The organism is Amycolatopsis regifaucium (assembly GCF_001613935.1).
In the GTDB taxonomy this organism is placed as follows: Bacteria; Actinomycetota; Actinomycetes; order Mycobacteriales; family Pseudonocardiaceae; genus Amycolatopsis; species Amycolatopsis regifaucium.
Genome location: NZ_LQCI01000004.1, coordinates 171242 through 228912, shown reverse-complemented (window position 1 = coordinate 228912; position 57671 = coordinate 171242). Strand labels below are relative to the sequence as shown.

Here is a 57671-nt window from a genome sequence, read left to right as displayed (position 1 = left end):
GAGAACTCTTCGGCGCCGATCGAGTACTCGTCGAGCCGGTCCAGCAGGGACCGCAGGGATTTCGTCCCGCCGTCGCTGGGGACCCGCAGGGCCAGCGCCTCGTCGTCCCGCGTGGCGCCGGGGAAGATCCGCGCCGCCGCGTCGAGTTCGGCGGCGGTGGCGAACCGGAGCCGGACATGCGTGCCCGGCATCTGGCGCTTGAGCTCGTCGGGAGTGCCGTTGGCGACCAGACGGCCCTGGTCGAGGACCGCGATCCCGTCGGCGAGCTGATCGGCTTCCTCGAGGTACTGGGTGGTGAGGAAGATGGTCACGCCGTCGGCCACCAGTTCGCGGATGATCGACCACATCGTGCGACGGCTGCGCGGGTCCAGTCCCGTGGTCGGCTCGTCGAGGAAGATGATCCGCGGATCACCGACGAGCGTCATCGCCAGATCCAGTTTCCGGCGCATGCCCCCGGAATAGGTCGAGACCGGCTTCCGGGCCGACTCCACCAGGTCGAAGCGTTCCAGCAGCTCGTCGACGACCCGCTTGCCACCGGTGGAACGCCGGCTCAGGTCGACCATCAGCCGCAGGTTCTCCTGCCCGGTGAGCAGTTCGTCCACCGCCGCGAACTGGCCGGTGACCCCGATCGCCGCCCGCACCGCCTTGGCCTCCGTCGCGATGTCGTGCCCGGCGACCCACGCCGTCCCGCCGTCGGCCTTCATCAAGGTGGTCAGCAGGTTCACCGTCGTCGTCTTGCCCGCGCCGTTCGGGCCGAGCAGGGAGAAAATGGTGCCGGCCCGGACATCGAGGTCGATACCGTCGAGCACGACCTTGTCCCCGAAGGTCTTGCGCAGTCCGGAGACCGCGATCGCTGTTTCTGTCATGGGAGCCACTGTGGGCGGCCGTGCTGACACGCCTCCGCCACGCCACTGACACCGGCCGTGTCAGCGCTGTGTCAGGCCGGTGTCAGCCCGATCGGTGATCGTTGCCCTCACGACCACCACGAAAGGCGTCCCGATGACTCAGCCGGTTCCCGTTCCGCAAGGCCTCCCGATGCAGCGCGACGCGGGTCCCTTCGACCCGCCCCGCGAGATCACGCGGCTGCGCGACGCCCGACCGGTGAGTCCCATGGTCTTCCCCGACGGTCACGAGGGCTGGCTCGTCACCGGTTACGAAGAGGTCCGGCAGCTGATGGCCGACACCCGGTTCAGCTCCCGCCAGGACCTCGGCATCCTCCACATGCCGTACGAGACGCCGGGAATGCCCGCGCCGACCGAACCATCCCCGCCGATGCCGGGCATGTTCGTCGCCATGGACCCGCCGGACCACGGGCGGCTGCGGAAGCGGCTCACCGGCGCCTTCACCGTGAAACGGATGAAGCAGCTCGAAGAGCGCATCGTCGAGATCACCGAACGGCGGCTGGACGCGATGGCCGCGCTGGTACCGCCGGTCGACCTGGTCAAGGAGTTCGCGCTGCCGGTGCCGTCGCTGGTGATCTGCGAACTGCTCGGCGTCCCTTACGAGGACCGGGAGAAGTTCCAGGCCGACTCCGCCCAGCTCATGGTCCGTGACCAGACCCTGGACGAGAAAATGACCGCGTTCATCGGGATGAACACCTTCCTCACCGAACTGGTCACGCGCAAACGCGAGACGCCGGAGGACGACATCCTGTCCGACCTCGGCCGCCACGACGACCTCACCATCGAGGAGCTGGCGGGCGCCGCCTTCCTCCTGCTGCTCGCGGGCCACGAGACCACCGCGAACATGCTGGCGCTGGGCACCTTCGCGCTCCTCGAACACCCTGAGCAGCTGGCCGAACTGCGCGCCGACGCGGAGCTGTTGCCGGGCGCCGTCGAAGAACTCCTTCGCTACCTGTCCGTCGCCGACATCTTCTTCCGCTACGTCACGGAAGACATCGAACTCGGCGGCGAAACGATCCGCGAGGGATCGACCGTCATCATCTCGCTGCTGGCCGCCAACCACGACCCGCGGCGCTTCGAGAACCCGGGCACCTTGGACATCCGCCGCAACGCCCGCGGTCTGCTGTCCTTCGGGCACGGCATCCACCAGTGCCTCGGCCAGCAGCTGTCACGGATCGAGATGCGCGCGGGTTTCGAGGGACTGCTACGCCGTTTCCCGGGCCTCAAGCTCGCGATTCCCGCCGACGAGGTGAAACTGAAGACCGACATGAACATCTACGGTGTCCACGAATTGCCGGTCACCTGGGCGTAGCGGCCGTGCCGTGAAGGCCTCCTTCCCTACTTTCAGGGTAGGGAAGGAGGCCTTCACGGACTGGGTCCGCTTTAACCGTCACCATCACTCACGAGGTTTTCCAGCGCGGCGGCGAGCGCGTCGCCGGGATCGACGCCGAGTTCACGGGCGTGTGCACCCAGCCGTTCTCTTCCTGATCGGAGCACCAGGACGCGACTTTCGGATGGTGGCACCGCCGGAAGGGTGAGCCCGCGGTGGGGGCCACCCCCCTCGAGCGGCCCCCACCCGGTTCATCCGGCCGGAACCGGCCGGATGGCATCCGTGTCACTTATTTCCCGTCCTCCGGGCGCCGGGGCAAGGCCGCCAGCGAGAGCACCATGACGACCGGCCAGAGCACGGCCGTCAGTGAAGCTCCCCCGAAGGTGATCGCCGTGACCGAGACCGCCGTCGCGATCAACCCGCCGATCGGTGACACGTAGCAGAGCCCCAAGGGGCCCAAGAAAAGCGCCCACAGCAAGGCCGCCTTCACGGACTTGGCCGGTGGGCGTGGAACCGGATACCGCCCCGGGCCGACGACCTCGTGATCGTCGCCCTGGTACCACCCGCCGGACATCAGCGGCGGATGCGGCGCGAAGAAAGCCGGTCTCCGTCCGAGCGCCCTGGGCGTCCGCGGATTCTGACCGGCGGGCGCGTGGCGATGGTCCTTCGGCCGTCCTAACACACTTTCGGCACTACGCATGACATCCTCCCCCGTCGCCGGGCCGAGGCCTGGTGAACTCACCCCTTGCCTGGCACAATTACCGATTCCGGTGCGAAACTTCGGGTCGTTCCGCCCACTGACCATGCTGACGAGTCGGGGGAGTTGCTGATGCGTCAAATGGAACACAGCGCCTATCCGGTTCCCGTGGAACCGGAGGACAAGGATGACCGGTCCCCCCGCCGGTGAGCACGGGGAACTCGGAACCTGGCGTCGGCTGACGCCCGCCGAGCAGACCGCTCTCCGGAACGCGGGCCATCTGAAGGTGTGGCGGCCCGGACAGATCCTCGCGCTCCAGGGCAGCCCGCCCACGAGTATGTTCGTCGTCCTGCGCGGCTGGGTGAAGATCAGCGCCACCAATTATCGCGGCGAAGACGCGCCGCTCGCCGCGCGCGGTCCCGCGGAAATCGTCGGCGAACTCGCCCCCATCAGCGGACTCCCCCGGTCCGCGACGATGTCGGCGATCGACGAGGTGCACACCCTCATCGTGCCGAGGGAGCAATTCCTCGGGGTGTTGCGCGCCCAGCCGCGTATCGCCGAGGAGATCTTCCGTACCGCGGCGATCCGGCTGCAGCAATCCGATCGTCTGCGTCTCGAATCCGGCGGACCGGATTTCCCGCAGCGGCTCGCCGCGGTACTGCTGGAACTGGCGCTTCAGCACGCCCTCGATCCGGTGGACGGGAAACAGGTCGATCTCCATTTCAACCAAGGGGAATTGGCGGGTTTCGCGCGCGTCTCCCGCAGCACTCTGATCCGGGGCCTCGACGAACTCCGGCGGCTGGGCGTGGTGCGCACCGCCCGCCAGCGCGTCACCATCACCCGGCCCCGCGCGCTGCGTGAATTGGCGGCCGGACGGCCACCCCCGCCGGAAGAAGACTGATCGGCGGGGAAATCTCGGCTATCCTGGTCAAGGTTCAACTCTCGCAACCGTTTCACGGGGTGGAGGGAATCGGCACGATGAGTTCTTTCTCGGCGAACACGGAACCGGACATCGAATCCGCGTTGCTCGATCTCGACGCGGTCTCGTTCACCGCGTTACGAGAGCTCGACAGTGAAGCCTTCCGCCATTCGGCGCACCAAGTCGTCGAACGCACCAGACACGTTCACGCGCGCTACCGAAGCAACACCAACACCGGGGGCGGCGAGCGGATCGACTGATGCGGCAGGCAGCCGAGCCCCAGCACGCGTTCCACCGTTTGTCGTGGCGAGACTTCGACGCGCTCGCGCGGCTCGACGGCGAAGAGGACATGGCGCGCCGTCTGCGCCGGGCGGAGCGCAGCCGTCGCAAACTGTTGATTCACGCGCTGTTGACCGAAGCCACGAAGATCCCGGACCACTCCGGCCCCCTGCCGCCGCTGGATTCCGCTTGGGAACTCCTCGCCCGTGCCGAAGCGAGGGCACCCCGGGCGGTGAGCCGGATGCTCACCAATCCCTACACCGGGAGCTGGGCGGGTTACACGACTCGGTTGCTGCGCAACGGAACCGATGGCGTCGGTCCACTGTGGATGCACCTGGGGCACGCGCACGCGATCGCGGCGGCCGCGGCGATCCGGGCGGAGCTGGACTTCGAGACCACCATCCCGGCTTGGCAGGGCAACGCCATGCTCCCGTCACTCGGTATGGCCAGATTTCCCGGCACCGCGACGTTTTCCTCGGCCACCGTCCGAGGTGCGCGCGGCCGCTACTCCGTGATGAACGGCGAAACGACGGTCCAGGCGCCGAACACGCCCGCGTCCGACGCGCCGGGCTGGTGGGGCATCCGGCGGGTACGAAGCCAGGTGGGCGCACACCGGTTCTCGCTGTGGCTGGACGACCTCGATCCCTATCGCGGGCTCTACGAGCCGATCCCGCCGGAACGGCTGCCGGAAGAGGAGCTGGCGGATTGGCAGCGGCTGATCGACGAGGCCTGCCGTCTGATCGCCGCCCATCTTCCCGGGTTGGCCCGCATCATGCCGGTGGGCCTTGCCTCCCTGGTACCGAAACCCCGGGTGTTGTTCCGGAATCCGAGCGCGTCGACCGGCGAGGCGTTCGGCAGCGCGGTGGTCGCCCTTCCCACCGACGGCGCGTCCCTCGCCGAGACCCTCATCCACGAGTTCCAGCACATCGTGCTCGGCGGTCTGCTGCATTTGGTCGAGTTGTCCGAACCCGATCCACGGGAACGGATCTACGTGGCCTGGCGAGATGACCCGCGGCCGTTGAGCGGTGCCCTGCAAGGGGTCTATGCCTTCTTCGGGGTCACGGCGTTCTGGCGCGCGCTGAGCCGGGCCGACCGGATTCCCCGGCGCTCGGGCTTCGAGTTCGCGTACTGGCGCGAGCAGACCTGGCGCACCCTGCAGACCCTGCGCGCGGACGCGACCCTGACCTCCGCCGGACGCCGGTTCCTCGACAACATCGCCGAACGCCTCGGCGCCTGGCGGGACGAACCCGTCCCGCCGGAGGCGAGCGAACTGGCCGAGGCCGCCTGCCGGGATCACCTCGCGGGCTGGCGCGCCCGCCACCTCCGCCCTGACCCGTCCGTGGTCGCCGCACTGGCGGCGGCCTGGCTCGACGGACGGCCGAGGCCGCCGGCCACCCTCGACGCGACCGACCTTCCGCCGACACCGGTCCCGGACGGAACCTGGTCCCACGCCAGAACCGACCTGATCCGGCTGGCCGTCGGCGGCACCCCGCCCGCACCGGACGGACGCGCGCCCGCGGTACCCGGTGCCACCACCGCTGATTTCGCCTACGCCGCAGGCGATTTCCTCGACGCCATCGAGGGCTACCGGCAGGAACTCGCCGCGGACCCGGACCGGCCGAACTCGCTGGCGGGGCTGGGCCTCGCGTTGTCCGCGCGAGGCCCCCATCCCGCCGCCCGTGCCCTGCTGCGGTGCCCCGAGCTCGTCCGAGCGGTGCACCGGCGCCTGCGCTGCGGTCCGCGGCCACCGACCGTGGAACAGCTCGCCTCCTGGATCGGGCAACTCGTACCCGGCTGACTCACATCAGCATCGGGTCGATGTCACAGTCGCCACGGGTACCGCGGCCCGCCGCCTGCGTTCCCGGATGGGCCTCGCCGAGCACCCGGCGGTACTTGGCCAGGATCGGGTCGCGAAACGGCGCGGCCTCCTCGTCCCGCCCGAGAGCGGCCAGATCCAGCCCGAGGTTGAAGGCCGCCACCAGGACGGTGGGGTGGTCCTCCCCCAGCACCTGGGTGCCGCGTTCGACCGCGTCACGGCCCAGTTCGATCGCCCTGTCGTACTCGCCCAGCACCGACAGGTCACTCGCCAGGTTGATCGTGACGACCACGGCGTAGGGGTGATCCGGGCCGATGGTGGCGCGGAAATGTTCGAGTGCGCGCTCGTTCAGCGCACGGGCGGCCGCGGTGTCGCCCTGGTGCCGCAACGTCACCGCCAGGTCGGCGTTCGCCCCGAGGGTGTGCGGATGGTGCTCGCCGAGCCCGCTCCGGTAACGCTCGAAGGTCTCTTCACCGAGTTTCTTCGCCGCCGCCAGATCACCGGAGTGCCGGAGATCGATCGAGTGGGCGAGCGCGCAGGCCATCGTGATGGAGTGGTCGTCACCATAGGCGAACCGGAACCTCTTGAGCGCCGCCATGGAAAGGCTGAGCGCGCCAGGGTGGTCGCCGTCCTTGCGCCTCGCCACCGAAAGCAGGAACGAGTTACCCGTGGAGTCCAGCTGATCCTCACCGAACCGGGCCTGGAAGTTCTCCGTGAGCCTTTCCTGCTGCACCCGGGCCCGGCCGTACTCCCCGGCTTCGCGCAGATCCACGATCAGCGCGCTGTTGACGCTGAAGGTGCGGACGTGATCGCGGCCGAGCACCTCGCTGCGCCGTTTGAGGGTGTCCTGGTCCAGTTCCGCGGCCGCCCGGTAGGCACCGGCGAGCCGGAGGCTGATGGCGTGCTGGTAAGCGGCGTTCAGCGTCTCCGGATCGTCTTCGCCGAACATGCGCTTGGCTTTGTGGTAGACCTCTTCGCTCAGTTTGGTCGCCGCCGCGAAGTCGCCCTGTGCCCGGAGATCGATCGTGATGTTCCGCTGGAGGGCGAAGGTCTCCTCGTTCTCTTCACCGGAAACCTGAAGCCGCAACGCGAGGGTGCGCTGATTGAGTTCCGCGGCTTCCTGATACCGGCCGATCGACCACAGGTAAAGGCCCAGCCTCGACGAAACCTCGAGGGTCTGCGGATGGGTGGGACCGAGTCTTTCGGTGAGCAGCTCCCGCGCCTGAAGGCCGAGCCGGGCCGCTTCTTCGTGATCGCCGTACTCGAACAGGTAACGCATGATGTTGATGTGGAGCTGACGCGGCCAGCTGTCGTCGCATTCCAGCACGTTCGCCGCGTACACGTGCGGCAGCAGTTCGCGGTAGCGCGACCAATGCCTGCTCGACTCGGGGTCGTTCGGGTCCAGCGCGGCGAGCAGCTGGTGGGCCCCGTGCTGCATCCGTGCGTGCACCTGCCGGGCCATGACCCGGTTGCGCAGGACCAGCTGGACCAGCCGGTGCAGCTGGAGGGTGTTGTTGCCGTGATCGATCTTCGCGAGGCCGTACCGGTTGATGTCGCGAATGGCGCGGGCCAGCTTGATCGGGTCGCGCAGCGCGGCGTCGAGCTCCGGGGAAATCGAGACCCGGTTGACGCCGGTGAGCAGATCACGGGAAATCGGTTCCGGGGAGAAGAAAGCGCAGATGTGCAGGATCTGGTGGGCGGCCGGGTTGCGGGTCTTCAGTTCCTCGAACGAGACGTTCCACGCCGCGGCGACCGAAACCTCGTAGTCGGGCGCCGAGGCGGTGTCGAGGATTTCCTCGACCGACTCGTCGAACAGGCGCAGGTACTCGTGTACCGGCATCCCGGTCACCGCGCGCCAGGCCGCCGCCTGCTCGACGGCCAAGGGCAGATCGCCGAGCTTTTCGGCGAGTTCGTCGGCGTCCGCCGGGTCGATCTCCGGACCGCGGCGGCCGAGCAGCTCGACGCTTTCCTCCCGTTTGAACACCGCCAGCTCCAGCGGTCGCGCGATACCCGCCCAGTCGGAGTTCCGCGAGGTGATGAGGATTTCGCCCGGACCGTTGCGCGGGAAGAACGGCAGCACCGTCTCCGGGCTCTCCGCGGCGTCGAAGACCAGAAGCCAGCGGCGGAACGGCCGTCCGGTCCGGAGCGCTTCGATCACCGCGGGTACCGCGACGTTCGCCTCGGACGCGCCCTGCAGGCCGAGGAGCGCGGCGAGTTCGGTGAGGCCCGCCCGGATCTGGGTGGTGTGCGCGGCGTCGATCCACCAGACGAGGTCGTAATCGTGGAGATGCCGGTAGATGTATTCGGTCGCCATCTGCGTTTTGCCGATACCGCCGAGGCCGTGCAACGCCGACGGGAGCACCGCGGTGGTACCGCTGCTCAACCGCTTGGTGAGTTGTTCCAGCAGCTCGTCGCGGCCGGTGAAATTGGGGTTGCGCGGCGGCACGTTCCCGAACACCAAAGGCGGATCGTCGGGCTGGCGCGCGGGGAAGTTCCGGGTCGGGTTGGAAGCCGCAGGATGGACGATCCTGCTCGTCGTCTCGGTGGATTCGGGCTCACTGAGATAAGACGAGCGTCCCTGCGCCGCGGGAGTCGAAGCAGGTGGACGTTCGGCCGTCTCAGGCATCTTTGCGCTCACAGTCTTGATTGATGTCTTGATTGATTCAGATTCGGACAGAGGAGATTCGGACAGATCAGCTTTGGACAGGATGGTTTTGGAGACGATGGAACCGCGACCTTGAACGACGTTCCGCAACCGGTCCGCGCGGGACAGGTACGGTCCGGACAGCGCGCGCATGACGACGCTCTCCAGTTCGACGTCGGACGAGGACTCGTGGGTGAGCACCGGATCCGGCGTGTTGTTCGGGTCGGCGATGGCGTCTCGGAGGTGACCGAGCAGCGGAATCCGGCCACCGAAATGGGTGGCGGCCACTCGGACGACATCGGCCGTCTCCGACCGCCGCGCGCCACTGAGCAACAATTCCCGGACTGCCTCGGGAAAAGCGAAGACCCCACCGGTGTCCCAAGTGGACTTCCCTTCCCTGAGTCCGGGAGCGTACATGATCCCCGAAAGCAAAAGTTCGAGGAGGTGCTCCAGTCTCGCCTCCGGCACGAACCGTTGTCCCACCAGCTTCGCGACGTCGAGCCGGACCGGTACCGCCGCGAGCAACTGTGCCAAGCGTAGCGCCGGCGGGGACGCCACACTGCGGAATCTGTGCACTCTTTCGGCGGGTGACAAACTCGTCGGCGGATCGGCGGATTCGGAGCGGGGAATCCGTTCTGTGGTGAGTACGACGGTTCCTTCGACGGCCTCGGCGTTTTCGCCGGTCATCAGGCCGGCCCACCAGCCGAGCGACTTCGGCCGCAGTTCGAGCACCGGAACGGGGACGGTGCCGCCGGGAATCGCCGAACCGGGATCGAGCCAGGCGTCCGCGAGATCGCAGCTCCAGCGACCGTTGGGCACCAACGCGTTCGGGACGCGCAACCGCGCCTTGCGGGGACTCATCCCACAGCGTCCCCACAGCCATTGGGGAAGCAGATGAACGATGCTGACCGGCATCGCCGCGCCCCAGCGCGCCAGCATCGGGTACAGCGCGTCCCTCTTCTGCCAGGCGTCCCCGACACCGTCGGTCAGCACCAGGACCACGCGCCGTCCCGACGAATCCAGGATCTCGTTCGGGTCGCGGGCCGGCGCGCCGGGCGCGCCGCCACGGAGAACGGGACCTTCCTGGCCGTTGTCCTTCGCGGTTTCCAACAGCCGTACCTGAACGGTGCGAAAAGCACCCACTTGCCGGAGCAGTTCGACGAACGCGGACACCCGCGGCCGCCACAGCGCCATCGACGGGCCGTTGTCGATGACGAGCGTCAGGTCGAGCCAGCGCTCTCTTCTCGATCGGGTGACCGGCCACCACCGTCCGGTCTCCGCGGCCCGGACGGCGGTCGCCTCTTCGTCCAGGACCACATCGTTGTGTCGCGACGAGGCCGTCTCCCGTTTCACTTTTCTCAGCGCGCGGAAGCAGGCCAGCGATTCCAGCGGCACGATTCCGCCCGGTCCGGTGCCGTCGACCGCCGGTTCGGGCGGTGCGCCGGGGACGGTGCCGATCTCCACGGCCAGGCCGTCGTCCCCGCCCGGCGACGCGCCACCGGGAGCCGGGACCGGCCGCGATTCGGGAAGCGGCGGGATTTCCCGGCGTTCCGAAGGCGCGTTGCGCATCCGCACGTCGGCGGGCGGCGGCTTCGGCTCCTCGGCCGGTTCGGGCCGGTCGGCTTCGCGCTGGGGAGCGATGGCCGCGGCCAGCCAGACGATGTCCGCGACATCGGTCCAGTTCAGCTCGAATCCGCCGCCCGGCCCGGCCATGTCACCGCACCGTCAGTCGTTGCCAAAGAGCGTTCACCAGCCGCGGCCATTCCTCCTGATCCGGCCGGTAGGCGCCCGACGTCGCCAGATAGACGGCATCGAGAAGCCTGTCCGTGGGGAGGCCGCCTTCCGCCTTGCTCCGTTCGGCGAAGTCACGGATGAGCCGGTCACGGTGTTCGCCGTTCTCGTCGACCAAGTGACTGGCCACGATCGCCGCGAGCTGGTCGTGGTCGGGGTTCTCGATCCGCAATTGCAGGCACCGCCGGAGAAACGCGGGCGGGAACTCACGCTCTCCGTTGCTGGTCATGACGATGACCGGGAAGGCGTGGCAGGCGATCCGGCCGTCACGGACGACTGCGGTGCGCTGTGGATCCGCGGTGTGCACGACGACTTCGGGATGCCGGTTGCGCACGCGGGCCAATTCCTCGATGGAGAATTCGCCGTCCTCGAAGATCGACAGGAGATCATTGGGCAGGTCCGCCTCGGATTTGTCCAGCTCGTCGATCAACAGCACGCGCGGCAGCCTGCTGGGCAGGAACGCGGTGCCGAGCGGGCCGAGCCGGACGAAATCGCCGATCGGCGGCTCTTCGGCCTCACCGCCGCGCTGGGCCTGACTGGTCGCCGCGGCCTGGACCCGGCCGATCGCGTCGTAGCCGTACAGCCCGGAACTCAACGTCGTATGACTGGTGATCGCCCAGCGCAGCACCCGGCCGAGGCCGAGTTCCCTGGCGATCCGGTAGGCGAGGCTGGACTTCCCGGTGCCCGGATTCCCGGTCACCAGCAAGGGACGCCGCAAATAAAGGGCGGCGTTGACCATGTTCAATTCTTCCGCGTCGGTGTCCCGCTCCGAAAAGGTGAACGCGGTGCCGAGACGGCGCTCCGCCTCGCCGTCGTCCGGCGGCGGCACGTCGTGCTCCGGCGGCGGGTCACCGCGGTAGGAACGCCAGGGCGGCGGTGCGGGCAGCAGTTGCGCGAGATCGATGTCGTGGATCGGCCTGCCGGTGCCCCGATAAATCCACCAATCGGGTGCATCGAGCCGCGGCATCCGACCCGCCACGGCCGCGTCCTGGTCGTTCACGCTCATCCGCGGCATCCCCTTACTGTCGAGTCGGGATCAACGGCTGGTCCAGAACGATTACGCGTTTCGGGTCGTCCCACATTACCACCAGGTCGTGAGCCAGAGAATTCTTGAACGGTACGGCCGCACCGGAATTCGCCAGTTTGCGGCGATCCGGAAGTTCGATAAAACCGGCGTCGGTGGCCAATACCCAGTCGAGCAACTCGCGCAGGCTCTCCGGCTCGGCGTCCGGATGCCAGAGCACCACCGGCAATCCACTGCGGAGCGCGCTCGTCAGCTCGTCCGGCCCGGCGCCCGGTTCCGCTTGGGGCGACGGCGGTTTCGCCAGGACGACCCCGACCCAGTGATCGTCGCTCAGTATCGCGTCGATCGGGTGATCTTCGAACTGCGCGCACCCGGAATAGTGCAGGCGATCGGGGGAAGGATCCTTCACCATCGAGTCCCAGCGAACGTGCCATGCGCGATGCCAATGCCTCGCCCGCATCCTCTCCAAAGACCGTATTCCCAACCGGTACCCGTAACGCAGCGGCTGCGGCTGACCGGTCTCATGTTCCTTGGCCCACCGCTGCACGGGCAAATTGATCAACGTCCGCGGCAGCAGGAATTCCACGGACGCGGACACACTCTGGCCCGACCAGACGCCCTCAGTCTCCAGGATGACGTCGTCGACCCGGAACTCGACCTCGTCTATTCCGATTTCGCGAACCCCGCCCAGCGGCGGCGGCCACACTTCCGGGTCGTCTTGACGCCAGAATGCGAGAGTGCACCGCGTCGGATCCGCGGAAACGGGTTCGAGCATGATCATCAAATGCAAATGCGGCCGCTCGGGAATGGGTGGCCGGTTCTGCCGCTGGTACCCGAGCGCGGGGCCGAGGCGCAGCGATCGGGCCTGGTCGGCGATCCAGCCGGCGATCACGGCACCCGGCTCACCTTCGGCGCTCTCGGCGAGCAGGCGCAGAAACGTCACGGCGGGCGGGATTCCGTCCGGGCCCGCGTTGAAATCGGTGAGCAGGTGGAAGGCGCTCCACGCGTCGGTGATGCCGTCCAGCCGGGGCAACGGGACCGCGGGACCGAGCGCGCGGCTCATCATCACCGCCAACCGGGGGACCTCCATCCGGGTCAGATGGTGGTGCAGGCCGACGAGGTCCTTGCGCGGGATCAAGTCCAGAACGGCGCTGTTCACGTCCGCGAGAAACGAGTCGCCGACGGGTTCCGCCACGAAAGCGGGCGATTTCTCCGTCGGCGCGGCGACTTCACCGAGCAGCCGTAAATAAGCCGTTCCGGTGAACGTCTTCACCGAAACCGGTATCGGGTCGTACGACTCGGGCAGCAGACCCGGGTCCCGCTCGATGACGTCGGCGAAGAAGCGCTCCGAAGAGATGAAGGCGAGCATCCGGCCGGATTCCGCGAACGCGTCCTTCACCGGTTGCGCGTCCAGGATGCGGAACGCGGTGTCGACGGCCTCGCCGACCCAGCCGTTCCCGTCGTTGAGCACCTCGCCGGAGTTGAGACTCACCCGGAGGCGGATCTGCGCCCGCCGGGTCCGGGTGTGGTTGTACCGGCGGAGGGCGACCGCGATGCGATCGGGCAACCGGTCGGCGACGACGCTTTTGGTCGTTCCGGGTGGCAGCAGGATCAGCGCGCCGTCACCGCGATCCCCCCGCGCGCAGGAATCGAAGTCGACGTCGCTTTCCGCGAAAGCGGTCTTCAGCAGCTCATACATGCCTTGACGGACGGCCAGCCGATCGGGAAGGTACCGGTCCGGGGCGGTGAACCCCGCGACGTCCACCACGACGATCGTGCGGTCGAGGGCCTGTGTCGGTAGTACCACTGGCCCCCTCCCAAGGTCCGTGACGCCGACGCCGGCATCGGCGCGGACCGCCACATTATCGCGTCAATCGCCCTTGGGTTGAGTGTCAATTGACAAATGACTTCGCCTTTTCCTCTGCTCGTGATTTCCCCACCCACCACGGAGCCCTCCCCGACCGCGCCGGGGAGGGCTCCGCTTTCACCGAAGATCAGACGCCGGCGACCTGCTGGATCCAGCTGCGGTACCGGGTGATGTTGGTGTAGGCGGTGTTGTTCGACCGGTCACTGGTCGAAGCGACACCGACCTGACGGCCACCGGCGAACATCGGGCCGCCCGAGTCACCGCCGGCGGTGATGCCGTCGACGCGGTTCGCGCACACCGCGACGCCACCGTTGTAGTCACTGCAGTTGACCGAGTTGACCCGGACGGTGGCGACCTTCAGGTAGCGGGACTGGCAGTTGATCTCCGAACCGCACTGGCTGGTCGCGCCCCAGCCGTAGACCTGGACGTTCTGACCGACCGCGACGTTGCTCGTGGTGCCGAGCGGCGCGTAGGTGGCGTTGACCGAACTGGTCAGCCGCACGATGGCGAGGTCCGCGCCCGAGTGCCGGGTGATGCTCGCCGCGGTGGCCATGGTGCCGCCGCTCTGCTGGTCGAGGCTGCCGATCCGGAAGGTGTAGCTGCCACTGCTCGCGACACAGTGCTTCGCGGTGAGGATGTACTGCGGGGCGATGATCGTCGCGGTGCAGTTCTGCTGACCGTTGACGAACAGCCGGGCCGCCCAGGGGCCGCTCTGCGCGTACTGGCCACCGATGATCATCGGCTGCGCGCCGGACGGCTCGGCGGCGGTCGCGGCGGGGGCGGTCGTGCCGAGCAACGCCATGAAGGCGGTGCCCGCCAGGAGGACAAGGGAACGCAGTCGCATGTTCCGACTCATTTCTGCGGCCGGGTCCCGGCCGCGTCCGTGGGGACCAACGCGCTGATTCTTTGTCGTGCCAAGGGAACCCGGTAACCGACGAAAGTTCGCGTCGGCTACCTATTTATTTCCATGACGGACGGCGGTGATTTTTGAGTATCGGCCGAAGATCATTAGGTAGTGCGTGGGCTCGGCGGGTCGTGAGTGGCGATTCGGGTCAGAACGAACCAGCTCTTAGGTATCTACTGGTCGCCTGCGGTTTTGCTCGCGTGGAGTACATGATGGCCCCCTTCCTTGCGCTAGGCGTAGTGAAGGAGGCCTTCATGTACTGGGGAAGCTGCAGGGCCTTGAGGACTTACGCCTGACCCCACTGGCGTCGCCGCCCCGTCAAGCCCGCACCGCTCACGACCTGGAGACCGGCAACCCGCACCAGCCCCACACCAGTGGGTAACCAAATATGAGTCCCCAAGGAGTCCTTCACGGCCCGGCCGCTACCGGACTCACCCGCCGTAGGTACCTAGACGACCTTGGCCAGAACCCGAATCGCCACTCACGACCACCCGCGCCCTCAGTCGTCGAGAAGGCGCCAAGCGGTGAGGGCGAGCCGGGCCCGCGTCAGGCCACTGGGCTCGTTCAGTTCGATGCCCAGGTTCTTCCCGATCTGCGTGAGCCGTCGCGCGACGCTGCTGTGGTGCAGGTGCAGTGAATCGGCGGCCTGGCGCACGGACCCCGTGGCGCAGTAGGCGTCCAGGGTCCGCAGGTCCTCCGGATCCGCTGCCAGGGCCGCGATCGCGATGACGTCGGCGTTGGCCCGCGTGTCCGCCTCGGGGATCCGCGCGAGCAGCGCCAGCGCGCCGAGGTCGTCGTAGTGGATCACCGGATGGCGAGTGGTCGTGAAGCGAAGCGCGGTCCTGGCGTCCTGCCAGGACCGATGCGGGCATCCGGCGGCGCCGATCCCCGCGCGCACGCCGTCCGGCAACCGGGCCGCGTCCACGGTGGCCGCCAGGATGATGCCCACGTCCGTGAGCGGCGCCGCCTTGACCGGACGGCCAGGGCAGATCAGGGCGCCGATCTTTTCGAGCGGGACACTCGACCGGACGGCGACCACCCGTATCGGCGCGTCGGCGGGAAAACCCAGCAGGCGCAAGGCCCGGTTCCTGGCGGCGTCGTCGCTGGCCGAACTGATCACGAGTTCCACGAGGGCCGGATCGGCCATGGTGGTGCGGGCCGGGCCGTAGCGTTCGACGACGGTCGCCACGGCGATCGCGAGCCGCTCCAGCACCGCGTCGTCGAGTGCGCCGGGTGCTCCCTCGCGTTCCAGCCACACCGTGCCGATCTCCTCGTCGTCGAGGAGGATCGCCGTCGTGGTGGATCCGGGCGCGGAGGACGCGGCGGCTTCCCGGCCGTCGGGTCCCATGCGGATCGTGCGTCCCGTGCTGTGCAGCCGGATGCCCGCGACGCATTCCGCGAGACCCGCCGTGGCGCGGGCGAGCGCGGGAAGGTCGACCCGCCGCCGCATCAGGGTGTCGTAGAACATCACGACCCGGATCACGCCTTCGACGTCGGAATCCAGATGCGACAGTCGCGCCGCCAGTGCCTCCATGAAGGCGAGCGTACGCGGCGATCGTCGCGTGAGGTGGCGGTTACCCGCGACGGTTGGCGGCCGACGTCCGGGCCGGGAACCGGAAGGATGATCGTCATGGATCCCGAATTGGAAGCCTTCATCGCCCTGTTCCCTCCCGCCAAGCTCGACGACCCGATCACCGAACGCGTGAACTTCGCCAAGCTCGCCACGTCGGTGCCGAAACCGGACACCTCGGCGATGACCGTCGAGGACCGGACGGTGCCCGGTGACCCGGACGTCGCGATCCGCGTCTACCGGCCGCACGAGGCACAAGGCGCCATCATCTGGATGCACGGCGGCGGCTGGGTCATGGGCGATCTGGAGACCGAACACCCGTGGGCGGCCCGCCTCGCCGAAGGCTCCGGCGCGGTGGTGATCTCGGTGGATTACCGGCTCGCCCCCGAGAATCCGTTCCCCGCCGCGCTCGACGACGTCTACACCGTGCTGAACTGGGCGGCCGAGAACGCCGCGGAACTAGGTGTCACCCCGGACCGGATCGCGATCGGCGGGCACAGTGCCGGCGGTGGCCTCGCGGCGGCGACGGCGTTGCGGGCGCGCGACGAACAGGGCCCGTCCATCCGCTTCCAGCTGCTCAATCAGCCCGGCCTCGACGACCGGCAGGAGACCTGGTCGGCGCGGTCCTTCACCGACACGCCTTGGATGAACCGCGACAAGGTGTCCGCGATGTGGCGGCACTACCTGGCCGGACAGCCCGCCTCTTCGCCTTATGCCGCCCCGGCGCGGGCCACCGATCTGTCCGGACTGCCGCCCGCCTATGTGGCCACCGCCGAGTTCTGCCCCAACCGTGACGAGGACATCGACTACGCGGTCCGGCTGCTGCGGTCGGGGGTGCCGGTCGAACTGCACCAGTGGTCCGGCACCTTCCACGGGTCGCAGGCGATCCTGACCGCCGACGTGTCCCGCCGTCAGCTCACCGAACTGGGCGTAGCCCTGCGCCGCGCGCTGGCCGAGTGATGACGACCGCCGTACGGGCGCCCACCCTGGCCCGGCTGCTGCGCCCCTATACCGGAAGTTTCGTCGTTCTCGTGGTCCTTCAGGTCATCGGCGCCCTCGCGGGGTTGGCACCGCTGCTGGCGGTCGTCGAACTGGGCCGGACGCTGCTCGCGCCCGGCCCGGTCGACGAAGGCCGTGTCTGGACCGCGGTGTTCGTGGGCGCGGCCGGGTTGTTCGTCCGGCTGCTGTTCACCGCGGCGTCGTCCGGGATCGGGCATCTGCTCGACGGCCGGGTCCAGCTCACCTTCCGCCGTCTGCTGGCCGAGCGGCTGGGCCGCGTGCCGATCGGCTGGTTCTCCGGTCGCCGGACCGGTGAACTGGCCAAGGTCGTCGGTGAGGACGTCGGCGCGGTGCACCCGTTCATCGCCCACACCCCCGGCGAACTCGTCTCCGCCTTCGTCGTTCCGTCGGTGTCGCTGGTCTATCTGCTCACCGTCGATTGGCGGCTGACCCTGATCACGCTGGTCCCGGTGCTGCTGGCGGTGGCGCTGGTCCCGCTGATGATGACGCCCGCCCGGCTGCGCGAGCAGGAGGAGTTCGACCAGGGGATGGCGGGGATCTCGAGTTCGGTCGTCGAATTCGTCCAGGGCATCGCGGTGGTCAAGGCGTTCGGCGGCGCCGGGCGCGCCCACCGCAGATTCCGCACCGCCGCGGACGACTTCGTCGCCACCTTCACCCGCTGGGTGCGGGGTATGGCCGGGCCGGCGGCCGGGATGCAGCTGGCGTTGTCACCCCCGTTCGTCCTGCTGATCGTGCTGATCGGGGGCACGGTCCTGATCACCGACGGCGCTTTGGCCCCGGCCGATCTCCTGCCGTTCCTGGTACTCGGGCTCGGGCTGACCGCGCCGGTGGCGGCACTCGGCCACGGCTTCGACGAACTGCAGGCCGCGCGGCGCGCGGTCGGCCGGATCCGGGACGTGCTCGGGGTTCCGTCCCTGCCGGAGCCGTCGAACCCGGTCACACCACAGGGTCATCGCGTGGAGCTGCGGGACGTCCGATTCGGCTACGATGCCGATCACGAGGTCCTGCGCGGGATCGACCTGGTGCTCGAACCGGGGACGGTCACCGCCCTCGTCGGGCCGTCGGGCAGCGGGAAGTCCACTTTGGTCGCTTTGCTGCCGCGCTTCTTCGACCCCGCACAGGGTTCGGTCCTGCTGGGCGGGGTCGACCTGCGTGAGCTCGGCAGCCGGGAGCTGTACCGCAAGGTCTCCTTCGTGTTCCAGGACGTCCGTCTGCTGCGCGCGTCGGTCGCGGACAACATCGCGCTGGCCGTCCCGCACGCCGACCTCGACGACGTCGTCCGCGCCGCCCGCCAGGCGAACATCCACGACCGGATCCTCGAACTGCCGCGCGGCTACGAAACGGTGCTCCAGGAGGAGACCGGGCTTTCGGGTGGTGAGGCCCAGCGGATCTCGCTGGCCCGCGCGCTGCTCGCCGACACGCCGGTCCTGGTGCTCGACGAGGCCACCGCGTTCGCCGATCCACGGACCGAACTGGCCGTGCGTGAGGCACTGACGGCGTCGCGGGGCGATCGGACGGTCCTGGTCATCGCCCACCGTCTCGAAACGGTCGTCGACGCCGACACCGTCGTGATGCTGGAGAACGGCACCATCGCCGAACGCGGCAGGCCCGCGGAACTGCTGGCGCGGAACGGGAAGTTCGCCGCCTTCTGGCACGCCCACCGTCCGGCCGAAACCCTGGGGGAAGCCCGATGATCCGGATGCTGTTACGTGTGCTGGGGCCCGAGTACGCCCCGCCGGTGCGGCGCACCGTGGCACTGATGACGACCACGGCGATCGTCGAAGGCCTGTCCTACGCCCTGCTGGTCCCCTTGCTGCGGGCGCTGCTCGGGAGCACACCCGGCGACGCGTCGCCGTGGCTGTTCGCGTTCGGCGCGGCCGTCGCGGTGTTCGCGATCCTGCGCTTCCGCAGCGATCTTTCCGGTTTCCGGGCCGGGACGACGTTGCTGCGCGGGATGTACCACCGGCTCGGCGACCAGCTCGCCCGGCTGCCGATCGGCTGGTACAGCCCGGGCCGGGTCGGTGAGGTGTCCGTGCTGGCCGGACCCGGGGTCCTGCGGGCGATGAGCGTGCTCGCGCACCTGCTGGCACCGTTCATCGCCGCCTGCGCCACCCCGCTGACGATCGTGTTCGTGATCCTCGTCTTCGACTGGCGGCTCGGGCTGGCCGCGCTGATCGCCGTCCCGGTCGTGGCGGTGATCCAGGTCCGGACCGGCCGCTCGACGGCCGCGGCCGACGAGGAAGGCGCCGAACGCGGGCACGAGGCCACCGGACGCGTCATCGAGTATCTGCAGGCGCAGCCGGTGCTGCGGGCGGGTGGGCGGACCGCGGAACGGTTCCGGCTGCTCGACGACTCGCTGCGGGACCTCCAGCGGGCGAACCGCCGATCCACGTTGTCGGCGCTGCCCGGCGTCGTGGGCCTGACGTTCACGGTGCAGGCGATGTTCACGGTTCTCTTGGCACTGGGCGCTCTTCTCGCCCTCGGCGGGCGGATCGGGGCCGCCGAGGTGCTGACGATCCTCGTACTGGCGGCGCGCTGCGCGGATCCGCTGCTCTCGTTGACCGACATCGGCGGCAAGCTGCGCGGCGCGCGTTCGGTGCTGGCGAGGCTCGACAAGGTGCTGCGGACCGAACCGCTGCCGGAACCGCCGTCCCCGATCCGGCCGGAACGGCACGACCTGGAATTCTCCTCGGCCGTCTTCGCCCACGGCGACCGCACGGTGCTCGACGGACTGACGCTGTCCGTCCACGAAGGACAGCGGCTCGCCGTCGTCGGTCCGTCCGGCGCGGGGAAGAGCACGGTCCTGCAACTGCTCGCGCGGTTCTACGACGTGGATGCGGGCGCGGTCCGCGTCGGCGGGGTCGACGTCCGCGCGATCAGCACCGACGATCTGATGTCGCGGATCGCGATCGTGTTCCAGGACGTCTACCTGTTCGACGGCACCATCGAGGACAACGTCCGGCTCGGCCGCCCGGACGCCGACGACGCCGACGTGCGGGCCGCGGCGACGGCGGCGCGGCTGGACGAGGTGATCGAACGGTTGCCCGGCGGCTGGTCGGCGAACGTCGGCGAGGGCGGCGCGCTGCTGTCCGGCGGGGAACGCCAGCGGGTCTCGATCGCGCGGGCGCTGCTGAAGGACGCGCCGATCGTGCTTCTCGACGAGGTGACCTCCGCGCTGGATCCGGTGAACGAGGCCGCCGTCCACGAGGGGATCGAACGGCTGATGGCGGGCCGGACCGTGGTCATGGTGGCGCACCGGCTGCGGACGGTCCAGCGCGCCGATCACGTGGTCTTCCTGGACGGCGGCCGGATCGTGGAGGAAGGCCACCACGGCGAACTGCTGAGCCGGGGTGGCCGGTACGCCGATTTCTGGGCGTTGCAACTCGCTTGAGGTGACCGTGGGCGGCCACGATCTCAGAGCGCGGACGTTCGTTGACACCCCGTAGTGCCACTGCTCTACTCGGACGCATGGAAGGCACACTCTGTCCGGCCTGACGCAGTCTCCGCGCTCGCTTCGAGAATCACCCGGGAATTCCGGGCGCTCCGCCCTGCCCGGAATTCCCGTTCGCCCACGCACAGAACGGAAACCAGGATGACCACGACCGAGCACCGGGTCCGGTCGGCCACGGAATGGCTGACCACCGCGAGGGACGTCGCCGCGAAACTAGCGGTGGACGCGGCCGAGCGCGACCGGAAGAACGAAACACCGTACGCGGAAGTCCAGCTGCTCAAGGATTCCGGCCTCGTGACGCTGCTCGGCCCGGTCGAACACGGCGGGGGCGGGCAGAGCTGGGAAACCGCCTATCGCGTGACCCGCGAGGTCGCCCGCGGCGACGGCTCGATCGGCCAGTTGCTGGGCTATCACTACCTCTGGGCCTGGGCCGCGCGGCTGGTGGCGACCGACGAGCAGATCGTCGCGGTCGAAGAGCTGTACACACGCGGCAACTTCTTCTTCGGCGGCGCGGTCAATCCGCGCGACGCCGACCTGAAGATAACCGAAGACGGCGACGAGCTTGTCTACAATGGACATAAGTCGTTCTCCACCGGCGGCAAGGTCTCCGATCTGACCGTGCTCGAAGGTGTACTCGAGGGCACCGAGGACCACATCTTCGCCATCGTTCCGTCCGAACAGGACGGTATCGTCTTCCACGACGACTGGGACAACATCGGCCAGCGGCTCACCGAGTCGGGCAGTGTGACCATCACCGACGTGCGCGTCCCGTGGGCGAGCGCGGCGGGTTACGTCGACAAGAAGTTCCACCCGCTGACCTACAACACGCTCAACGTCCCGGCGATCCAGCTGGTGTTCGCGAACTTCTACCTCGGCATCGCCCAGGGTGCCCTGGAAACCGCGTTGGCGTACACGCGCGAGCACACCCGCGCGTGGCCGTACGGCGGCGACAACAAGACCTCTTCCGGCGAAGAATGGTACATCCTCGACGGCTACGGCGATCTCCAGTCGAAACTGTGGGCCGCCGAAGCACTGGTGGACAAGGCGGGGTCGGCGATCTCGGCCGTGCTGCACGCGCCACGCGAAGAACTCACGCCCGAAGCGCGCGGCGAGGTCGCGGTCCTCATCGCCGCCGCCAAACAGCGCGTGATCGACACCGGACTCGAAATCGGCACGAAGATCTTCGAGCTGACCGGCGCCCGCGCGAGCGCGACGAAATACGGCCTCGACCGGTTCTGGCGGAACCTGCGCACGCATTCGCTGCACGACCCGGTGGCCTACAAACGCCGCGAGGTCGGCGCCTACGCGCTGCTCCACGAACTCCCGGAACCCACCTGGTACACCTGAGCCCCGAGCCGGGGCAGTACATGATGGCCCCCTTCCTTGCGCTAGGCGCAAGGAAGGGGGCCATCATGTACTTGGGAAGGAAACGCCATTACCGCTCAGGAAGCGGTCACTCCTCCTCGCCGCCGTCGAAGACGTCCTCCATGACCTCGCCGAGGATCATGCCGCCGACCACCCCGGCCGCGGCACCGGCGACCATGCCGCCCATCCCCGGACCACGACGACCGTGGTGGCCCTGGTGGTCGTAGTCGTGCCCGTAGTGGCCGTGATGGTCTTGGTGCCCGCCGAACATGGCATGCCCGCCACCGGATTCGGCGACCTTGGCCAGCCAGCCGTCGATGGCCGCGGCCCAGTCGGTGCGCAGAGCCTCCTCGTGCGAGACGTGGAACCGGCCGAAGGAGTCGCCGCCGGAGCGGAACATGCCGCCGCGCCGGTCGGCCTCCAGGATCACCACGAGGTCGTCCGGGCTCGCGACGAAGGTCAGCTCCACCTGGCTGACCCGGCCCGCGTAGCGCGACGGCGGGAAGAACTCGATCTCCTGGAAGAACCCGAGTTCCTGCCGGACGCCGTGCAGCCGCCCGGCTTCGACGTCGGCGCTGCGGAAGGAGAACCCCAGTTCGCCGAAGGCCTCCAGCACCCGGTCCTGCGATTCCAGCGGGCCGACCAGCACCGGGTCGAGGTCGCCCTTGTCCGGCGCGCCGGCGATGACGAGTTCGGTCCGTACGCCGACGACCACGCCCGGCAGCTCACGGCCGCCGACCGCGCTGATCGGCGTCTCCCACGGCAAAGCGAGCTGGAAGGGGATCGTGGTCGGCTGTCCCGCCGTGACCTTCACCTTGCGGCCCGCGCTGACCCGCAGGAACTCGGCGGTCCCGGCGCGCTCGTGGTCGCCGTGCTCGACCTCGACCCGGGTGACCAGCGAAAGCAGGATCTCCTCGATCTGCGCGTCGCTCGAACCGCCCTGGATGCGGACCTGGCCGGTGATCACCTCGCCAGGGGTGGCGTGCGGCGAGTCGAGCACGGTGTCGACGGACGGGCCGCCGACGCCGAAGGCGCTGAGCATCCGTTTGAACATCAGGGATTTCCTCCGCTGGGGGTACTGGAACAAGAGCGACATCCGACTACTACCGAGATCCGGACCGGCACGCCAGGAAAATGGGGTGAAAACCCCCGAACCGGGCGCGAAGTCACTACCTTCTCACGTCGGCCTGGCGGACGTCATGCAGGTGGATGACGACGTCGTAGGACCGCCCGAGCGCGATCGCCGCGGGATCGACGGGGAACTGCGTGCCGATGGTGCGGGTAGGGCGGGCGGTGTCCAGCCAGCCCCTCGCGGACGGCGGAGCGGTGCGGACGTCGAGGTAGAAGTCCTCGAACCGGACCTGGTCGAGGGCGTACTCGTTCGATCCGGCCGGCGCGGCGGGGACGGAAAAGCGCTTCCAGTCGCCTTCGAGCGCCTTGTCCTTGGACAGGAAGGAACCCCGGTCGAAGCTGAACCCGATCGGCAGGTAGTCCCGGCCCAGCGTTTCGCGCAGGAAGGCACCCTGCGTCTTCGGGTACAACCCGGGGTTGTCGGTGACGTAGGAGACGTGGCCGTTGTGCGCCGAGAGCAGGATCTTGTGCCCGGTCCGGCGCTGCCACCAGGCGACGTTCTGCGCCATCGCCTGGTCCCGCAGGATCTGCGCGGTGGGCAGGCCTTTCGGGTCCGCGAGGTCGACGGCGAGGAACCGGGCGGTCTGCGCGACGAACCGGGCGTGCTGCTCCGCCCAGTCTCGGTCTTCCGCGCCGCGAAGGCCCTTGATCAGCTCGTAGGCCTGCTCCGCCTGCGTGGCGAGCCGCAGCCGCTCGTCGAGCGGTTTGCGCAGGTAGGCGAACGCGTCGTCGATCGGACGCAGACCGGTGTAGAGCCGGTTCAGGCGAGGCAGTTCCGCCGGATGGTGCTGACGCACGTAGTCGGTGATCCTGGCGAAGAACGCGTCGTTCACCGAAGGCGCGCCGAGATCGTCACCGACGAAGTGCACGGTGCGGCCGGGATGGGCGCGGTTGTGGTCGCGCATCCACCGGATCAGGCTCACGAACTCCTCGCGGTCCCAGGGAGAACCGGCCAGCGTCCGCTTCGCCAGCTCCCGGACGTCGCCCTTGCCGGTCTGGACGAACTCGTCGATCTCCAGGCCCGCCGACCAGCTCAGCTCCAGCGCGAAGGCCCGGAACCCCTTCTCCTCCACGAGGTAGCGGAACACCCGCTCCTTCATGGTGAAGAACTCGTGGGAGCCATGCGTCGCCTCGCCGAGGCCGACCACCTTCGCACCGCCGATCATCCCGCCCAGTGCCCGCAGGTCGGCGGTGTTCCGGCCGGGTTCGGTCGAACGCAGCGGATGCGCCGCCCGGTCCAGCGACCGCACCGGGTCCCGCCAGGACGTGGCCGCCTCCTCCGCGACGGCGGGGCTCATCGCGGGCGCGAGCACCGCTCCCGTGGCCACCACCGCGGCCGCCACCAATCCCCGTCTCCCCCACCGCTTCCGGCTGTTCGTCATACCGTTCACCCCTTCGCTCCGTTGTCGAAGACGATCATCGTCCGCGGAGCGGGGGCGGCGCGCTGTAGCAGGACTCCGACTTCGTACGGGGGAAAACCCCACCCCGCGCGTGAGGGCGGGTGGACCCCGCCGCCGGGGTGTGGGTCCCGGCGGCGGGAATCCACCCGCGTTTATCTCCCTCCGCAGCGGCTGTTCCTCACTCCGCGCGCCACAACGCGGGTGTGGACGGCGGCTCCCAGCCAGGCTGGGCCGTGTGCGCCTGCAAGCACACGTAACCGCGACCGCTGTAGGTGACCCGGGCGCCCGCGGAATAGCCGGTTCCCGCCGCCCAGGTCGTCCCGCCGGGCGGGTTGGAGGTCGAAGTCGACGTCGTCGGCGTCGTACTGGTCGGCCGGGAGGTCGACGTCGGTGTCTGCGGCACGTTCAGCACGAAGTCGAACGCGGCCTCCTTGGCCGAACCCGAGTCCCGCACGGTCATCAGCAGCCGCGGGTCGAAGATCGAGTCGGTGTTGTTGCGCGGCTCGTTGGGGAAGTAGAGCTGCGTGGTCAGCACCGGCCGGCCGGGGGCCTGCACCTTGACGTGGATGTGCCGCGTCCGGCCGGGGTACAGGCCGGGCACGATCGTGCTCAACGTGAACGCGCCCTGGTCGTTGGTGAACTGGTGACCGCGGAAGGTGTACCCCACGTTGTCGTAGGCGCCGTTGACGTCCGCCTGCCAGAAGTCGAGCAGCGCCCGCGCGATCGGCAGGCAACCGAGACCGAAGACGTAGCCGGACACGGTGAGCCTCGTACCGGGCGTGCCCGACGTGACGAGCGAGGTTCGCTGCGGGGAATTCGGCTTGAAATAAGGACCTTCGGTCTGCGGCGGGGTCGGGTCGTCACCGTCGTCACAGGCCGGGGTCAGCTCGGGTGCCTTGCCGTTCGCGACGGTGGTGCGCGCGAGGGCGGGGCCGCCGATGAGCGCGACCGGAGCCGCCACCCCCGCGGCGAGCGCCGCTCGCAGTACCGTCTTCCGGCTGAGCTTGTTCTCTTCGTCCATACCTGCTCCTCGTGGGGGCCTCGGGAATCACCATCGACGGTATGGAGAAGATCAGCTGCGGACGATGGACTGATCCGGTCAGTCGTGGTGAATCTCCGGGGCGGAATCGCCCGTCCGGCGATAGTCACCGGGGCTCAATCCCGTTTCACGCCGGAAGAACCGGCAGAAATACGCGGGATCCGCGAAACCGACCCGGCTGGCCACCTGCCGCACGGAGAGATCGGTGCCGAGCAGGAACCGTTTGGCCTCCCGGGTCCTCGCCTCGCGCATCAATTGCGCCGCCGTCCGGCCGGTCGCCGTTTTCACCGCGTCCGTCAGATATCCCGGGGTGACGCCGATGCGTTCCGCGAGCGCGCCGACCGACCACAGGCCGAGATCGGGTCTGCCGAGCAGCCGGGCGAATTCCGTGCCCACGGCCTGCGCCCGGGCGGGCGGGCGCGCGTCGGACAGGCCGGGAAGCCGCCCCGCCCGCACGATCAGGACATGCATCAGTGCCCGCAGCACCGAATCGGTTCCCTGGCCGCCACAACGGAATTCCTCGTCCAGTTCGGTGACCAGCCGCACCGTCTCCTCCGCCGCGCGATCGTCGAGCTGCCACGGCTGCTGACTCAGCCGTCTCAGAGTTTCGCGATCCGCCGGATGTTCGAGCAGGAAATCGTCGGTGAACAGGACGACATATCCCTTGAGATCACGGGCATCCCAATGATGCACCTGCCCCGGCGCTATGACCGCGAGTTGTGGTGGCCGCACTTCCCAGCGCGTGAAATCGACGACGTGGTCACCGGATCCGCCGATGATGTGGACTATTTCGTAGAAAGTGTGCCGGTGCGGGAAAGACGCCCGCGACATCGGACCGATCGTGTCGAAGGTGCCGACCGCGAACGGCAGGGCGTCCGGCGCGCGGACCTCCAGCCGGTGCAGTGGCAATTCCCCCGCCTTCGGCTGCAGGCAGGGCGTCCTCGGCAACACCGTCGTTCCGCGCATGGACCGGTCCCTTTCACCACACTGGGATGGAAAAGTCTAGACCAATATGGGACGTCGTCGCAGCCGACGGAAGTCGCCTCTCGACCCCCTCGGTACAGTCCGGGGGCACTCACCGCCGTCGAAGGAGCCACCACACGATGCTTCCCGCCACGTCGCGCGGGCGGGCCTCGTGGTCGCTCGGCGCGTTCGCCGCCTTGGCGATGGCTTGCGTCGTGGTATGGGCGACGGCGGGCGACTCCCACAGCGACCTCGAGATCTACCGCTTCGGCGTCGACACCCTGTGGAACGGCGGCGATCTCTACGGCGCCCTGCCGCTTTCCGACGCCGGTATCCCGCTGCTGTTCATCTATCCGCCGTTCGCCGCGCTGCCGCTCACCCCGCTGGCCCTGCTCCCGTGGACCGGCGCGGTGATCCTGCTGTTCGCGCTCAGCCTGGCCGCGCTGGGGGTCACCTTCTACGCGATCACCCGGAGCCTCTGGCCGTCCGGTGATCGGCGGAAGGCACTGCTCGTCGCGGCGCTGGCGATCACACCGTCACTCTTCCTCGAACCGGTGCGCCAGACCCTCGGCTTCGGCCAGATCAACCTGCTGCTGATGGGCCTCGTAGCGGCCGACTGCCTGCTGGCGCGGGGCCGCTACCGGGGCATCGGCGTCGGTCTCGCCGCGGCCGTGAAACTGACGCCGATGGCGTTCCTGCTCTTCTTCCTGCTGCGCAAGGACTTCCGCGGTGCGCTGACCGCCGCGGGCAGCTTCGTCGCCGCCTCGGCCCTCGCGTTCGCGGTCGCCCCGGAGGCCTCCGCCCGATACTGGTTCGGCGGGCTCGCCGGAGCGTCGGGGATCAGCGGCACCTCGTTCCACACCAATCAGACCCTGCAGGCCGTGCTGGCGCGGTTCGGGGTCGACTCCGCCGCCGCGAAGCCGTGGTGGCTCATCCTGACCGGCGTGCTGCTCGTGCTGGTGACACTGACGATGTCCCGTTCGGCGGTGGTACCCGCGCTGCTGCTGAACGCGACGTTCGCCCTGCTCATCTCGCCGACCTCGTGGTCGCATCACTGGGTCTGGATCGCCCCGGCGCTGTTCACCACCGCGGCCTACACGGTGCTCAGACGCCGGAATCGACGGCAGGCGGCGGCCTGGCTCGCCGTCACCGCGGTCGTCGCCACGATCTTCGTCGCCGCGCCGTTCCGGTATTTCCCCGCCTTCGACCGACCGGGTCAGACGTGGACGACGGCACAGCAGTGGCTGGGGAACTGCTACGTCCTCGCGGGCCTGGGCTTCGTGGTCGTTTCGGGGGTACTCGCGCTGCGCGAACACCGCCGGTCACCGAAAGGACTCTGATGCTGGACTTGAGCGGCACCACCACCCTCGTCACCGGGGCCAGTGGCCGCATCGGCCAGGGCATCGCCCTGCGCTTCGCCGAGGCGGGCAGCGCCGTCGCCGCGCACTACCATCGCGACAAGGCCTCGGCGGACGCGCTCGTCGACCGGATCGAGGCGGCCGGAGGCACCGCCGCCGCGTTCGCCGCCGACCTGTCCGACGACGATGCGTGCCGACGGCTCGTGGCCGCCGCCGCTGCCTGGACCGGACGGCTGGACACGCTGATCAACAACGCCGGCGTGCAGCCGGTGGAGCCGCTGCCGGGGATGTCCGCGGAAAGCTGGCGCGCCGTCCTCGACACGAACCTCACCAGCGCGTTCAACTGCACGCAGGCGGCGGCCGAGGTGATGACCGGCGGCAGCGTCGTCCACATCGCCTCGATCGAGGCCGCCCAGCCCGCGCCGGGACACGCGCACTACAGCAGCGCCAAGGCCGCACTGGTCATGCACGCCCGCGCCGCCGCGCTCGAATACGGGCCGCGGGGGATCCGGGTCAACGCCGTCTCCCCCGGCCTCATCGACCGCCCCGGCCTCGGCGACGACTGGCGGGACGGCGTCCGGCGCTGGGCACAGGCCGCGCCGTTGAGCAGGCTGGGCACCCCCGACGACGTCGCGAACGCCTGCCTGTTCCTCGCCTCACCGCTCGCCGCGTGGATCACCGGGCACAACCTGACCGTGGACGGCGGCGTGTCCGCGCACCCCACCTGGTGACGGCGTCGCGACCGCCTCGATGACCGCGACCGCCGTCGGCAGCCGGTGCACCTTCCGCACGGTGAACCCCGCCTTGCCGAGCAGGTCGCCGAACTCGCGCCCGGACCGTTCCTCGCCACCCAGCACGGTCATCATGTACAGGTCCATGAGCGCGGCGAACCGCGCGTCTTGGCCGGTCCCTCCGTCCTCGACCACCCGCTCGATGATCATCAGCCGCGCCTCGCGGGGCATCGCGCGACGGCAGACCCGCAACAGTTCGACACCGCGTTCGTCGTCCCAGTCGTGCAGGATTTGGCGCAGTACATAGAGATCACCTCCGCCGGGCACCTCGGCGAAGAAGTCGCCGCCGAGGGTGGTGCACCGCTCCGCCAGCCCGGCGGCCCGCATCCGCGCACTCGCCGTCGCGGCGACCTTCGGACTGTCCAGCAGCACCCCTTCGGCACCCGGATACTCGCTCAGCAACCGGGCGAGCAGCGCCCCGTCGCCACCACCGACGTCCACGATCCGGCGGTACCCGGAGAAATCGACTTCGGCGAGCAACCGGTCGATCTCGAGTTCCTGGTCGTGCGTCTGCGATCGGTCGAAAAGCGCGCGCAGCCGCTGATCACGGCCGAGGTGGGTGAAGAAGTCCACGCCCAGCCGTCGATCGAAGGCGGGCGCGCCGGTGCGCACGGTCTCCGCCATCCCCGTCCACGCGGCGCCGATCTCCCCCGCCGCCAGCAACGCGGTCGGCAGGGCGGAGCCGGGTGCGCCGGCGCACAAGGCCGCGCCGAGCGGTGCGAGCTCGTACGCGCCGTCGTCGCGGGCGGTGTAGAGCTGATGCGTGGTGAGCGCGCGCATCAGCTGCGCGAGCCGCCGAGGATCGGCACCCGCCCGCGCCGCCAGTTCGGAGACCGACAGCGGTCCGGCGGCGAGCAGGTCGGAAAGCCCGAGTTCGGCCGCCGTGCACACCGCGCGGGAAAGCAGCTGTCCGAAGACCAGCTGCCGGATCTGCACGCTCTCGGTCATTTTCCTCCTCCGTAACGGTTCCAGGCTCGCCGGTACAGCTCGCCGATGAGCGGGTCGGTCCGCGATCGCCTGGCGTGCAACGCGAACCGGGCCGCGTACTTCCGGAACCAGCCCCGTTCCACGTGCAGGAACAACGCGTCGTGCGGGGCCATGTGCCGGATGGCGTAGAGCGCGATCGGTGACCGCGACACCGGGAACCCCGGATTGCGGACGGCGGGCTCGGCGCAGGCAGGATGGAACTGGCCGATCATCAGCCCCTCGCCGACGGCCAGATCCTTGAGCCCGCCGTAACTTTCGTCGATCCGCCGCCAGCCCTCCTCGACGGCGTCCGGGAGCACCACCAGCACGCTGTCCAGCGAGATCCCCGACTGCTTCGGTGGCTCGGTCAGCCGTTTGAACTCGCTCAGCTCCGCGCTGACCAGTCTCCGCAGCTCGTCGGCGTCGCACGCGTCGACGCCGTAGTGGAAGCTGAGGCGGATCGCGCCGGTCTTCAGCGCGCCGGGCACGAACGGGCAGACCGGCCCGGGCCTGCCGATGTGCGCCGAGGGCGCGCTCACGTAGTCGCGCAACCAATCCAGGACGGTCGACATGTCGATATCGAGCCGGTCGCCGCGGGGACGTTCCGGGGCGACCGCGACCTCCGGCATCACCTCGGCTCCACCCGGTAACTGACCGGCAGTTCGGCCGGACCGCGGAAATGCATGCCAGGACGCCATTTCAGCTCGTCCGGGTGCACGGCCAGGCACAGTTCGGCGTAGCGGTCCAGCAACCTGCCGATGGCGATCTCGCCTTCGAGACGGGCCAGCGCCGACCCGATGCAGGTGTGCACACCGTGGCCGAAGGCGAGGTGTTTGCCCGCGGACCGGCGGATGTCGAAGCTGTCGCCGTCCGGGACATGCGCCGAATCGTGCCCGGCGGACCCCAGCCCGAGGAACACGATGCCGCCCGCGGGGATCGGCACGCCGCCGATCTCGATGTCCTCCACGGCGAACCGCATACTCGCGTTCATCGCCGGCCCGTCGAACCGCAGTACCTCTTCGATCGCCGACGGCAGCCGTTCCGGTTCCGCGCGCAGCAACGCGAGCTGGTCGGGATGGCCCAGCAGGTGGTAGACGGTCGCGCCGATGAGGCTGATGCTCGTCTCCTGGCCGCCGAGCAGCAGCAGGAACACCATCGCGACCAGTTCGTCGTCGGAGAGCGCGTCCCCTTCGTCGCGGGCCACGATGAGGTCGGACAGCAGGTCTTCGCCCGGGGTCACGCGCTTGTCCGCGATCAGGGCCCGGGCGTACTCCTTCAGTGACTTCGTCGAGGTTTCGAACTCCTCGCTGCCGGTCGACTGCTCATCGGAACCGAGGACCGACCACGCCCGGAACGCCTCCCAGTCGCGTTTGGGCACGCCGAGCAGTTCGTAGATCACCGTGATCGGCAGCAGGCCGAGCGTGTCGATCAGATCCGTGGTGCCCTCGTCGCCCATCTCGTCCAGCAACTCGTCGGCCAACCGCGTGATGTGCGGCCGCAGCGACTGGACCCGCCGCGCGGTGAACGCCTTCGCCGCGAGCCGCCGCAACCGGGTGTGCCGGGGCGGATCGCTGGCGAGCATGTTCTTGGTGAGCACGTCGCGCACGTACTCGCCGGGCAGGGCCTCCGGTGGCAGGAACCGCTCCAGATCCTTGGCCAGCCGCGGATCCGCCAGCCACGCGCGGACGTCGTCGTGCCGCGAGACCAGCCACGCGGGCATTCCCTGCGGCAACAGGAACCGGTGCACCGGATCGTGCTCGCGGAGCCAGGCGTAGGTCGGATAGGGATCACGGATGAACTCGGGGCCGAACAGTTCCTTCGGTTGAACGGACACGCTTATCCCCCTTTGTTCGGCACGCGGCCGCTGATGATCGTGTACAGACCAGCCCAGATGACCGAGGTCCGGACGTCTTCGAGATGTTCGTGCGCCAGCCGCTCGATCGCCCTCGCCCGGCCGAGATCCGAGCCGACGAGAGGAGCGCGGAAGCGCGCGTAGGCGTTGATCGCCGGGTGGTACCAGCGGCCCCGCGCCGGAATACCGTCGGCGATCACGACACTGCCACCGGGCCGCAGATACCCGAGCGTGTGCTGGAAGACCTCGGCCGGCTCCGCGGCGCTGAGGCTGAGCACGAAAACCGCGGCGTCGGCCTCGGCGCCCGGGTCGAATTCGGTCATGTCCTCGCACCGCAGTTCGACGTTCTTCCAGCCACCGTGGGAAACCCGCTGCCGTGCCCGGTCCAGCATCGGCTCCGTCAGGTCGATCCCGATGACGCGGCCCGACGGCCCGACGCGCTCGCGCAGCATCGAAAGCATCAACCCGGTCCCGCACCCGACGTCCACCACCGTGCCGCCGTCCGGGACCGCCACCGTACGCGCGACGATTTCGTGGATCTTCGGCCCGGCGCCGAATGAGAAGAACGGGAATGCCTTGTCATAGATCGCAGCGGCATGCCGGTAGCGTGGGTGCATGGTCCCGGACATTAATCGGGCCCGCTCACGCGGTCATCCTCTCGCGTGCGGGGAACGCGCCCGGAACACTCGCACCCGCGAAGATGCAGCGTCGTCGCCACCACCACGAGAATTGCCCCCAAGTCAGGCAAGCCCTGCATCTGGCGGGGGGAGATGAGGTGGTCTTGTGGAGAACGTTCTGAAACTGGTGGCGAAACGTCAGGAAGATCTCGATCGGCACCCATTGTTCGAATGGATGAACTCGGCCGAAACGCCGGTTCCGGATCCGTTGCTGATCATGCCGGCCATGGCGACGTTCTCGATGGGATTCCGGGACGTGAACAAGTGGGTCTTCCGGTATCCGGAGGCGGCGAACGAGCTGGAACGCGGCATCAACATCCACTCCTTCGAGGATCAGACTCACTCGCGGCTGTTCCTCGAAGACTGGAAACTGCTGGGGTTGAACGAAAGACTCGGCTGGAAGGCCAGCGACACCTTGTGGTGGCTGTTCCTGTCCGAAGCGAACGAGGTCGCCCGCGGCCACGGTGTGTACTTCCTGTCGATGGCCATCGCCGACACCAAGGACCCGCTCCTGCGGTTCGCCCAGTCGGAAATGATGGAAGCCCTCGGATCGGTGTTCTTCAAGCACGCGTCGAAGATCGCCATCGGCTTCACCGAGCGCACCGGAATCGAGCTCCCGTACATGGGCCCGTTCCATCTGGCGCTCGAATCAGGCCACATGGATTGCGAAGATCTTTTCGTCGAGCAGAAACTGGACGACGAACGGCTCGCGCAGGCACTGAAACTCGCCGACACGATTTACGAGATCTTCTCCGACCAGCTCGACATGTGGATGATCTACGCGGAAAAGTACATTTCGCCCGGCATCGCCCCGCGACCCGATCTCCGGCCGACGATCAATCGCGCCGCCGCCGGCTTGCCCGGGCTGCGACCGGGCACCGGCGGTGTCGTGCACGCCAGCCAGGAGCCCCTGCAGAGACTGCTGGCCGAGCGCCGGAAGCGCAGTGAGGCGCACCCGTTCTATTCCTGGCTGGAGAACCGGGGTGACCGCATCACCGCCTTGCAGGCGCTGCGCCGGTTCATTCCCATGTGGGCCATGGACGTCATGGGCTACCGCGACCTCAACCGCTACGCGATCCGGTACGCCGAACCGTCGTCCGACCTGCACCGCACGGTGAACGCGTGGGTCGACGACCTCTCCACGCACAACACGCTCTTCCTCGACGACTGGAAGCAGCTGGGGCTGGACGAGATCCTCGGCTGGAACAGCAGCGACACCCTCGAATTCTGTTACCTGGACCCGCAGACCGACGTGCACCGGCGCAACATCGTCCGGTTCACGGAACTGGCGGCGGGCAACGAGGATCCGCTTTCGCGGCTGTGGCTCATGCACGCGCTGGAAACCAGCGGTGAGCCGTTCTTCCGGCACACCAAGGCACTGGCCGGCGAGGTCGAGGCGAACACCGACCTTCGGCTCGACTATCTCGGCGACCGCCACGAGCTCGCCCACCAGCCGTCGGTCTCCCCGCTGGCTCTCGAATTCAAGGACCGGCCGATGGACGCGGCAGGCGTCGAGATCGCCGCCGAGATGATCGAGACCGTGTTCGACGCGGCCGACGAGCAGCTCGAGATCTCACTCGACGTCGCCCTTTCGAACAAGTTCGGCATCCGGTGAGGAGCGCGACGTGAAGGACATCCTGAACTACGTCGAGGAGAAGGTCGCCGCGCTCGACGACCATCCGCTGTTCGACTGGCTGGCCTCGGACGAGACGCCGCTCAAGGAACGGCTGATGATCCTGCCGACGGTGGCCACGGTCGCGATGGGGTTCCGCGACGTGAACAAATGGGTGCTGCGCTACCCGAACGCGGCGAACGACCTCGAACGCGGCATCAACATCCACACCTTCGAGGACCAGACCCACTCGCGGCTGTTCCTGGAAGACTGGCGGCGGCTGGGGCTGGATCGCCGTCTGGGCTGGGACGCCTCCGACACCCTGTGGTGGCTGTTCCAGGCCGAGGTCAACGAGGTCATCCGCGACAAGTGCCTGTACTTCCTCTCCATCGCCGCGGCCGACGGCGGTGATCCGTTGCTGCGGTTCGCGCATGCCGAGGTCGGCGAACTGTGCGCGCGGGAGCTGTTCTTCAAGCACATCTCCGCGGTCGCGGGGCAACTCGCGGAGCGCACCGGCCTGACCATGCTGTACTTCGGCGCCCACCACATCGAAGCCGAAGGCGAGGGCGCCGAGGGCGTCTTCGAGTCCGTCGTGCTCGACGACGCGCACCGCGAGCGGGCCCGCGAACTGGCCGACGTCATGATCGGGGTGTTCAGCGAGATCCTGGACGCGATCCACGGCTACGTGCTGAAGCACGTCGTCACCGGGACCCTCCCGCGCCCACGCGCACTGGAACCCGTCGTCCCGGCCGCTTCTGTCTCGGCTGATCAGATCACCGCGCATCCCACGCAGGAGCCCTTGCGGGAACTCCTGCGGGAACGCCAAGCCCGGCACGCCACGCATCCGTTCTACACCTGGCTCCGCCACCGAGGCGACCGGGTGCCCGCCATCAAGGCACTGCAACGGTTTCTGCCACTGTGGGCGATGGACGTCATGGGCTACGCCGACCTCGGCCGCAACGCTTTCCGTTACCCGGCACCGGCTTCCGACCTGGAGCTCGCCGTGAACGACTGGGTCGCCGGGCTGACCGCCCGCGCCGAGAAGTTCGTCCACGACTGGAAAGCGCTCGACCTGGACGAACTCCTCGGCTGGAACGCCGGCGACACCCTGGAGTTCTACTACCTGAGCCGGACGATGGACGTGCACCGGCACCACCGCGTCGTGCTGACACAACTGGCCACCGGGCATCCCGACCCGATGTCGCGACTGTGGCTGACCAAGGCTCTTTCGTCCGCGACAGACGTTTTCCTCCAGGGAACGGCGGTTCTGGCGGCGGAGGTGGAAGCGGCGGGGTCGCTGCGACTGGAGTATTTGTCCGGACGTTCATCCGTGGCCGCGCCGGAGTTCCTGGGGCACCCGGTGACGCCGGAGCAGCGGGACGTCGTCGCCGGGATGATCGACACGGTCTTCGGCTTCATGGACCGGCAGCTGGATCTCTCGCTGGATGTGGCACTCTCGAACGAATTGCAGATTCCTTAGGGTTCTGTGTTCTCGTGAGGGGTAACGGCGGCTCTAGCCACGGGAGCCTCCGGCCGTGAAGGTCATCACCAGCCTCAGCAGCAACATCAGACGCAACGGCGGCGCATGACGGCCGCCTTCCCTAGGCTCAGCCGAGGAAACTCGACCTTCACACCTTCCCAGTACATGATGGCCTCCTTCCTTGCGCCTAGCGCAAGGAAGGAGGCCATCATGTACTTCACGCCGCCAAAGACGCAGGCCCCGAGTAGATACCTAAAGAGGGTTCGCTCCAACCGTCATTACCATTCACGAGACTCCGTGCAATCACCTCGCGGTCTTCGCTCCCCTGTCGGGTGAAATGGAAAGCTTGCAGTCGTTACGCAAATCGCGGTAGCACAGGTGTTCGATCTTCAGTATCGTTGAGGTCGTGGCCAGCGAAAACAGTCCCCAGGCGGTGCGCTCCGAGTGGTGGCGCGCCGATACGGCGACGCTGCATGCCCGCAAGCAGGAAATCGAAATCTTGAAGCGGCAATTGGACGCCGAGCAGAACGCGATCCTGGCGGAAATCAACAACCGGGGTGTGCGTGGCTGTTCCGGTCATTCGACCCTGGCGGCGCTGATCTTCGAGGACTTTCATGTCACGGACAAGGAAGCCGGTCTTCGTGCCGACCGGGTCCTAGCCTTGCATCCCGCGGTGGTGATGGGAGGCGAGGTCGTACCGCCTCTGGCGCCCTTGACCGCCGAAGCCGCCGCCGAAGGCGCGATCGGGGGCGGGCAGATCGACGCGATCATCCGCACCCTGTCCCGGATCCCGTCCACGGTTCCGGAAGAAGATGTGCGGGGCGGGGAGAAGATCCTGGTCGACCTCGCCCGGCACGCCGGGCCCCGGCAGATCGCCCGCGCCGGACGCCGCCTCCTCGACAAACTCGACCCGGACGGGAAAGAGCCGCGGAGTGAGGACCCGAAGGATGCGCGGCCGGAGTTGCGGTTCGTCCAGCACCGTGACGGCACCCTCGGCCTCAAAGCCACCCTGGACCTCGAAACGTATGCGCGGTTGAAGTCCGACCTCGACCCGATGGCGAAACCACACAAAGCCATCGACGGAGTCCGGGACTCCCGCACCCAAGACGAACGCTACGGGGATGCCTTCACCGACTACGTGCGACTCAAGACCACCAGCCGCAACCTTCCCGGACAGGCCGGGGAAGCCACCCACATCCTCATCACCATGTCCTACGAGGATCTGATCAACGATCTCGGTGAAGCGCACCTGGATCTGGTCGGGCCGATCAGCGCCACCGACGCCCGCGTCCGACCCGGCGTCCTCGGCACCGCGGGCGAACCGCTGGACATCGGCCGCTCCAAACGCACCGTGTCGTTGGCCCAGAAGTACGCGTTAACCATCCGCGACGGCGGATGCGCCTTTCCGGGTTGCGATATGCCCGTACCGCGCTGCACCGCACATCACATCGTCTTCTGGCGACACCACGGCGAAACCAAAATCGACAACCTCGTCCTCCTCTGCACCAAACACCACCGCCTCATCCACCACAGCGAATGGAAAGTCGCCATCGCCCAAGACGGACTACCCGAATTCACTCCACCCTCCTATCTGGACCCGTCAGGAGAACCGAGACGCAACACCATGCACCTCAGGACATAGACCGACCCGGAGGGTATACCGTCAGCAATCTGCCCCGGCTACACGCAATTCCTCTGCGGGCCGCGAGTGGTGATTCGTGTTCTACCGAGGGGTAAATCAAAGGTGCCGGGCCCCGATGCGACGTTGGGGCAGCGTTCTTACCCCGGGCGGCCCAGTTGTGGCCCGGGAGAAGGTCGTGAGCGGCCTTTGGGCTCCATCGAGGGCTAGGGCAAGGTGGCGTGTTACGCCCAGGGGCGCCCCTCGCGTGGCATGCGAAGGTCACCCCGTTTCGCGGCCGCGGGGGATTCCTCGCCGAGAGGTCCCGAACGTGACCGCTGTGGGGAAATAGGGACCCCCTCACTAAGCCGACCGGCGAAACACCATCACGAGCCGCTCCGTATCTCGGCCCCCCGCCGCAGATTCGTCACAAGCGCCGTCGACTTCCCCGTAACAGCCGCCGCCAGCGGACGTTCAAGCCCCGGAAGCCGCGCCACCCGAAGCAGGACCCGGCGCGCCTGAAGCAGGAACCGGTTCGCGGGCAGGAACCAGCGCGCACCTCGGCGAGCGACCTGTTGCTTTTCGGTCACCACCGGACGGACCAGCTTTTCGTACTCCGCGAAAGCGGCGTCGATCGAGGGCGCCCGCGTGAGCCGGTCGGCCAGAACGAACGCGCCGGCGATACCCAGCGAAGCGCCCTGCCCGGCGAGCAGCGAGACGGCGTAGCAACTGTCGCCGACGAGAACGACCCGGCCGCGGCTCCACGACGGCATTTCGATCTGCGCGACCTGGTCGTAGTACACCTCCCCGGAAGGCGGGCAGCGTTCGAGAGCTTTCGGCACCGCCCAACCGAGCGAGCCGTACGTAGCGCGGAGAGTCCCGCGTGCGTCCTCGGGCAGGGCCGGATCCGCCGCGCGGTGCACGGCGAAGGCCGCGAGCTTGCCGTCTCGGAGACCGTAGAAACCCATCTGCATCCCGATGGTGTCGGTGAGGCAGAACCGATCCCCCACCTCCTCGCGGATCTTTTCGTCCTCGAAGACGAACGCGGCCGTGTGAAACCCGAGATAGCGCAGGAACCGGTCTTCGTCACCGAAGACGAGCCGTCGCACGGTCGAATGGATCCCGTCGGCACCGACCAGCAGATCGGCTTCGAGCACCTCCCCGTCCGTCAGCGTGATCCGCACCCGGTCGCCGAGATCCTCCACTCCCGCGACCCCCGCTCCGAATCGGACGTCCACTGTGGACGGCAGCCCGGTCCGCAGCACGTGCTCCAGATCGGGCCGCATGATGCTGCACAGGCGGCCCCGTACCGATTTGGCGAACCGGACGTAGTCGATCGCCGCCCGAGGGCGGCCACGGTCGTCCAGCAGGGTGGCTTCGTCCACCCGGTATGCCGCGTCTTCGACTTGGGGAAGCAGGCCCATCTCCTCGACCGCGTCGAATCCCGGGCCGAAGAAGTCGATCATGTAGCCCTGCGCTCTCGGTCCCGCGGCTCGTTCCAGCACGACGACCTCGACGTCTCGCGCCGCGAGCCGGTGCGCCAGGGCCAGGCCGGTGATCCCGGCACCGCAGATCGCCACCTTCATCGGGGTTCCTCCCTTTCGGTTCAGCGGACGAGACGGCGCAGGACGGCCGCGACGGACCCCGGGTCGGACTCCGGTTCGAGCGCGCGGTGCAGCAGGAGCCCGTCCACCGTCGCGAAGAGCACCGCGGCCGTGCCGTCGGCGTCCACCACGCCGCGTTCAGCCAGCCAGGCGCCGAACTTCGTCCGCAGTCCGGCGAGCACGTCCCGGATTCCCTGCCGCAGGGTCTCGTCCCGGGTGGCGGCCAAGTAGGCCTCGGTGAACAGCAGCGACATCGGATCCGTGCCGGAGTACCCGCCGATCGACGCCAGCACGGCGTCCACCGCGGCTTCGGGGGTTTCGGCGGTTTCCAGCACCGGTTCGAAGGCTCCGGCGACCTCGCGCATCGCCCCCAGTACGGCCTCGATCAGCAAGGCCTGCAACGAAGGGAAGTGGTAGTGCACGACGCTCGGCGTGACACCCGCGCGCTCGGCGAGGATCCGGGTGCTGACCGCGGACCAGCCGCGTTCGGGAACCAGCGCGACCGCCGCCTCCAGCAACCGCCGCCGCACCAGCTGACCGCGCGCCGCGGCCGGGGAGTCCACCACCATCGCCTCCTAGGGCGTTCGTCCTGTACGACTGCCCTGATCATACGTCCGGATTTGGCCGCGTCGCAACCGCGCTGGTCCACGGCGTCACCCGGACGAGTGAACGGAACCGGCGATGACCACCCGTTCGAAGGACAAAAGCCGCGCCTGCTTTCAACATCCTTAGCGGTTGCCAAGCGGCCGTTCCTAGCGTCGATCACGTCCCACTAATTGACCACAAAGGACGGTCGACATGAACACCACCAGGAAGATCGGACTGCTTTCCGCCGTCGCCGCCGTCGCCGCCGTGCTGGCCCCGGCCGCACCGGCGAACGCCGCCGAGACGGCGGTGACCGGGGACTTCGCTTGCGGGATCGCCACTTGCAGCTACGTCTTCAGCAAGAAGGAGACGAACACCATCGCCAGGGACGGCCTCGCCGCGGCCGGACTGTGCGGCGCGATTCCCACGCCGGGCAACGGTGCGTGCGCGGCCGCGTTCGCGGTCGTCGTCGTGACCGCCAAGGTCGCCAAAGGCGAGGGAAAGTGCGTGAAACTGAACGTCGCGAAGGTCGCGCCGTATCCGTCGTGGACCTCGGTCGACGGGAGTTCGCGCTGCCGCTGACCGGACGGGAGGACTCCGGCAAAAATGACCTCGCTCCGCGTCGGGACCGCCGCCAGACTTGCTCCTCCAGAACCACCCTTGGAGGACATATGATCTCGAAGCCTCGCGTCGCGTTGGGGATGTTCGTGCTCGCCTTGCTGGCGGGCGGGCTGATCGCACTGCTGGTCTCGCTCGACGCGGGCGCTTTCTGGGTGAGGACCCTGCCGATCGCCTTGATGGTCGGCGGGGCGACCATCGCCCAGTCCCTCGGACTCTTCACCAAGGCGCCGAGGGACTAGGCAACCTCCCGCCCCCGTCGCGCGTTCCTCGGGAAGCGACCGTCCTTTCCGGACACGGACTAGACGCGCTGCGGCGCGAAGGTGCGACGGTAGTCCTGCGGGGAGACCCCGACGACCTTGTGGAAATGGTGCCGCAGCAAGGCGCCCGAGCCGAACCCGCAGCGGCGGGCGATCTCGTCGATGCCCAGTGTCGTTTCCTCCAGCAGCGACCTCGCGTGCAGCACTCGCTGCGTCGAAAGCCACCGATGCGGCGTGGTGCCCGTCTCGGCGACGAACTTGCGGGCGAAGGTGCGCTCGGACATCTGCGCGCGGCGCGCGAGATCGGCGACGGGATGTTCCCGGTCGAGGGTGTCGAGCATCCAGGCGAGCACCGGCTGAAGACTGTCGCCGGTGCATTCCGGGATGGGCGTCTCGACGAACTGGCGCTGTCCGCCCTCGCGTTGCGGCGGCACCACCATGCGCCGGGCGATCACGGTGGCCGCGGCCGAGCCCAGCTCACGCCGCACCAGGTGCAGGCACGCGTCGATGCCGGCGGCGGTCCCCGCGCTGGTGATGATGTCGCCGTCGTCGACGAAGAGGACGTCCGGGTCGAGGTGGGCCCGCGGGAACCGCTTCCGGAACTCGGCGCTGCGGCGCCAGTGGTTCGTGCATCGTCTGCCGTCGAGCAGGCCCGCGGCGCCCAGCACGAACGCGCCGGTGCAGACCGAAAGCAGGGTGGCTCCCCGCGCCGAAGCCGCGCGGAGCGCTTCGAGCACCGCGGCCGGATACTCGTCGCGGACGTCACAGGCGGGGACCACGACGAGGTCCGCGTCCTCGGTCGCTTCGAGGCCGAATTCCGGGGTCACTTTGAGGCCGTGGCCAAGACTCAACTGCTCTCCCGCCCGCTCCCCGCACACGCGGAAGTCGAGCGGCGGCACTCCGTCATCGGAGCGGTCTTCGCCGAACACCTCGCAGACGACGCCGAACTCGAAGGGGGCGAAGTCGTCCATCAGCACCACGGCGACGCTCTGCATCATGCGGCGAGCATAGCTGGCAGGATTTTGACGCACAACGACAGAACAGCCACTTTTGGCAGGATGTCGAGTGGCGCAAACTTACCGCCATGACCGCATTCATCGCCACCCTCGCCCTCCTCGCCCTGGTCACCTACCTCCTGCAGCGCAACCACGCCCGGCAGGGACGCCCGGATGCCGCCGGCGGCGACCCCATCGGTCGGCCCTTCTGGCGAGGTGGCGCCACGAGCTGAACTCACGGTGTCACGAGCGACACGTTCTCCGCCGTCGCCGACCCCGCATCCGCCGAGGTCGGCGCCACAATCACGGGTCTAAACCTCAGTTGCCGCATTTTCTGCCGGTTACCGGTTTTCTGGTTAGGGTGCGGTGATGCAAACGGGTTGACTCGGGCGGAAGGAGAGCGCGCTGTCATCGGCGCGGTTGAACATGAGTTCGCAGGACGGGAAACAAGCGGAAGAAGAGGTCCTCGCGGAGACCGCGACCGACCTCGCACACGCACCGGATACGACGGGTCCGGGGCACCCGCCCGATGAGCACGTCCCTCTCGATCTCGCCGCCGACCGACCCGCCACGACCGACCGCACCGTTTTCGGTGTGGCGGCGGCCCTCGCGCTCGCGATCATCCTTTGGGGCGTGCTCGCGCCGGAGAACCTCGCGAAAGTCGCGTCGACCCTCCTCAACGACGCCGTGATCCCTTATGGCGGTTGGGCTTTCGTCCTCACCGCGAGCGGTTTCGTGCTCTTCGCGGTCTGTCTGGCCATAAGCCGCTACGGCCGGATCCCCCTCGGCGGGGACAAGGAACTTCCCGAATTCCGGACGTCGTCGTGGATCGCGATGATGTTCAGCGCCGGGATGGGCATCGGCCTGATGTTCTTCGGTGTGTACGAGCCGGTCTCCCACCTCGCGAGCCCGCCACCGGGCACCGCGGCCCCGAATTCCGACGAAGCCGTCCACACCGCGATGGCCACGACGCTGTTCCACTGGACCGTGCACCCGTGGGCGATCTACGCCGTCGTCGGTCTCGCGATCGCCTACAGCACCTTCCGGAAGGGCCGCACCCAGCTGATTAGTTCGGTGTTCGCCCCGCTGATCGGCAAGCGGCGCACCGAAGGCCCGCTGGGCAAGGCGATCGACATCATGGCGATCTTCGCCACGTTGTTCGGTTCGGCCGCCTCCCTCGGTCTCGGCGCGCTCCAGGTCGGCGGCGGCCTCGGTGCCGTCGGCTGGATCGACAACCCCGGCAAGGGCCTGCTGGTCGCGATCATCGCGATCCTCACCATCGCGTTCATCGCTTCGGCGGTTTCCGGCGTGGCCAAGGGGATCCAGTGGCTGTCCAACATCAACATGGTGCTCGCCGCGGTGCTCGCGGTGTTCGTGCTGGTGGTCGGGCCGACCGTGCTGATCCTCAACATCGTGCCCGGCGCGATCGGCGACTACTTCCGTGAGCTGGCGGAGATGTCCGGCCGGACCGGGATGACCGGCGGCAACGAGATGCAGACCTGGCTCGGCGGCTGGACGGTCTTCTACTGGGCGTGGTGGATCTCGTGGACGCCCTTCGTCGGCATGTTCATCGCGCGGATCTCCCGCGGCCGCACGATCCGCCAGTTCATCTTCGGCGTCATCGCGATCCCGAGCGTGGTGAGCCTGATCTGGTTCGCGATCTTCGGCGGCGCGGCGATCAGCAGGCAGCGGGCAGGTACCGACATCGCGGGCGCGGGCAGTGCCCAGTCGGCGACGTTCGAACTGCTCGAGACACTGCCGTGGTTCATCCCGATCGCGGTCCTGGTGATGATCCTGGTGTCCATTTTCTTCGTCTCCGGCGCGGACGCGGCGTCGGTGGTGATGGGCACCTTGTCCCAGCGCGGAAGCGTGCATCCGAAGAAGAACGTCGTCATCTTCTGGGGTGTGCTGATGGGCGCCGTCGCGGCGGTGATGCTGCTGGTCGGCGGGGACAAGGCGCTGACCGGTCTGCAGAATCTCACCATCCTGATCGCGGTGCCGTTCGTGTTCGTGATGGTCGGGTTGTGCGTGTCGGTCTGGAAGGATCTGCGCAACGACCCGCTGATGAAGCAGGAAGACGCGATGATGCTGTCGCTGAAGGAACTCCACGAGGAACGCACCAACAGCGCCGGTGGACGCCGCCGCATCCTCGGGCGGGCGAAACAGCGCTCCTGAGCTCGCAAGTACATGAAGGCCCCCATCCTGTACCCAGGCGCAAGGATGGGGGCCTTCATGTACTTCCGGTGTTTCAGTGCGCGAACTGGCCGGGCGTGTAGTCCCCCGCCGGCTGCCGGGTGATGACGTTCAGCCGGTTGAAGGCGTTGATGAGCGCGATCTGCATCGTCAAGGCCAGGAGCTGTTCGTCGTCGTAGTGCTTGGCGGCGGACTCCCACACCTCGTCGCTGACCCCGGCGCTGTCGGCGATGCGGCAACCCGCCTCGGTGAGTTCCAGTGCGGCGCGCTCGGCCTCGGTGAAGACCGTCGCCTCGCGCCAGCACGCGACCAGGTTCAACCGGACGGTGGTCTCCCCCGCCGCCGCGGCGTCCTTGGTGTGCATGTCCAGGCAGCCCGCGCACCCGTTGATCTGGCTGGCCCGGATGTTCACCAGTTCCCTTGTCGTGGCGGGGATTTCGCTGCTTTCGAGGAGCCTTCCGGCCGCCGCGAGATGCTTCACGAGCTTCGGCGCGAGAGCGGTCTTGAAGACTTCCAGCCTTGCCTGCATGGGATTTTCTCCTTCTCGTCGGTGTTCACTTACTTCGACGAGGAGGGCTCCCAAGAGGTAACACCCATGGCCGCGAGGCGACGTGGATCACTCACGGAGTCGATTCCGGCGATGCGGCCGTCGACGACGGTGCACGACATCACGCCCAGCAGCTTGCCGGTCCTGCTCCACGACACGACCCCCGGCTTCCCGTCGACCAGCGCGGCACGCGTGGTGACAGCGGCGCGCGCCCCGCGCTGGACGCGCGTGGCCACCTCGGCCGCGCCCAGCCGCACGACCTCGCCGTGCCTCGTCTGCGAACGCCAGGTCACGTCGGGGTGGAGCAGCTCGATCAGTCCGTCGAAGTCCCCTTCGCGCGCGGCCGCCAGGAACGCTTCGACCACGGCACGCTGCGACGACTCGTCGGCCGGACGCCGTCCCTGCACCTTCCGGCGCGCGCGGCTGGCGAGCATTTTGGCGGCGTCCGGGGATTTGCCGAGGATCTCGCCGACCTCGGTGAACGGGACGGCGAACAGATCGTGCAGGACGAACGCCAGCCGCTCGGCGGGACCGAGGGTGTCCAGCACCACGAGCAACGCCACCCCGACCGACTCGGCGAGCATCGCGTCTTCTTCCAGCGAGTCCTCGATCACCAGCGGCTCGGGCGGCTCGTCGTACGAATCCTCGGGGCGGGTCTTGCGGGAGCGCAGGACGTCGATGCAGACGCGCCCGACGACCGTGGTCAGCCAGCCGGAGAGATTGCCGATCGTGTCGGCGTCCTGCCGGGCCAGCCGCAGCCAGGCCTCCTGGACGGCGTCCTCGGCGTCGGCGCGCGAGCCGAGCATCCGGTGTGCCACCGCCACCAGGCGCCCGCGCTGCTCCTCGAACGCGCTGGCCAGGGCTTCGCCGGTCATGTCGTTACCTTTCTCGCGCCCGATCCGTCATGGACATGACGAGCGCCGCACGGAAAAGGTAACGCGCCTTGCGCGTGAAGGCCCCCTTCCCTCGGCTGAGCAGAGGGAAGGAGGCCTTCACGCGCTACGAGGAGCCGCTCAGACGTCCCGGATCGGCGTCTTCACGACCTTCTTCATGCCGGGGTTCTTCGTCTCCGGCCTCTTCTGCGGCTCGGGCTCGGCGGTGGAGCCGCCGATCCCGGACTCGATCGCCGCCGTCACGATCAGGTTCCGCTCATCGGACGAGACGACCTCGCGGTCGAGTAGTTCCTGTGTCACCGCGCTGACGTAGGTCACGAACTGGTCGTTCGACGAGTAGTCCGACTCGTCGTCGAGCACGTCGTTGATCGTGCAGCCGTTGCCGGTGTCGCGGTTCTCGACCTGGCTGTCGGCCGAGCCGAGGATCACGGTGTCCCGGAGGTCGGAGTCCGGGCACGCGTCCGGACCCGGCGGCGCGGCGACGATGGTGAACGCGCCGCCCTGCTCCGCCGAGACGTTGCCCGCCTTGTCCGACGCGCGGTAGGTCAGCGTGTGCGTGCCGAGCACGGTCACCTTCACCGGCGCGGTGTAGACCGTCCAGGGCCCACCGTCCAGTTTGTACTCGACCTTGTCCACACCGGACCCGGTGTCGGTCGCGGTCAGGTTGACCGTCGCGTCCTCGATGTAGGACCAGCTTCCGTCCAGATCACCGCTCACCACCACGGAAACGACCGGCGCGGTGCTGTCGCCGCCCGCGACGATGGTGAACGTCGCCGCGCCCTCCGCCGAGACGTTGCCCGCCTTGTCGGTGGCGCGGTAGTTCACCGTGTGAGCGCCGACGACGGTCAGCGCGAGCGGCGCCGAGTACGTCAGCCACGGGCCACCGTCCAATTTGTACTCGACCTTGCCGACACCCGAACCGGCGTCGGTGGCCGTGAGGGTCACTGTCGCCTTGCCGACGTAGTCGCCCGCGGCGTCCTTGGTGCCCGTCACTTCGGACGTCACTGTCGGCGCGGTCGTGTCGCTGCTGACGACCGTGAAATGCGCCATACCTTCCGGCGAGACGTTGCCCGCTTTATCCGAGGCACGGTAGGAGACCATGTGCATTCCCGGCGCGGACACCGCGACCGGAGCGGTGTACGCGGTCCACGCGCCTTCGTCCACTTTGTACTCGACCTTGTCGACGCCGGTGCCGGCGTCGGTCGCGGTGAGCTTCACGGTGGCGGTGTCGAGGTAGTTGCCCGAAGCGTCCTTGGTCCCCGTCACCTCGGCGGTCACCGTCGGCGGGGTCGTGTCCCCTGGCTGGCCGGTGACGACGCTGAACGACGCCATCTCTTCCCGGGAAACGTTGCCCGCCTTGTCCGAGGCGCGATAGTGGACCATGTGCGAGCCGACGCCGCTGACCACCACGGGCGCCGTGTACGCGGTCCAGGCGCCGCCGTCGAGCTGGTATTCGACCTTGTCCACCCCGGACTGGCTGTCGGTGGCGGCCAGGTTCACCGTCGCGGACCCGACGTAGTTCCCGGCGGTGTCCTTGGTGCCGGTCACGTTCGCGGTGACCGTCGGCGGCGTGGTGTCGGCACCGCCGCCGTCGGTGACGACGAACTCGCCCACCATCTTGGTGTGGCCCTGGATCGTGCAGTAGTAGCGGTACTTGCCCGGGGTCAGCGTCACCGTGGCCTGGTGCACGCCGTTCTTGTCGTCGTAGGGGTTGGCGAGGATGTTGAGGGTGACGTCGTGGTTGTAGCCCGGGGTCTCGGTGTCGAACGTCAGCGTGTGCGACATCGTCGAGCCGAGCTCTTCGGTGTTCTTGAAGACGATCGTGGTCTCACCGGCCACCGCGGTCGACGGCGCGCTGAGGTAGTGGTCGGTGCTGTCGCCCGCGGTCCATTCCAGGGTCTGGACGGCTGCGGCGACGGCGGGTGCGGACGAGCCCGGTAACACCAGGCCCGCCAGTGCGAGCGTCGCGGCCACCAGGGCCACGACGAGGGTTCTTGGGGACATCGCAGGGAAACCTTCCGTACAGGGAGACCGGCCGGGCGCGAGGGAGGTCGCACCCGGCCGGTTTTCGCGCTACAGCTGCCGCACCCGGATGTTGCGGAACTCCATCAGGTCGTTGTCACCGTGGTTCTGCAGACCGATGAACCCGCTGACGAACTGCCGGAAGTCGGTCGACGGATCGCCGGCCCGCGACGAGTTGATCCCCGGCGCGTTCTCGAACTCGTTGATCACGACGCCGTTGCGGATGATCGTGTACTTCTGGCCGACGACCTTGACCTCGTACTCGTTCCAGGTCCCCTTCGGCTTCACACCCGCCTGGTCCAGCGGCCGCGGGTCGAAGTTGTAGATCGACCCGGTCTTCTGCGGCTCACCGGTGGCCCCGTCGTACAGCTGGACCTCGTGTCCACAGTAGATCGCGACCCAGGCCTGCGACGTCCTCGCGGAACCGACAGTGCCGCAGCTGCCCGGCGGACGCTGCTCCAGCGGAGTGCGCGGGTCCGGGAACCGGACGAACACGCCGCTGTTCGCGCTTCCGGTCGGCGCGATGTCCTTGAACTGCAGCTTCACCGAGAAGTTGCCGAACTGCCGCGCCGAGTACCACAGCATCCCCAGCCCGCCCGACGGTCGCAGTGACCCGTCCGGCTGGATGGCGAACTGCCCCGACGGTGCCTGCGACCAATTGCGGAACGACGCGGGCGTGCCGTCGTAGATCGCGTCGTAGCCGGTGACGCCCGGGTTGCCGATGGGCGACGCGGCGGCCGCGGCGTTGATCTTGTCCGACTCGGCCGAGTTCAGCACCCCGAGATCGCCCAGCCGGTTCACGGCCTGGGTGACGTGGTTGACGAAACCGGCGTGGGAGGTCCACGTGCTCTCGTCGTCGATCATGTCGTCGACCGTGCAGCCGCCACCGGCGTTCCGGTTGGTCACCCCGGTGTCGGTGTCGCCGATGGTGACCGTGGCACCGGAATCCGCCACGAGACAACCGACGCTCACCGAGTTCCGCGTGGTCACCGTCTCGCCGTCCGCGTAGGTCACGGTCAGCTTCGCGGTGTAGAGCCCGGTGCGCGGGTAGGTGTGCCGCGGGTCGGGCTGCGTCGAGATGGTGCCGTCGCCGAACTCCCACTTGTAGGAGACGCCGCCGGACTTCGACCCGGTGAAGGCCGCGGTGAGCGGCTTGTTCTGCACCATGGTCGACGCCGCCGCGGCCGACGGGGTCGCCTCGCCGCCGGTGTAGCTGATCTTCAGTAGCTTCTGGTTGTTGGTCAGGGTGAAGAAGCCGCCGCCGTAGTCGAGCACGTACAGCGCGCCGTCCGGCCCGAACTTGGCGTCCATCCACTGGTTCAGCTTGGTGTCGCCACCACCGGTCGGGATGATCTGCCGCACCGTCTCGGCGAACACCGGCGGATCCTGCTTCGCGACGCCGTTGGGGTCGAGGGTGACCGCGATCCGGTTCTGCCCGTTGCTCTGGTCACCGATGAACCACTTGTCGTTCCAGTACGACGGCCACGCCACCCCGCTGTTGGTGTTGACCAGTTCGCGGTGGTACGTCGGCCCGGTCATGACCGCCTGGCCGCCGCCCTTGAGGTAGGGCTGCGTGTAGGTGGCCTCGGCCGCGTTGTACGTCGGGACGGAGCTGTTGGGCCGGTTGGGGAACACCGGTCCGCCGCCGTCCGGCGCGTACCAGATCATGTTCTTCTTGATCGGCGGCAGGTTCACCAGCCCGGTGTTGCGCGGCGAGGTGTTGACCGGGTTGTCGCAGTCGTACCAGCCGGTGAGCACCGCGGCGTCGGTGCTGCTGCGGTCCCGGTACGGCTGCTTGTTGCCCATGCAGTACGGCCAGCCGTGGTTGCCGGCCTCGGTGATGACCGTGGCGGTCTCGTACTTGGCAGGCCCGAGTTCCGGGCTCGGCGAGGTCGCGTCCGGGCCGACCCAAGCCGCGGTCAGCCAGTTGGTCTTCTTGTCGACCTGCAGACGCGAGATGTTCCGCACGCCCATCACGTAGATCTCGGGCCTGGTCTTGTTCCCGGGGTCGTTCGCCTCGGGGAACAGGTTGCCGGCCGGGTTGGTGTAGGTACCGTCCGGCTCCGGGTGGATCCGCAGGATCTTCCCGTTGAGGTCGTTGGTGTTACCGGCGGTGCGGCGCGCGTCCTGGAACGAGACGCCCTTGTAGTCCTGGGTCCAGTTGTTGCCGGAGTATCCGTTGGAGCCCTGCGACGAGTTGCTGTCACCGGAACCGATGTAAAGGTTCCCGCCGGAGTCGAAGTCCATCCCGCCACCGGCGTGGCAGCAGCTGTGGACCTGGACGTCCCACGACAGCAGATCCTTGCGGGTCGCCTGGTCCAGCGTCTGGTTCTTCAGGTCGTAGGTGAACCGCGAGACCGTGCGCTTGCCGATCCGCTTGTCGATGTCGACCGACGCGTGCGGCATCCAGTAGGCGTACATCCAGCCGTTCTCGCTGAACTTCGGGTCCAGCACGAGACCGAGGAGGCCTTCCTCGTTCTTGACCAGTTCGTCGCCGCTGCCGCGGTTGCCCATCACCTTCAGCGTGGTGAGCAGCTTCGGCTTCTTGGTGACCGGGTCCCACTGGTGGATCGTGCCGCAACCGGCGCCGATCTCGGGGTTGGTCCAGTCGTTCGGCGCGGGCACCACGTTGCCGGCGCAGGCCGCGCGGCCGATGTAGAACACCCGGCCGTTCGGCGCGATGGTGAGCCCGTGCGGCTCGCCCATCTGGTCCAGCTGGCCGGGCTGGTTGATCCCGGTCAGGCGTTCGACCTTGTAGTTGGCCGCGATCCCCGCCTTGCAGTCACCGCGCACCATGCCGGTGGTCCACTTCAGCGCACCGAGGAGGTGGCCGCGGAACTGGGCTTCGCCGTAGCTCGCCTCGGTCCGGCCCATACCGGTGTAGAAGGAGCGGCCGCCGTCGTAGTCACGGCACCACGAGATCGGGTGGAAGGCGCCGTTCGCGCCGACACCCGGCTTGTAGGTCGATTCCTCGACCTGCGCGACCGTGTGCACGGTGCCGACCGGGTTGACCTCCCAGTTGAGCCACCGGTCGGTGCGGACCCACTTCTGCGGCAGGCCCGCGGTGGCGGGATTCGCCTTGTCGAGGACGTCGACCGTGGCCTCGGCCGGTGCGCTCTCCGGCGGCGGCGGGGTGGTCGAATTGTCCTTGTACAGCTTGAAATCGGCCAGCTGGATGAGCGGGTCACCCGCGTTGGCGGTGATGTTCAGCCGGTAGTTCGCGTACGCCGTGGTGTTGGCGAAGGTGAACTTGCGGCTCACGAACCGGTCGGCGAACGTCTCGCCTGCGCGAGTGTCCAGATCGGTCCACGTGGTCCCGTCGTTGGAGCCCTGCAGGGTCCAGCTCTTGGGGTCACGTCCGGGGAAGTCGTTCGCCGACACGAGGTCGTAGCTGCTCACGGCGACCGGGGCGGCCATCTTGTAGGCGACCCACCCGGTCGGGGAGAAGGTCAGCCACTTGGTGTTCTCGTTGTTGTCGGTCAGCTTTTCCTTGGTCTCGTTGGGCGGGTTCTCCGCGCTCGCGGTGACCGAGGCGACCGCCTCCGGGGTGGGACGCGCGCCCACCGGACGGGCGCCGATCAGCCCGGAGAACCACTGCGAACCGTCCTGTGCCCGCGCCGCGTCCGACAGGCCGAGGAAGCCACCGCCCGCCTTCATGTAGTTCTGCAGCGAGGTTTCCTGGTCACGGTTGAGCGTGATGCCCTGCGCGGAAAGGAAGACGACGCCGCGGTACTTCGCGAGGTTCGCCTCGGTGAACACCGCGGGGTCCGAAGAGGACGAAACGGAGATGCCGTTCGCCTGGCCAAGGCTCGCGATCGCGTCCGTGGCGCGCAGGACGGGGTCCTTCTGGTCCGCGGCGGTGCCGTGGAAGACCAGGACGTTCACCGGGACGTTCGTCGCGGCTTCGGCGGCGACCGGTGCGATGGCCAGCGGAAGGCCGGAGGTGACGACGGCGCCGACCGCCAGCGCGGCCAGTGACCGTCTGCGGAGCCGACGTTGCGAAAAGATTCGTCTCAAGTTCTCGCTCCTTTCAAGACTGGTGGTGGTGGGCCGAAGCCCCGGTGGCGTCCGGAGTGGACGTGGTGGAGTGCTGATGTCCCTTGAAGCGGTCGATCGCCGCCTGCGCGCCCGCGGGCATCCCGCCGTCGGCGTTGCGGACCAGGAACACGCCGGACATGCCGTCGTCCGAGTGCTGCTGGACATGGCAGTGGTACATCCACGCGCCCGGGCCGACGCCGTCACCGGCGATCACCTGGAACCCGAACGAGTTGCCCGGGTCCAGGGTCTTGTTGTCGACGATCGGGGCGTTGTCGGTCGCGCTGGTGAGCATGCCGGTGCGGGTGTCCGCCCAGCGGTGCGCGTGCAGGTGGAAGGTGTGCATCAGGTTGCCGTGCCCGATGCAGATGAACTCGACGCGTTCACCGAGGTTCGCCTCGAAGATCGGCGTGTTCGGGGCGACCTGGTGGTTGATCCACATTTCGGTGAACACCACGGTGAACTGCTTGCTGGGCAGCAGATCCCCGCGTTTGCGCACGATCAGACCGCCGTAGAGCCCTTTCATCAGGCCCACGGTGCCGTGGTCGCCGCCGAACGCGTGGTCGTGGTAGTGCCAGTAGCCCGCGCTGCCCGGCATCCAGAAACCGTTGGCCGCCTGGTAGGCCGTCCGGGTCTTCCAGGTGTAGGTCTTGGTCTCGTAGGGCTTGTTGAAGGAATCGTTGAACGGGGAACCGTCGGATTTGGTGTCGTAATTGACGCCGTGCGGGTGGATGGAGAGGCGCTGGTCGGTGTTGTTGACCAGCTCGATCACCAGCGTGTCACCCTCGTAGCACTCCAGGAGCGGTCCGGGGATCGTCGGCTTGCCGGGCTCCAGCCCGTAGCCGACCCGGGTCGAGCCGGGAACGTAGTCGGCGTACACGGTGATGTTGCGGGTCATCCCGGCCGCGGCGGCCGGAGCCGATCCGGCGCTGGCCGACACCACGACCGGGGCGATCACCCCGGCCGCGGTGCCCGCGAGCATGGATCTGCGGGACAGCCCGCGGTTGTTCTTGTCCATGTGGATTCCCCAGTCAGAAGCGGACGTTACGGAGATAGCGGAATCCGGCTTGCGCGGTGCTCAAGGGATCCGTGGGGTTGTCGTGCTCGACGATGTACTCGGCGAGGTGGGGACGGGTGCGGGAGAAAATGCGGGGGAAGTCGATGACCCCGGCGCCGGGGTCGACCATCTTCCCGTCGGCCGTCCGGTCCTTGACGTGGTACTGCACCACGCGCGGGAAGTGTTGCCGGTACAGCGAAACCGGGTCCATCCCGCCTTCCACCGCCCAGAACAGGTCGATCTCCAGGTGCACGTAACGCGGGTTGGTGTTCCTGGTGAGCACGTCGTAGGGACGCACGCCGCCGATGGGGGCGAATTCGTGCGCGTGGTTGTGGTAGCCGAGCGGAATCCCCGCCTGGCGGAACTTCCGCGCGGCCGTGTCGAGCCGTCCGGCGAACTGCTTCCAGCCGTCGATGGTGTCGAAATTCGCCCACGGCACGTTCGCCCGGGTGTTCCCGAGGATCTTCGCGTCCGCGATGGTCTTGTCGAGGTCACCGTCGATACCGGTGTGCGTGGACGTCGCCTTGAGGTGGAACTTGTCCAGCAGACCGCGGAACTCCCCGGCCGTGCGGCCGTAGGTGCCGGCCAGTTCGACCTTCCGGTAGCCGATGTCCGCCAGCGCGGACAGGGTTCCCGGCAGATCGGCCTGCAGCGCGGTGCGCAGGGAGTAGAGCTGGATGCTGATCTTGTCCACCGGGACACGGCCCCGACCGTGGTGGCCGTGTCCCTGGGTCTCCGCCTCGGCCGAGGTGGCGGCGGCGTTGGCGAGGCCCGGCAGGGCTACCGCCGCCCCCACCGCGACCGCCGCCGTCGCCGCACCGCGGAGGAGTGTCCGTCGGGAGTGGAACCGCTCAGCTTCTTCACCGCACATGAAACCGCCCTCACTTCTGGTTGCTGAAAGCCGCGTCGAAGGCCGCCGACGGCTTGTCGAACAGGAGCCCCCGCAGAAAGGTCACGGCTTCCGCCGCGCCCCGGAGCCGGTCCATACCGGCGTCTTCCCACTCCACCGAGATCGGACCGGCGTAGCCGATCGAATTCAGTGCCCGGAAACAGTCCTCCCACGGCACGTCGCCGTGCCCGGTCGAAACGAAGTCCCAGCCGCGTCGGGGGTCTCCCCAGGGGAGATGCGAGCCGAGCCTGCCGTTGCGTCCGTCGAACCGCTTCCTGGTGTCCTTGCAGTCCACGTGGTAGATCCGGTCGGCGAAATCGAGGATGAAGCCGACCGGGTCGAGGTCCTGCCAGATGAAATGCGAAGGATCCCAATTCAGCCCGAACGCCGGACGGTCGCCGACGGCCTCGAGCGCACGCTTCGTCGTCCAGTAGTCATAGGCGATTTCGGAGGGATGCACCTCGTGCGCGAACCGCACGCCGACCTCGTCGAAGACGTCGAGGATCGGGTTCCACCGGTTCGCGAAGTCGGCGTAGCCGTCGTCGATGACCGCCTGCGAGACCGGCGGGAACATCGCGACGTACTTCCACGTCTTCGAACCGGTGAAGCCGATCACCGTGTCCACGCCGAGTTTCGCCGCCGCGCGGGCGGTGTCGGCCATCTCCTTCGCCGCCCGCTGCCGGACGCCTTCCGGTTCACCGTCGCCCCACACCCTGGAGGGAATGATGGCCTGGTGGCGTTCGTCGATCGGATCGTCGCAGACGGCCTGGCCGACGAGGTGGTTGGAGATGGCCCACACCTTGAGGCCGTGGTCGGCGAGCAGCTTCAGGCGCCCCGGCACATAGTCCTCTTCGGACAGTGCGCGATCGACCTCGAAGTGGTCGCCGGAACAGGCGATCTCGAGGCCGTCGTAGCCCCATTCGCTGGCCAGCCTGCACACCTCGGTGAACGGCAGATCCGCCCACTGGCCGGTGAACAGGGTGATCGGACGACTCATCAGGACTCCTCGAAGGTGATCGCGTCTACGTCGAACAAACCGCCGGAACCGCCCTTGAACACGAGGAACAGCGGGCCGGTGCCACCGGGGTCGGTGATGGCGGAGGCCGGGATGTCGGCATAGGCGTCCCAGCCGCCGGTGTTGGCGACGGTGACCGTCTGGACCAGCGGCCCGTCCACCGCGCCCGAGTGGATTTCGATCGTGCCGCCCGCGCCCCCGGAGGAGACCCGGTAGCCGATACCGCGGACACCCACGAGGTTCACCGGGTCGAATTCGATCCAGTCACCGGATTCGATGTGGCCGACGCGTTTGCCGCCACTGGCGCCGTCGTGGCCGACGACCTCGATCCCGCTGGACCGCGTGTAGAACTCCGCCTGCTTCAGTTTGGGCTGCAGCAGCGATTCCGCCTCACCGCTGAGCGCCGGAACGCCGTTGGCGCCGTTGTCGGTGTAGCTGGCGTTGATGACGCCGAACACGTTGGCGTCCGCGCCGTGGCCTTCGTCGGCTGGCGTGGCGATGGCGCCCTCACAGCCGGTCGCGCGGCTCAGCGGATGCCCGTGCCCCTCGTGGCCGAGGATGTATTCGACGGTCACCTTCGAGCAGTCGATCGGGTTGTCCTCGGCGTCGGTCACCTCGACCTTGAACGGGACCGTGTCCCCGAAGCTGAACACACTGCCGTTGACCGGCGTCTTCAGCGTGACCACCGGCGCGGTGTTGCCGACGGTGATCACCACGCTCGCCGCCCCGGTCAGCCCGGTGGAGTCGGTGACCGAAAGCTTCGCCGTGTACTGGCCGTTCGCGGCGTAGGTGTGGGAAACCGGAACGGCTTCGGCGGAATCGGTCGTGCCGTTCCCGTCGAAGTCCCAGGCGTAGGTGAGCGCGCCGCCGTCGGGGTCGTTCGTCCCGGCCGGGTCGAACTTCACGGTCAACGGCGCCTGGCCGGACGTCTTGTCCGCGGCCACCTTGACCTCCGGAGTCCGCCTGCCCTTGGTGTAGTCGATGCGGTAGACCGCGGATTCCTTGGAACCGCCGAAGTAGCCGGTGCCGTAATCGAGCACGTACATCGCGCCGTCCGGGCCGAACTCGACGTTCATCGGGCGCACCAGCTCCATCGAGTCGAAGAACGGCTTGATGGCACCGCGTTCACCGTTCGGGCCGACGGTGATCTCCTTGATCCAGCCGCGTTCCCATTCGTAGGCGAAGGTCTTGCCGTTGAAGTACTCCGGGAACTTCGTCAGCGACGGGTTCTTCGCGTCGTACTGGTAGACCGGGCCGCCCATCGGGGACTCGGGACCGGTTCCGAACTCGGGCACCGAACCGCCGTCGTAGGGAATCCAGGCCTTCTCGACCGGGGGCAGGTCGGTCAGCCCGGTGTTGCGCGGGCTGGTGTTCTTCGGCTTGGCACAGTCGAAGGCCGCACCGGACTGCTTGGTGGCGAAGTCGTAGTCGATGAACGGCTGGTTGTCACCGATACAGTACGGCCAGCCGAAGTTACCCGGCTTCTTGATCAGGTTGAACTCGACCGTGCCACCGGGGCCGCGGGCCGGGTCGGCCGCGCCGGCGTCGGGACCGTAGTCGGCGAGGTGGAGCCAGCCGGTCTTGCGGTCGACGGCGAACCGGAACGGGTTCCGGAAGCCCATCGCGTAGATCTCCGGCCGGGTCTTGGCCGTGCCCTTGGGGAACAGGTTGCCCTTGGGGATCGTGTACTTGCCTCCCGCGCCGACCTTGATCCGCAGCACCTTGCCGCGCAGATCGTTGGTGTTGGCCGAGGTGCGCTGCGCGTCGTACACCGGGTTGCGGTCGGCGCGCTCGTCGATCGGGGTGAACCCGTCGGAGGCGAACGGGTTGGAATCGTCCCCTGTGGACAGATAGAGGTTGCCCTTGGCGTCGAAGTCGATCTCGCCGCCGGCGTGGCAGCAGATACCGCGGTCGGCGGGGACCTGCAGGATCTTCTGCTCGGTGGCGAGGTCCAGGTTGTTGTCCGCGGTGAGTTTGAACCGCGAAAGCTGGTTGTAGCCCTTGAACGGTTCGAAGTCCGCCGGGGTGCCGTTCTGCGGCGCGTCCCCGGCCGGGGTGTTCAGCTTGGGCGCGTAGTACAGATAGACCCAGCGGTTCTTCGCGAAGCCGGGGTCGATGGCGACGCCTTGGAGTCCGTCCTCGTCGTGGTTGTAGACCGGGATCGTCGCGGCCAGCTTGGTCGTCGCCGACGAGCTGGTGTACCAGACCCGGCCGTCGCGGGAAGTGTGCAGGACGTCGCGGTTGGGCAGCACCGCGAGCGCGATCGGTTCGCCGGTCTTCTCCTCGCCCTTGGCCAGGGTGATCTGGTCGAAGTCCGCGTCGACCGGTTCCTCCTGGGTCTTGGCGCAGCCCGCCGCACTCAGCTTGGTGGCGTACTCGATGCCACCCGCCAGATGCTTGCGAAAGGCCGGTTCGGCGTAGGACTCCTTGGTGTGCCCGCCACCGGTGTACCAGGAGCGGCCACCGGAGTTCTCGTGGCACCAGGCGATGGGGTGATCGCCCATCGCGCCGTCGCCGGGCTGGTAGCTCTTCTCGTCCAGGCTCGCGAGCACATGGACGTTGCTTCGCGGATTCCGGCGGTAGTTGTACCACTCGTCGGTGCGCGGCCAGGTCCGAGGAAGATCCACTGTGGACACATGGGTGTGGTCTTCGACTTCGACGTTCGCCTGCTGGATCCGCGGATGCGACTTGAAGTACGCCCCGACCAGCTCGCCGTACCACGGCCAGTCGTATTCGGTGTCGGAGGCGGCGTGCACGCCCACGTACCCGCCGCCTCCCTGCACGTACCGCTCGAACGCGGCCTGCTGGTCCGCGTTCAGCACGTCACCGGTGGTGGAAAGCCAGACCACCGCGTTGAAGCGCTTGAGGTTCGCGTCGGTGAAGGCCGCCGCGTCTTCGGTGGCCTCCACCCCGAAGTGGTGCCGCGCACCCAGTTCCTTGATCGCCTGGATTCCCGTGGGAATCGAATCGTGCCGGAAGCCCGCGGTCTTGGAGAACACGAGCACCGTGGCCGCTTCGTGCGCCGATGCGGTCTGCACCGGTAGCGCGACGCCTGTCAGAGCCGTGACCATCGACGTGACGAGCACGCCTAGTCGTCGTTTCAAGGACATAGCAGTGGCGATCCTTTCGATGAGCGGCGGCGATCATGGAAGGGGATGCGGAACGAGCGTCCTTTCGTGAGGTGAGGAGGAGATGTCGTGAGTGATTTGGGTCGTTCTAACGACCCAGATCACTCACGACGTCACTTGAGCCCTTGCAGTGCCAACAGCAACGGATGTACGTCGGTCGCCCCCACCCGACCCGACGGCTGGAAGGCCGGGTCACTGCACAACAGCACCGGACCGTCTTCGGTTGAATCGGGCAGCCGTCCGTGCGAGCCGCGCACCCAGCGCGGATCGGTCGGGACGACGTCCATCGCGTAGCGGAGCCCGGCGAACTTCTTCGCCAGGTTGAGCCCGGCCCGCGCCTTGGCGAACTTGTCCTCCGGGTCGAAGAACAGTTCGGCGGGGTCGTAGCCCGGCTTGCGATGGATCTCGACACCGCGCGCGAAGTCGGGCTTCCGCGCGTCGTCGAGCCAGTAGTAGTACGTGAACCACGAGTCCGGCTCGGCGACGGCGACGAGTTCGCCGGCGCGTTCGTGATCCAGTCCGTATCGAGCCTGTGCCTCGCGGTCGAGGACCTCGTCGACGCCGGTCAGCTCGCCGACGATCGACCGCACTCGCTCGACGTCGGCGGAGTCGCGAACGTAGACGTGCGCGACCTGGTGGTCGGCCACGGCGAACGCGCGTGACGCCCACGGGTCGAGGTATTCCATCCCCGCCTGGGTGTAGACCTCCAGCAGTCCCTCACGGCGCAGTGCCCGGTTGATGTCGACCGGCCTGCTGACGTTGGTGATCCCGTACTCGCTGAGCGCGACCACGGTCGCCCCCGCGTCACGGGCGTCGTCCAGGAGCGGCGCGAGCGCGTTGTCCAGTTCCCGCGCCGCCAACGCGGCCTGCGGTGCATCGGGACCGAAGCGCTGCAGGTCGTAGTCCAGATGCGGGACGTAGGTCAGCAGCAGATCCGGACGCTTCTCGCGCAGGATCTGCCGCGAGGCGCCGATGACCCACTTGCTCGATTTGAGCGACGCCGTCGGTCCCCAGTATTGGAAGAGCGGGAACTCTCCCAGCGCGCCGGTCAGCTGATCGTGCAGTTCCGGCGGGCGCACGTAGGCGTCCGGCGATTTGCGGCCGTCGGCGTGGTAGATCGGCCGCGGGGTCACCGTGACGTCGGTGCTCATCCCCATCGCGTACCACCAGCAGACGTTCGCCGACGTGTAGCCGGGATGCGCCGCTCGCGCGGTCTCCCACAGCTTCTCCCCGCCGACGAGCCGGTTGTGCTGGCGCCACAGGAAGATCTCGCCGAGCTCACGGAAGTACCAGCCGTTGCCGACGATCCCGTGCTGCGCGGGCATGAGCCCGGTGAGGAAGGTCGACTGCGCGCTGCAGGTGAC

At 68.2% G+C, this 57671-nt stretch carries 44 protein-coding genes (2 of these 44 running past the window's edge); 17 read left to right on the top strand and 27 right to left on the bottom strand.

The annotated features are described in order from the left end of the window. Positions 1-866 carry the 5' portion of an ATP-binding cassette domain-containing protein gene (locus AVL48_RS08325; protein ID WP_061981335.1) on the bottom strand. It extends 70 nt beyond the left edge of the window, so 866 of the gene's 936 nt are visible here — the first part of the coding sequence; its start codon is at positions 864-866; its stop codon lies beyond the left edge, outside the window. 133 nt (positions 867-999) lie between these two features. Here AVL48_RS08325 and AVL48_RS08320 point away from each other — a divergent pair, with 133 nt between their 5' ends. Beyond that, entirely contained in the window at positions 1000-2214 is a 1215-nt protein-coding gene (locus AVL48_RS08320; RefSeq protein ID WP_061981334.1) for a cytochrome P450, read from the top strand. A gap of 307 nt (positions 2215-2521) precedes the next feature. Here the strand turns inward: AVL48_RS08320 and AVL48_RS08315 are convergent, their stop codons facing one another. Then, complete coding sequence (locus AVL48_RS08315; RefSeq protein ID WP_061981333.1) at positions 2522-2932, bottom strand: US12 family protein; 411 nt, start codon at positions 2930-2932, stop codon at positions 2522-2524. A 184-nt stretch (positions 2933-3116) separates the two neighbouring features. Between AVL48_RS08315 and AVL48_RS08310 the strand changes: the two genes are divergently transcribed. From AVL48_RS08310 to AVL48_RS08300, 3 genes are all read left to right on the top strand, one after another. Further along, entirely contained in the window at positions 3117-3830 is a 714-nt protein-coding gene (locus tag AVL48_RS08310; RefSeq protein WP_061981332.1) for a Crp/Fnr family transcriptional regulator, read from the top strand. 77 nt (positions 3831-3907) lie between these two features. Next, complete coding sequence (locus AVL48_RS08305) at positions 3908-4108, top strand: hypothetical protein (RefSeq protein WP_177242302.1); 201 nt, start codon at positions 3908-3910, stop codon at positions 4106-4108. After that, complete coding sequence (locus AVL48_RS08300) at positions 4108-5925, top strand: HEXXH motif domain-containing protein (RefSeq protein ID WP_061981330.1); 1818 nt, start codon at positions 4108-4110, stop codon at positions 5923-5925. Before AVL48_RS08305 ends, AVL48_RS08300 begins: the two co-directional genes overlap by 1 nt. Position 5926: 1 nt before the next feature. Here AVL48_RS08300 and fxsT read toward each other — a convergent pair whose 3' ends face one another. The 5 genes from fxsT to AVL48_RS08275 all read right to left on the bottom strand — a co-directional run bounded on the left by fxsT (position 5927) and on the right by AVL48_RS08275 (position 15707). Beyond that, entirely contained in the window at positions 5927-10300 is a 4374-nt protein-coding gene (gene fxsT / locus AVL48_RS08295; protein ID WP_082857577.1) for an FxSxx-COOH system tetratricopeptide repeat protein, read from the bottom strand. A 1-nt stretch (position 10301) separates the two neighbouring features. Continuing rightward, entirely contained in the window at positions 10302-11384 is a 1083-nt protein-coding gene (locus AVL48_RS08290) for an AAA family ATPase (protein WP_061981585.1), read from the bottom strand. 13 nt (positions 11385-11397) lie between these two features. Continuing rightward, a complete protein-coding gene (locus tag AVL48_RS08285) occupies positions 11398-13209 on the bottom strand; it encodes a VMAP-C domain-containing protein (RefSeq protein ID WP_061981329.1) in 1812 nt (603 codons plus the stop codon). A gap of 187 nt (positions 13210-13396) precedes the next feature. After that, on the bottom strand, positions 13397-14113 hold the full coding sequence (locus AVL48_RS08280; protein ID WP_061981328.1) for a S1 family peptidase: 717 nt from the start codon (positions 14111-14113) through the stop codon (positions 13397-13399). 559 nt (positions 14114-14672) lie between these two features. Continuing rightward, positions 14673-15707 carry a PucR family transcriptional regulator gene (locus tag AVL48_RS08275; protein WP_061981327.1) on the bottom strand — a complete coding sequence of 345 codons (1035 nt, stop codon included), beginning with the start codon at positions 15705-15707 and terminating at the stop codon, positions 14673-14675. A gap of 96 nt (positions 15708-15803) precedes the next feature. Here AVL48_RS08275 and AVL48_RS08270 point away from each other — a divergent pair, with 96 nt between their 5' ends. The 4 genes from AVL48_RS08270 (at position 15804) to AVL48_RS08255 (ending at position 21561) form a co-directional block, all read left to right on the top strand. Next, a complete protein-coding gene (locus AVL48_RS08270; protein ID WP_061981584.1) occupies positions 15804-16703 on the top strand; it encodes an alpha/beta hydrolase in 900 nt (299 codons plus the stop codon). Further along, positions 16703-18457, top strand: coding sequence for an ABC transporter ATP-binding protein (locus AVL48_RS08265; protein ID WP_061981326.1), 1755 nt, complete (start codon positions 16703-16705; stop codon positions 18455-18457). The genes AVL48_RS08270 and AVL48_RS08265 overlap by 1 nt, the downstream gene beginning before the upstream one ends. Then, positions 18454-20154: an ABC transporter ATP-binding protein gene (locus tag AVL48_RS08260; RefSeq protein WP_061981325.1), complete on the top strand. Its 1701-nt coding sequence runs from the start codon at positions 18454-18456 to the stop codon at positions 20152-20154. The genes AVL48_RS08265 and AVL48_RS08260 overlap by 4 nt, the downstream gene beginning before the upstream one ends. A 201-nt stretch (positions 20155-20355) precedes the next feature. Continuing rightward, positions 20356-21561 (top strand): acyl-CoA dehydrogenase family protein, encoded by a 1206-nt coding sequence (locus AVL48_RS08255; RefSeq protein WP_061981324.1) that lies wholly within the window; start codon positions 20356-20358, stop codon positions 21559-21561. Positions 21562-21667: 106 nt separating this feature from the next. Here the strand turns inward: AVL48_RS08255 and AVL48_RS08250 are convergent, their stop codons facing one another. The 4 genes from AVL48_RS08250 to AVL48_RS08235 form a co-directional block, all read right to left on the bottom strand. Further along, entirely contained in the window at positions 21668-22633 is a 966-nt protein-coding gene (locus AVL48_RS08250; RefSeq protein WP_061981323.1) for a sporulation protein, read from the bottom strand. A 115-nt stretch (positions 22634-22748) separates the two neighbouring features. Next, the gene (locus AVL48_RS08245) at positions 22749-24092 is read right to left on the bottom strand and encodes an erythromycin esterase family protein (RefSeq protein ID WP_061981322.1); all 1344 of its coding nucleotides are present in this window, start codon (positions 24090-24092) and stop codon (positions 22749-22751) included. A 196-nt stretch (positions 24093-24288) separates the two neighbouring features. Then, positions 24289-25131: a dioxygenase family protein gene (locus tag AVL48_RS08240; protein WP_061981321.1), complete on the bottom strand. Its 843-nt coding sequence runs from the start codon at positions 25129-25131 to the stop codon at positions 24289-24291. Positions 25132-25209: 78 nt separating this feature from the next. After that, positions 25210-26115, bottom strand: coding sequence for an AraC family transcriptional regulator (locus AVL48_RS08235; RefSeq protein ID WP_061981320.1), 906 nt, complete (start codon positions 26113-26115; stop codon positions 25210-25212). 137 nt (positions 26116-26252) lie between these two features. On the opposite strand from AVL48_RS08235, the gene AVL48_RS08230 reads away from it, so the two are divergent. Both AVL48_RS08230 and AVL48_RS08225 read left to right on the top strand, forming a co-directional pair. Next, positions 26253-27452: a glycosyltransferase 87 family protein gene (locus AVL48_RS08230; RefSeq protein WP_061981319.1), complete on the top strand. Its 1200-nt coding sequence runs from the start codon at positions 26253-26255 to the stop codon at positions 27450-27452. Beyond that, the gene (locus AVL48_RS08225) at positions 27452-28201 is read left to right on the top strand and encodes an SDR family NAD(P)-dependent oxidoreductase (RefSeq protein WP_061981318.1); all 750 of its coding nucleotides are present in this window, start codon (positions 27452-27454) and stop codon (positions 28199-28201) included. The genes AVL48_RS08230 and AVL48_RS08225 overlap by 1 nt, the downstream gene beginning before the upstream one ends. Here AVL48_RS08225 and AVL48_RS08220 read toward each other — a convergent pair. From AVL48_RS08220 to AVL48_RS38125, 4 genes are read right to left on the bottom strand one after another with little or no spacing between them, the layout of a single operon-like run. Then, positions 28127-29209: a methyltransferase gene (locus AVL48_RS08220; RefSeq protein WP_061981317.1), complete on the bottom strand. Its 1083-nt coding sequence runs from the start codon at positions 29207-29209 to the stop codon at positions 28127-28129. The two genes, AVL48_RS08225 and AVL48_RS08220, sit on opposite strands and share 75 nt — an antisense overlap. Then, a complete protein-coding gene (locus AVL48_RS08215; RefSeq protein WP_061981316.1) occupies positions 29206-29856 on the bottom strand; it encodes a DUF6875 domain-containing protein in 651 nt (216 codons plus the stop codon). Before AVL48_RS08215 ends, AVL48_RS08220 begins: the two co-directional genes overlap by 4 nt. Continuing rightward, positions 29856-31061, bottom strand: a complete 1206-nt coding sequence (locus AVL48_RS08210) for a cytochrome P450 family protein (protein WP_061981315.1) — start codon at positions 31059-31061, stop codon at positions 29856-29858. The genes AVL48_RS08215 and AVL48_RS08210 overlap by 1 nt, the downstream gene beginning before the upstream one ends. Positions 31062-31063: 2 nt before the next feature. Continuing rightward, positions 31064-31696: a class I SAM-dependent methyltransferase gene (locus tag AVL48_RS38125; RefSeq protein ID WP_208616218.1), complete on the bottom strand. Its 633-nt coding sequence runs from the start codon at positions 31694-31696 to the stop codon at positions 31064-31066. Positions 31697-31862: 166 nt separating this feature from the next. On the opposite strand from AVL48_RS38125, the gene AVL48_RS08200 reads away from it, so the two are divergent. From AVL48_RS08200 to AVL48_RS08185, 3 genes are all read left to right on the top strand, one after another. Continuing rightward, entirely contained in the window at positions 31863-33371 is a 1509-nt protein-coding gene (locus AVL48_RS08200; protein WP_061981313.1) for a hypothetical protein, read from the top strand. Between the two features lie 10 nt (positions 33372-33381). After that, complete coding sequence (locus AVL48_RS08195) at positions 33382-34848, top strand: hypothetical protein (RefSeq protein ID WP_061981312.1); 1467 nt, start codon at positions 33382-33384, stop codon at positions 34846-34848. A 406-nt stretch (positions 34849-35254) separates the two neighbouring features. Next, positions 35255-36490 (top strand): HNH endonuclease signature motif containing protein, encoded by a 1236-nt coding sequence (locus AVL48_RS08185; RefSeq protein WP_061981311.1) that lies wholly within the window; start codon positions 35255-35257, stop codon positions 36488-36490. Between the two features lie 362 nt (positions 36491-36852). Here the strand turns inward: AVL48_RS08185 and AVL48_RS08180 are convergent, their stop codons facing one another. Continuing rightward, the gene (locus tag AVL48_RS08180; protein ID WP_061981310.1) at positions 36853-38052 is read right to left on the bottom strand and encodes an FAD-dependent oxidoreductase; all 1200 of its coding nucleotides are present in this window, start codon (positions 38050-38052) and stop codon (positions 36853-36855) included. 20 nt (positions 38053-38072) lie between these two features. After that, positions 38073-38639 (bottom strand): TetR/AcrR family transcriptional regulator, encoded by a 567-nt coding sequence (locus AVL48_RS08175; RefSeq protein WP_061981309.1) that lies wholly within the window; start codon positions 38637-38639, stop codon positions 38073-38075. A 229-nt stretch (positions 38640-38868) separates the two neighbouring features. On the opposite strand from AVL48_RS08175, the gene AVL48_RS08170 reads away from it, so the two are divergent. Beyond that, positions 38869-39237, top strand: a complete 369-nt coding sequence (locus tag AVL48_RS08170; RefSeq protein ID WP_061981308.1) for a hypothetical protein — start codon at positions 38869-38871, stop codon at positions 39235-39237. Between the two features lie 89 nt (positions 39238-39326). Next, a complete protein-coding gene (locus AVL48_RS08165; RefSeq protein WP_061981307.1) occupies positions 39327-39515 on the top strand; it encodes a hypothetical protein in 189 nt (62 codons plus the stop codon). Positions 39516-39574: 59 nt separating this feature from the next. Here AVL48_RS08165 and AVL48_RS08160 read toward each other — a convergent pair whose 3' ends face one another. Next, positions 39575-40531: a GlxA family transcriptional regulator gene (locus AVL48_RS08160; RefSeq protein ID WP_061981306.1), complete on the bottom strand. Its 957-nt coding sequence runs from the start codon at positions 40529-40531 to the stop codon at positions 39575-39577. A gap of 86 nt (positions 40532-40617) precedes the next feature. Here AVL48_RS08160 and AVL48_RS39485 point away from each other — a divergent pair, with 86 nt between their 5' ends. Both AVL48_RS39485 and AVL48_RS08155 read left to right on the top strand, forming a co-directional pair. Continuing rightward, on the top strand, positions 40618-40761 hold the full coding sequence (locus AVL48_RS39485) for a hypothetical protein (RefSeq protein ID WP_167386340.1): 144 nt from the start codon (positions 40618-40620) through the stop codon (positions 40759-40761). Between the two features lie 193 nt (positions 40762-40954). Next, positions 40955-42703 carry a BCCT family transporter gene (locus tag AVL48_RS08155; RefSeq protein ID WP_177242301.1) on the top strand — a complete coding sequence of 583 codons (1749 nt, stop codon included), beginning with the start codon at positions 40955-40957 and terminating at the stop codon, positions 42701-42703. A 73-nt stretch (positions 42704-42776) separates the two neighbouring features. On the opposite strand, the gene AVL48_RS08150 is transcribed toward AVL48_RS08155, so the two are convergent. The 9 genes from AVL48_RS08150 to AVL48_RS08110 form a co-directional block, all read right to left on the bottom strand. Then, positions 42777-43250 carry a carboxymuconolactone decarboxylase family protein gene (locus AVL48_RS08150; RefSeq protein WP_061981305.1) on the bottom strand — a complete coding sequence of 158 codons (474 nt, stop codon included), beginning with the start codon at positions 43248-43250 and terminating at the stop codon, positions 42777-42779. A 29-nt stretch (positions 43251-43279) separates the two neighbouring features. Then, a complete protein-coding gene (locus tag AVL48_RS08145) occupies positions 43280-44143 on the bottom strand; it encodes a sigma-70 family RNA polymerase sigma factor (RefSeq protein ID WP_061981304.1) in 864 nt (287 codons plus the stop codon). Between the two features lie 138 nt (positions 44144-44281). Next, the gene (locus tag AVL48_RS08140) at positions 44282-46165 is read right to left on the bottom strand and encodes an OmpL47-type beta-barrel domain-containing protein (protein WP_061981303.1); all 1884 of its coding nucleotides are present in this window, start codon (positions 46163-46165) and stop codon (positions 44282-44284) included. Positions 46166-46234: 69 nt separating this feature from the next. Continuing rightward, on the bottom strand, positions 46235-50200 hold the full coding sequence (locus AVL48_RS08135) for a ThuA domain-containing protein (protein ID WP_061981302.1): 3966 nt from the start codon (positions 50198-50200) through the stop codon (positions 46235-46237). A 13-nt stretch (positions 50201-50213) separates the two neighbouring features. After that, a complete protein-coding gene (locus tag AVL48_RS08130; protein WP_061981301.1) occupies positions 50214-51236 on the bottom strand; it encodes a multicopper oxidase domain-containing protein in 1023 nt (340 codons plus the stop codon). A gap of 13 nt (positions 51237-51249) precedes the next feature. After that, positions 51250-52146 (bottom strand): sugar phosphate isomerase/epimerase family protein, encoded by an 897-nt coding sequence (locus AVL48_RS08125; protein WP_061981300.1) that lies wholly within the window; start codon positions 52144-52146, stop codon positions 51250-51252. A gap of 10 nt (positions 52147-52156) precedes the next feature. Then, positions 52157-53161, bottom strand: coding sequence for a sugar phosphate isomerase/epimerase family protein (locus AVL48_RS08120; protein ID WP_061981299.1), 1005 nt, complete (start codon positions 53159-53161; stop codon positions 52157-52159). Beyond that, the gene (locus AVL48_RS08115; RefSeq protein ID WP_061981582.1) at positions 53161-56250 is read right to left on the bottom strand and encodes a ThuA domain-containing protein; all 3090 of its coding nucleotides are present in this window, start codon (positions 56248-56250) and stop codon (positions 53161-53163) included. The genes AVL48_RS08120 and AVL48_RS08115 overlap by 1 nt, the downstream gene beginning before the upstream one ends. A 170-nt stretch (positions 56251-56420) precedes the next feature. Further along, a protein-coding gene (locus AVL48_RS08110) for an alkaline phosphatase family protein (protein WP_061981298.1) crosses the window boundary here: on the bottom strand, positions 56421-57671 show its 3' portion. It continues 123 nt past the right edge of the window; the window shows 1251 of its 1374 coding nt (coding positions 124-1374); its start codon lies beyond the right edge, outside the window — the gene reads right to left on this strand; the stop codon is at positions 56421-56423.

Bases quoted from the DNA above. Each gene is read 5' to 3' on its own strand.
- AVL48_RS08155 (WP_177242301.1), top strand. From the start codon at position 40,955: ATGAGTTCGCAGGACGGGAAACAAGCGGAAGAAGAGGTCCTCGCGGAG.
- AVL48_RS08140 (WP_061981303.1), bottom strand. From the start codon at position 46,165: ATGTCCCCAAGAACCCTCGTCGTGGCCCTGGTGGCCGCGACGCTCGCA.
- AVL48_RS08225 (WP_061981318.1), top strand. From the start codon at position 27,452: ATGCTGGACTTGAGCGGCACCACCACCCTCGTCACCGGGGCCAGTGGC.
- AVL48_RS08160 (WP_061981306.1), bottom strand. From the start codon at position 40,531: ATGATGCAGAGCGTCGCCGTGGTGCTGATGGACGACTTCGCCCCCTTC.
- AVL48_RS08265 (WP_061981326.1), top strand. From the start codon at position 16,703: ATGACGACCGCCGTACGGGCGCCCACCCTGGCCCGGCTGCTGCGCCCC.
- AVL48_RS08230 (WP_061981319.1), top strand. From the start codon at position 26,253: ATGCTTCCCGCCACGTCGCGCGGGCGGGCCTCGTGGTCGCTCGGCGCG.
- AVL48_RS08175 (WP_061981309.1), bottom strand. From the start codon at position 38,639: ATGGTGGTGGACTCCCCGGCCGCGGCGCGCGGTCAGCTGGTGCGGCGG.
- AVL48_RS08300 (WP_061981330.1), top strand. From the start codon at position 4,108: ATGCGGCAGGCAGCCGAGCCCCAGCACGCGTTCCACCGTTTGTCGTGG.
- AVL48_RS38125 (WP_208616218.1), bottom strand. From the start codon at position 31,696: ATGCACCCACGCTACCGGCATGCCGCTGCGATCTATGACAAGGCATTC.
- AVL48_RS08145 (WP_061981304.1), bottom strand. From the start codon at position 44,143: ATGACCGGCGAAGCCCTGGCCAGCGCGTTCGAGGAGCAGCGCGGGCGC.
- AVL48_RS08275 (WP_061981327.1), bottom strand. From the start codon at position 15,707: ATGGAGGCACTGGCGGCGCGACTGTCGCATCTGGATTCCGACGTCGAA.
- AVL48_RS08250 (WP_061981323.1), bottom strand. From the start codon at position 22,633: ATGTTCAAACGGATGCTCAGCGCCTTCGGCGTCGGCGGCCCGTCCGTC.
- AVL48_RS08120 (WP_061981299.1), bottom strand. From the start codon at position 53,161: ATGAGTCGTCCGATCACCCTGTTCACCGGCCAGTGGGCGGATCTGCCG.
- AVL48_RS08220 (WP_061981317.1), bottom strand. From the start codon at position 29,209: ATGACCGAGAGCGTGCAGATCCGGCAGCTGGTCTTCGGACAGCTGCTT.
- AVL48_RS08130 (WP_061981301.1), bottom strand. From the start codon at position 51,236: ATGGACAAGAACAACCGCGGGCTGTCCCGCAGATCCATGCTCGCGGGC.
- AVL48_RS08245 (WP_061981322.1), bottom strand. From the start codon at position 24,092: ATGACGAACAGCCGGAAGCGGTGGGGGAGACGGGGATTGGTGGCGGCC.
- AVL48_RS08255 (WP_061981324.1), top strand. From the start codon at position 20,356: ATGACCACGACCGAGCACCGGGTCCGGTCGGCCACGGAATGGCTGACC.
- AVL48_RS08235 (WP_061981320.1), bottom strand. From the start codon at position 26,115: ATGCGCGGAACGACGGTGTTGCCGAGGACGCCCTGCCTGCAGCCGAAG.
- AVL48_RS08115 (WP_061981582.1), bottom strand. From the start codon at position 56,250: ATGGTCACGGCTCTGACAGGCGTCGCGCTACCGGTGCAGACCGCATCG.
- fxsT (WP_082857577.1), bottom strand. From the start codon at position 10,300: ATGGCCGGGCCGGGCGGCGGATTCGAGCTGAACTGGACCGATGTCGCG.
- AVL48_RS08215 (WP_061981316.1), bottom strand. From the start codon at position 29,856: ATGCCGGAGGTCGCGGTCGCCCCGGAACGTCCCCGCGGCGACCGGCTC.
- AVL48_RS08180 (WP_061981310.1), bottom strand. From the start codon at position 38,052: ATGAAGGTGGCGATCTGCGGTGCCGGGATCACCGGCCTGGCCCTGGCG.
- AVL48_RS08125 (WP_061981300.1), bottom strand. From the start codon at position 52,146: ATGTGCGGTGAAGAAGCTGAGCGGTTCCACTCCCGACGGACACTCCTC.
- AVL48_RS08170 (WP_061981308.1), top strand. From the start codon at position 38,869: ATGAACACCACCAGGAAGATCGGACTGCTTTCCGCCGTCGCCGCCGTC.
- AVL48_RS08150 (WP_061981305.1), bottom strand. From the start codon at position 43,250: ATGCAGGCAAGGCTGGAAGTCTTCAAGACCGCTCTCGCGCCGAAGCTC.
- AVL48_RS08315 (WP_061981333.1), bottom strand. From the start codon at position 2,932: ATGCGTAGTGCCGAAAGTGTGTTAGGACGGCCGAAGGACCATCGCCAC.
- AVL48_RS08240 (WP_061981321.1), bottom strand. From the start codon at position 25,131: ATGGACGAAGAGAACAAGCTCAGCCGGAAGACGGTACTGCGAGCGGCG.
- AVL48_RS08260 (WP_061981325.1), top strand. From the start codon at position 18,454: ATGATCCGGATGCTGTTACGTGTGCTGGGGCCCGAGTACGCCCCGCCG.
- AVL48_RS08280 (WP_061981328.1), bottom strand. From the start codon at position 14,113: ATGCGACTGCGTTCCCTTGTCCTCCTGGCGGGCACCGCCTTCATGGCG.
- AVL48_RS08320 (WP_061981334.1), top strand. From the start codon at position 1,000: ATGACTCAGCCGGTTCCCGTTCCGCAAGGCCTCCCGATGCAGCGCGAC.
- AVL48_RS08310 (WP_061981332.1), top strand. From the start codon at position 3,117: ATGACCGGTCCCCCCGCCGGTGAGCACGGGGAACTCGGAACCTGGCGT.
- AVL48_RS08270 (WP_061981584.1), top strand. From the start codon at position 15,804: ATGGATCCCGAATTGGAAGCCTTCATCGCCCTGTTCCCTCCCGCCAAG.
- AVL48_RS08305 (WP_177242302.1), top strand. From the start codon at position 3,908: ATGAGTTCTTTCTCGGCGAACACGGAACCGGACATCGAATCCGCGTTG.
- AVL48_RS08165 (WP_061981307.1), top strand. From the start codon at position 39,327: ATGATCTCGAAGCCTCGCGTCGCGTTGGGGATGTTCGTGCTCGCCTTG.
- AVL48_RS08290 (WP_061981585.1), bottom strand. From the start codon at position 11,384: ATGAGCGTGAACGACCAGGACGCGGCCGTGGCGGGTCGGATGCCGCGG.
- AVL48_RS39485 (WP_167386340.1), top strand. From the start codon at position 40,618: ATGACCGCATTCATCGCCACCCTCGCCCTCCTCGCCCTGGTCACCTAC.